The 53446-nt window shown below is 69.7% G+C and carries 61 protein-coding genes and 1 pseudogene (2 of these 62 only partly in view); 24 read left to right on the forward strand and 38 right to left on the reverse strand.

Annotated features, from left to right (window positions below):
- Positions 1 to 190, forward strand: the final stretch of a protein-coding gene (locus tag ACGF4C_RS14085) for a hypothetical protein (protein WP_393566146.1). Its footprint begins 236 nt before the window's first position; the window shows 190 of its 426 coding nt (coding positions 237-426); its start codon lies beyond the left edge, outside the window; the stop codon is at positions 188 to 190.
- 266 nt (positions 191 to 456) lie between these two features.
- Positions 457 to 1251, forward strand: coding sequence for a hypothetical protein (locus ACGF4C_RS14090; RefSeq protein WP_393566148.1), 795 nt, complete (start codon positions 457 to 459; stop codon positions 1249 to 1251).
- A gap of 19 nt (positions 1252 to 1270) precedes the next feature.
- On the opposite strand, the gene ACGF4C_RS14095 is transcribed toward ACGF4C_RS14090, so the two are convergent.
- The 4 genes from ACGF4C_RS14095 to ACGF4C_RS14110 form a co-directional block, all read right to left on the reverse strand.
- Entirely contained in the window at positions 1271 to 2896 is a 1626-nt protein-coding gene (locus ACGF4C_RS14095) for an ABC transporter permease (RefSeq protein WP_393566149.1), read from the reverse strand.
- Positions 2896 to 3807: an ABC transporter ATP-binding protein gene (locus tag ACGF4C_RS14100; RefSeq protein WP_393566150.1), complete on the reverse strand. Its 912-nt coding sequence runs from the start codon at positions 3805 to 3807 to the stop codon at positions 2896 to 2898. The genes ACGF4C_RS14095 and ACGF4C_RS14100 overlap by 1 nt, the downstream gene beginning before the upstream one ends.
- Positions 3808 to 3818: 11 nt before the next feature.
- Positions 3819 to 4250, reverse strand: a complete 432-nt coding sequence (locus ACGF4C_RS14105; protein ID WP_393566152.1) for a hypothetical protein — start codon at positions 4248 to 4250, stop codon at positions 3819 to 3821.
- A 263-nt stretch (positions 4251 to 4513) separates the two neighbouring features.
- The gene (locus ACGF4C_RS14110; protein WP_393566317.1) at positions 4514 to 5095 is read right to left on the reverse strand and encodes an MBL fold metallo-hydrolase; all 582 of its coding nucleotides are present in this window, start codon (positions 5093 to 5095) and stop codon (positions 4514 to 4516) included.
- On the opposite strand from ACGF4C_RS14110, the pseudogene ACGF4C_RS14115 reads away from it, so the two are divergent.
- A pseudogene (locus ACGF4C_RS14115) lies at positions 4982 to 5308 on the forward strand (TetR family transcriptional regulator C-terminal domain-containing protein); the annotation flags it as partial. The gene ACGF4C_RS14110 and the pseudogene ACGF4C_RS14115 sit on opposite strands and share 114 nt — an antisense overlap.
- A gap of 13 nt (positions 5309 to 5321) precedes the next feature.
- On the opposite strand, the gene ACGF4C_RS14120 reads toward ACGF4C_RS14115, so the two are convergent.
- A complete protein-coding gene (locus ACGF4C_RS14120; RefSeq protein WP_393566153.1) occupies positions 5322 to 6203 on the reverse strand; it encodes a helix-turn-helix transcriptional regulator in 882 nt (293 codons plus the stop codon).
- 264 nt (positions 6204 to 6467) lie between these two features.
- Between ACGF4C_RS14120 and ACGF4C_RS14125 the strand changes: the two genes are divergently transcribed.
- Complete coding sequence (locus ACGF4C_RS14125) at positions 6468 to 7250, forward strand: SDR family oxidoreductase (protein WP_393566155.1); 783 nt, start codon at positions 6468 to 6470, stop codon at positions 7248 to 7250.
- Between the two features lie 201 nt (positions 7251 to 7451).
- Positions 7452 to 8117, forward strand: coding sequence for a response regulator (locus tag ACGF4C_RS14130; protein WP_393566157.1), 666 nt, complete (start codon positions 7452 to 7454; stop codon positions 8115 to 8117).
- A gap of 58 nt (positions 8118 to 8175) precedes the next feature.
- Here the strand turns inward: ACGF4C_RS14130 and ACGF4C_RS14135 are convergent, their stop codons facing one another.
- The gene (locus ACGF4C_RS14135) at positions 8176 to 8766 is read right to left on the reverse strand and encodes a TetR/AcrR family transcriptional regulator (protein ID WP_393566158.1); all 591 of its coding nucleotides are present in this window, start codon (positions 8764 to 8766) and stop codon (positions 8176 to 8178) included.
- Positions 8767 to 8817: 51 nt separating this feature from the next.
- Here ACGF4C_RS14135 and ACGF4C_RS14140 point away from each other — a divergent pair, with 51 nt between their 5' ends.
- Together ACGF4C_RS14140 and ACGF4C_RS14145 are read left to right on the forward strand one after the other, a co-directional pair.
- Positions 8818 to 9372, forward strand: coding sequence for a GNAT family N-acetyltransferase (locus tag ACGF4C_RS14140; RefSeq protein ID WP_393566160.1), 555 nt, complete (start codon positions 8818 to 8820; stop codon positions 9370 to 9372).
- A 73-nt stretch (positions 9373 to 9445) separates the two neighbouring features.
- Entirely contained in the window at positions 9446 to 10081 is a 636-nt protein-coding gene (locus ACGF4C_RS14145) for a GNAT family N-acetyltransferase (RefSeq protein WP_393566162.1), read from the forward strand.
- A 200-nt stretch (positions 10082 to 10281) separates the two neighbouring features.
- On the opposite strand, the gene ACGF4C_RS14150 is transcribed toward ACGF4C_RS14145, so the two are convergent.
- Genes ACGF4C_RS14150 through ACGF4C_RS14160 form a run of 3 tightly spaced genes read right to left on the reverse strand, consistent with a single transcriptional unit; the run spans position 10282 to position 13146 of the window.
- A complete protein-coding gene (locus ACGF4C_RS14150; protein WP_393566163.1) occupies positions 10282 to 11508 on the reverse strand; it encodes a cytochrome P450 in 1227 nt (408 codons plus the stop codon).
- 13 nt (positions 11509 to 11521) lie between these two features.
- Complete coding sequence (locus ACGF4C_RS14155) at positions 11522 to 12895, reverse strand: NAD(P)/FAD-dependent oxidoreductase (RefSeq protein WP_393566164.1); 1374 nt, start codon at positions 12893 to 12895, stop codon at positions 11522 to 11524.
- A complete protein-coding gene (locus ACGF4C_RS14160) occupies positions 12892 to 13146 on the reverse strand; it encodes a ferredoxin (RefSeq protein WP_393566165.1) in 255 nt (84 codons plus the stop codon). The genes ACGF4C_RS14155 and ACGF4C_RS14160 overlap by 4 nt, the downstream gene beginning before the upstream one ends.
- A gap of 180 nt (positions 13147 to 13326) precedes the next feature.
- Here ACGF4C_RS14160 and ACGF4C_RS14165 point away from each other — a divergent pair, with 180 nt between their 5' ends.
- Together ACGF4C_RS14165 and ACGF4C_RS14170 are read left to right on the forward strand one after the other, a co-directional pair.
- Positions 13327 to 13989 (forward strand): TetR/AcrR family transcriptional regulator, encoded by a 663-nt coding sequence (locus ACGF4C_RS14165; RefSeq protein ID WP_393566167.1) that lies wholly within the window; start codon positions 13327 to 13329, stop codon positions 13987 to 13989.
- Positions 13990 to 14141: 152 nt separating this feature from the next.
- Positions 14142 to 14813, forward strand: coding sequence for a hypothetical protein (locus tag ACGF4C_RS14170; RefSeq protein ID WP_393566169.1), 672 nt, complete (start codon positions 14142 to 14144; stop codon positions 14811 to 14813).
- A gap of 201 nt (positions 14814 to 15014) precedes the next feature.
- Here the strand turns inward: ACGF4C_RS14170 and ACGF4C_RS14175 are convergent, their stop codons facing one another.
- The 3 genes from ACGF4C_RS14175 to ACGF4C_RS14185 all read right to left on the reverse strand — a co-directional run bounded on the left by ACGF4C_RS14175 (position 15015) and on the right by ACGF4C_RS14185 (position 16998).
- The gene (locus tag ACGF4C_RS14175; protein WP_393566171.1) at positions 15015 to 15575 is read right to left on the reverse strand and encodes a cysteine hydrolase family protein; all 561 of its coding nucleotides are present in this window, start codon (positions 15573 to 15575) and stop codon (positions 15015 to 15017) included.
- Positions 15576 to 15665: 90 nt separating this feature from the next.
- Positions 15666 to 16709, reverse strand: a complete 1044-nt coding sequence (locus ACGF4C_RS14180) for a S66 peptidase family protein (RefSeq protein WP_393566173.1) — start codon at positions 16707 to 16709, stop codon at positions 15666 to 15668.
- Positions 16710 to 16812: 103 nt separating this feature from the next.
- Entirely contained in the window at positions 16813 to 16998 is a 186-nt protein-coding gene (locus ACGF4C_RS14185) for a hypothetical protein (protein WP_393566175.1), read from the reverse strand.
- A 62-nt stretch (positions 16999 to 17060) separates the two neighbouring features.
- Here ACGF4C_RS14185 and ACGF4C_RS14190 point away from each other — a divergent pair, with 62 nt between their 5' ends.
- Positions 17061 to 17966, forward strand: a complete 906-nt coding sequence (locus tag ACGF4C_RS14190) for a GNAT family N-acetyltransferase (protein WP_393566177.1) — start codon at positions 17061 to 17063, stop codon at positions 17964 to 17966.
- Here the strand turns inward: ACGF4C_RS14190 and ACGF4C_RS14195 are convergent.
- The 3 genes from ACGF4C_RS14195 to ACGF4C_RS14205 form a co-directional block, all read right to left on the reverse strand.
- Positions 17930 to 18280, reverse strand: coding sequence for a hypothetical protein (locus tag ACGF4C_RS14195; RefSeq protein WP_393566179.1), 351 nt, complete (start codon positions 18278 to 18280; stop codon positions 17930 to 17932). The genes ACGF4C_RS14190 and ACGF4C_RS14195 overlap by 37 nt on opposite strands.
- A 90-nt stretch (positions 18281 to 18370) precedes the next feature.
- Entirely contained in the window at positions 18371 to 19321 is a 951-nt protein-coding gene (locus ACGF4C_RS14200; RefSeq protein ID WP_393566181.1) for an alpha/beta hydrolase, read from the reverse strand.
- 205 nt (positions 19322 to 19526) lie between these two features.
- Entirely contained in the window at positions 19527 to 20246 is a 720-nt protein-coding gene (locus ACGF4C_RS14205; protein WP_393566183.1) for a hypothetical protein, read from the reverse strand.
- Positions 20247 to 20322: 76 nt separating this feature from the next.
- Between ACGF4C_RS14205 and ACGF4C_RS14210 the strand changes: the two genes are divergently transcribed.
- Positions 20323 to 21207, forward strand: a complete 885-nt coding sequence (locus ACGF4C_RS14210; protein WP_393566185.1) for a LysR family transcriptional regulator — start codon at positions 20323 to 20325, stop codon at positions 21205 to 21207.
- 170 nt (positions 21208 to 21377) lie between these two features.
- Here the strand turns inward: ACGF4C_RS14210 and ACGF4C_RS14215 are convergent, their stop codons facing one another.
- Both ACGF4C_RS14215 and sigJ read right to left on the reverse strand, forming a co-directional pair.
- Positions 21378 to 22301, reverse strand: coding sequence for an arginase family protein (locus ACGF4C_RS14215; protein ID WP_393566187.1), 924 nt, complete (start codon positions 22299 to 22301; stop codon positions 21378 to 21380).
- A gap of 195 nt (positions 22302 to 22496) precedes the next feature.
- Complete coding sequence (gene sigJ, locus ACGF4C_RS14220; protein WP_393566188.1) at positions 22497 to 23432, reverse strand: RNA polymerase sigma factor SigJ; 936 nt, start codon at positions 23430 to 23432, stop codon at positions 22497 to 22499.
- Positions 23433 to 23533: 101 nt separating this feature from the next.
- On the opposite strand from sigJ, the gene ACGF4C_RS14225 reads away from it, so the two are divergent.
- Positions 23534 to 23926: a hypothetical protein gene (locus ACGF4C_RS14225; protein WP_393566190.1), complete on the forward strand. Its 393-nt coding sequence runs from the start codon at positions 23534 to 23536 to the stop codon at positions 23924 to 23926.
- Positions 23927 to 24192: 266 nt separating this feature from the next.
- Here ACGF4C_RS14225 and ACGF4C_RS14230 read toward each other — a convergent pair whose 3' ends face one another.
- Both ACGF4C_RS14230 and ACGF4C_RS14235 read right to left on the reverse strand, forming a co-directional pair.
- A complete protein-coding gene (locus ACGF4C_RS14230; RefSeq protein ID WP_393566192.1) occupies positions 24193 to 24666 on the reverse strand; it encodes a hypothetical protein in 474 nt (157 codons plus the stop codon).
- Between the two features lie 49 nt (positions 24667 to 24715).
- Positions 24716 to 25645: a LysR family transcriptional regulator gene (locus ACGF4C_RS14235; RefSeq protein WP_393566194.1), complete on the reverse strand. Its 930-nt coding sequence runs from the start codon at positions 25643 to 25645 to the stop codon at positions 24716 to 24718.
- A gap of 90 nt (positions 25646 to 25735) precedes the next feature.
- Between ACGF4C_RS14235 and ACGF4C_RS14240 the strand changes: the two genes are divergently transcribed.
- Positions 25736 to 27160: an MFS transporter gene (locus ACGF4C_RS14240; RefSeq protein ID WP_393566195.1), complete on the forward strand. Its 1425-nt coding sequence runs from the start codon at positions 25736 to 25738 to the stop codon at positions 27158 to 27160.
- A 185-nt stretch (positions 27161 to 27345) separates the two neighbouring features.
- On the opposite strand, the gene ACGF4C_RS14245 is transcribed toward ACGF4C_RS14240, so the two are convergent.
- Both ACGF4C_RS14245 and ACGF4C_RS14250 read right to left on the reverse strand, forming a co-directional pair.
- The gene (locus ACGF4C_RS14245; RefSeq protein ID WP_393566197.1) at positions 27346 to 27873 is read right to left on the reverse strand and encodes an AAA family ATPase; all 528 of its coding nucleotides are present in this window, start codon (positions 27871 to 27873) and stop codon (positions 27346 to 27348) included.
- Positions 27874 to 28012: 139 nt separating this feature from the next.
- A complete protein-coding gene (locus ACGF4C_RS14250; protein WP_393566199.1) occupies positions 28013 to 28681 on the reverse strand; it encodes a TetR/AcrR family transcriptional regulator in 669 nt (222 codons plus the stop codon).
- Positions 28682 to 28738: 57 nt separating this feature from the next.
- Between ACGF4C_RS14250 and ACGF4C_RS14255 the strand changes: the two genes are divergently transcribed.
- Positions 28739 to 30190, forward strand: coding sequence for an MFS transporter (locus tag ACGF4C_RS14255; protein ID WP_393566201.1), 1452 nt, complete (start codon positions 28739 to 28741; stop codon positions 30188 to 30190).
- Positions 30187 to 30582 (forward strand): cupin, encoded by a 396-nt coding sequence (locus tag ACGF4C_RS14260; RefSeq protein ID WP_393566203.1) that lies wholly within the window; start codon positions 30187 to 30189, stop codon positions 30580 to 30582. Before ACGF4C_RS14255 ends, ACGF4C_RS14260 begins: the two co-directional genes overlap by 4 nt.
- 137 nt (positions 30583 to 30719) lie before the next feature.
- Here the strand turns inward: ACGF4C_RS14260 and ACGF4C_RS14265 are convergent, their stop codons facing one another.
- The 6 genes from ACGF4C_RS14265 to ACGF4C_RS14290 form a co-directional block, all read right to left on the reverse strand.
- On the reverse strand, positions 30720 to 31373 hold the full coding sequence (locus ACGF4C_RS14265; RefSeq protein WP_393566204.1) for a DinB family protein: 654 nt from the start codon (positions 31371 to 31373) through the stop codon (positions 30720 to 30722).
- 9 nt (positions 31374 to 31382) lie between these two features.
- On the reverse strand, positions 31383 to 32231 hold the full coding sequence (locus ACGF4C_RS14270; RefSeq protein WP_393566205.1) for a class I SAM-dependent methyltransferase: 849 nt from the start codon (positions 32229 to 32231) through the stop codon (positions 31383 to 31385).
- 96 nt (positions 32232 to 32327) lie between these two features.
- A complete protein-coding gene (locus ACGF4C_RS14275; protein ID WP_393566207.1) occupies positions 32328 to 33119 on the reverse strand; it encodes an alpha/beta fold hydrolase in 792 nt (263 codons plus the stop codon).
- Positions 33120 to 33148: 29 nt separating this feature from the next.
- On the reverse strand, positions 33149 to 33481 hold the full coding sequence (locus tag ACGF4C_RS14280) for a winged helix-turn-helix transcriptional regulator (protein WP_393566209.1): 333 nt from the start codon (positions 33479 to 33481) through the stop codon (positions 33149 to 33151).
- Positions 33482 to 33619: 138 nt separating this feature from the next.
- Complete coding sequence (locus ACGF4C_RS14285) at positions 33620 to 34525, reverse strand: NADP-dependent oxidoreductase (protein WP_393566210.1); 906 nt, start codon at positions 34523 to 34525, stop codon at positions 33620 to 33622.
- 96 nt (positions 34526 to 34621) lie between these two features.
- Complete coding sequence (locus ACGF4C_RS14290; RefSeq protein ID WP_393566212.1) at positions 34622 to 35692, reverse strand: alkene reductase; 1071 nt, start codon at positions 35690 to 35692, stop codon at positions 34622 to 34624.
- 362 nt (positions 35693 to 36054) lie between these two features.
- Here ACGF4C_RS14290 and ACGF4C_RS14295 point away from each other — a divergent pair, with 362 nt between their 5' ends.
- The 5 genes from ACGF4C_RS14295 to ACGF4C_RS14315 all read left to right on the forward strand — a co-directional run bounded on the left by ACGF4C_RS14295 (position 36055) and on the right by ACGF4C_RS14315 (position 41386).
- Positions 36055 to 36627, forward strand: coding sequence for a MarR family winged helix-turn-helix transcriptional regulator (locus tag ACGF4C_RS14295; RefSeq protein WP_393566213.1), 573 nt, complete (start codon positions 36055 to 36057; stop codon positions 36625 to 36627).
- Between the two features lie 405 nt (positions 36628 to 37032).
- Positions 37033 to 37728 carry a hypothetical protein gene (locus ACGF4C_RS14300; protein ID WP_393566215.1) on the forward strand — a complete coding sequence of 232 codons (696 nt, stop codon included), beginning with the start codon at positions 37033 to 37035 and terminating at the stop codon, positions 37726 to 37728.
- 343 nt (positions 37729 to 38071) lie between these two features.
- Positions 38072 to 38863, forward strand: a complete 792-nt coding sequence (locus ACGF4C_RS14305; RefSeq protein ID WP_393566217.1) for an IPT/TIG domain-containing protein — start codon at positions 38072 to 38074, stop codon at positions 38861 to 38863.
- 158 nt (positions 38864 to 39021) lie between these two features.
- Positions 39022 to 40536, forward strand: a complete 1515-nt coding sequence (locus ACGF4C_RS14310; RefSeq protein WP_393566219.1) for a beta strand repeat-containing protein — start codon at positions 39022 to 39024, stop codon at positions 40534 to 40536.
- Between the two features lie 235 nt (positions 40537 to 40771).
- The gene (locus tag ACGF4C_RS14315; protein ID WP_393566221.1) at positions 40772 to 41386 is read left to right on the forward strand and encodes a DUF3995 domain-containing protein; all 615 of its coding nucleotides are present in this window, start codon (positions 40772 to 40774) and stop codon (positions 41384 to 41386) included.
- Between the two features lie 137 nt (positions 41387 to 41523).
- Here ACGF4C_RS14315 and ACGF4C_RS14320 read toward each other — a convergent pair whose 3' ends face one another.
- Positions 41524 to 42153 (reverse strand): TetR/AcrR family transcriptional regulator, encoded by a 630-nt coding sequence (locus ACGF4C_RS14320; RefSeq protein ID WP_393566223.1) that lies wholly within the window; start codon positions 42151 to 42153, stop codon positions 41524 to 41526.
- Between the two features lie 132 nt (positions 42154 to 42285).
- On the opposite strand from ACGF4C_RS14320, the gene ACGF4C_RS14325 reads away from it, so the two are divergent.
- The gene (locus tag ACGF4C_RS14325; RefSeq protein ID WP_393566224.1) at positions 42286 to 42702 is read left to right on the forward strand and encodes a DUF6463 family protein; all 417 of its coding nucleotides are present in this window, start codon (positions 42286 to 42288) and stop codon (positions 42700 to 42702) included.
- A gap of 147 nt (positions 42703 to 42849) precedes the next feature.
- Here the strand turns inward: ACGF4C_RS14325 and ACGF4C_RS14330 are convergent, their stop codons facing one another.
- From ACGF4C_RS14330 to ACGF4C_RS14355, 6 genes are all read right to left on the reverse strand, one after another.
- The gene (locus ACGF4C_RS14330; protein ID WP_393566225.1) at positions 42850 to 44358 is read right to left on the reverse strand and encodes a pentapeptide repeat-containing protein; all 1509 of its coding nucleotides are present in this window, start codon (positions 44356 to 44358) and stop codon (positions 42850 to 42852) included.
- 278 nt (positions 44359 to 44636) lie between these two features.
- The gene (locus ACGF4C_RS14335; RefSeq protein WP_393566227.1) at positions 44637 to 45416 is read right to left on the reverse strand and encodes an NAD(P)-binding domain-containing protein; all 780 of its coding nucleotides are present in this window, start codon (positions 45414 to 45416) and stop codon (positions 44637 to 44639) included.
- Between the two features lie 79 nt (positions 45417 to 45495).
- A complete protein-coding gene (locus tag ACGF4C_RS14340; RefSeq protein ID WP_393566228.1) occupies positions 45496 to 45666 on the reverse strand; it encodes a hypothetical protein in 171 nt (56 codons plus the stop codon).
- Positions 45663 to 45965 (reverse strand): hypothetical protein, encoded by a 303-nt coding sequence (locus ACGF4C_RS14345; protein ID WP_393566230.1) that lies wholly within the window; start codon positions 45963 to 45965, stop codon positions 45663 to 45665. The genes ACGF4C_RS14340 and ACGF4C_RS14345 overlap by 4 nt, the downstream gene beginning before the upstream one ends.
- Before the next feature lie 15 nt (positions 45966 to 45980).
- Positions 45981 to 46961 (reverse strand): aldo/keto reductase, encoded by a 981-nt coding sequence (locus ACGF4C_RS14350; RefSeq protein WP_393566232.1) that lies wholly within the window; start codon positions 46959 to 46961, stop codon positions 45981 to 45983.
- 10 nt (positions 46962 to 46971) lie between these two features.
- A complete protein-coding gene (locus ACGF4C_RS14355; protein ID WP_393566234.1) occupies positions 46972 to 47934 on the reverse strand; it encodes an alpha/beta hydrolase in 963 nt (320 codons plus the stop codon).
- A 131-nt stretch (positions 47935 to 48065) separates the two neighbouring features.
- Here ACGF4C_RS14355 and ACGF4C_RS14360 point away from each other — a divergent pair, with 131 nt between their 5' ends.
- A complete protein-coding gene (locus ACGF4C_RS14360) occupies positions 48066 to 48719 on the forward strand; it encodes a TetR/AcrR family transcriptional regulator (protein WP_393566236.1) in 654 nt (217 codons plus the stop codon).
- Between the two features lie 341 nt (positions 48720 to 49060).
- Positions 49061 to 50389 (forward strand): GNAT family N-acetyltransferase, encoded by a 1329-nt coding sequence (locus ACGF4C_RS14365; protein ID WP_393566238.1) that lies wholly within the window; start codon positions 49061 to 49063, stop codon positions 50387 to 50389.
- Positions 50390 to 50696: 307 nt separating this feature from the next.
- Here ACGF4C_RS14365 and ACGF4C_RS14370 read toward each other — a convergent pair whose 3' ends face one another.
- Entirely contained in the window at positions 50697 to 50909 is a 213-nt protein-coding gene (locus tag ACGF4C_RS14370) for a DUF4287 domain-containing protein (protein WP_362135871.1), read from the reverse strand.
- A 91-nt stretch (positions 50910 to 51000) separates the two neighbouring features.
- Entirely contained in the window at positions 51001 to 51684 is a 684-nt protein-coding gene (locus ACGF4C_RS14375) for a DUF998 domain-containing protein (protein ID WP_393566240.1), read from the reverse strand.
- A 105-nt stretch (positions 51685 to 51789) separates the two neighbouring features.
- Here ACGF4C_RS14375 and ACGF4C_RS14380 point away from each other — a divergent pair, with 105 nt between their 5' ends.
- The gene (locus ACGF4C_RS14380; protein WP_393566242.1) at positions 51790 to 52410 is read left to right on the forward strand and encodes a TetR/AcrR family transcriptional regulator; all 621 of its coding nucleotides are present in this window, start codon (positions 51790 to 51792) and stop codon (positions 52408 to 52410) included.
- Between the two features lie 489 nt (positions 52411 to 52899).
- Here ACGF4C_RS14380 and ACGF4C_RS14385 read toward each other — a convergent pair whose 3' ends face one another.
- Entirely contained in the window at positions 52900 to 53313 is a 414-nt protein-coding gene (locus ACGF4C_RS14385; RefSeq protein WP_393566244.1) for a cytidine deaminase family protein, read from the reverse strand.
- Between the two features lie 132 nt (positions 53314 to 53445).
- A protein-coding gene (locus tag ACGF4C_RS14390) for a hypothetical protein (protein ID WP_393566246.1) crosses the window boundary here: on the reverse strand, position 53446 shows a 1-nt sliver of it. Its footprint extends 1031 nt past the window's final position; a 1-nt sliver of its 1032-nt coding sequence is all that appears in the window; its start codon lies off the right edge, out of view — the gene reads right to left on this strand; its stop codon straddles the right edge of the window (only 1 of its three bases is visible, at position 53446).

The raw sequence follows: 53446 nt of genomic DNA on the forward strand, positions 1-53446 counted from the left end.
TGCGTGGCACCGGATGACCTGCGGCGCCGTGGTCGACACGGGCACCGAAGCGCGGGCCACCGCACACGTCAAGGCCGCGCACCGCGGCACCCAGCAATACCGAGCGGCTCTGTACGGCCTGACCAGCCCGAACGACCGCCACCCCGTACGCGAGAGGACCTCTACCGTGGCGAAGGTCGCGGTTCGCTAAGCCCAGCGACTTCGCTAAGCCCAGTGACGTGGCCATGGGCAGCCAGCGCAGCCATTGATGACACCCCGGTGCCCCGGACCCCTACGGTGGCTGTCGGCGAATCCGGTGGTGCGGTGACGGCTGCCTGTACCACCCCGTTGGGGTGGTACAGGCAGCCGTCGTGTTCAGGGGCGGGGGCGGTGGGTCGGCGGAGACAGTCGGGCGGGACCAGGCTCCTGGACGGACGCCGGCCATCGGGGCTGCTCTCGGTCGCATAATCGAGGCCTATGCGAGACACGAGACCGTCGGAGCACCCAGGGCCGACCGAGCATTACCTCTTCAGTGACAGCCGAACGGTGGTACTGGAGCGTGGAATTCAGTGGGAATCCACGCCTGGCCGGGATCCGATCGAGCTGGAGCGAATGACCGCTCAATGTGCTGTCCGAGCGCTGGCGGTGCTGTGCGAGGGGCTCATCAGGCCGCTGACGTTCTGTGCGACCAGCAACTGGGTGGATGAGTTCGGCTGGCCGGCCGACGGCTGTCCGTCGCGAGGGAACTGGTTTCTCAAGACACCGCAGTCACCGCCCGACGCCCGCCCACCCTATGTGGACCCTCAGGTCGTGGAGGCAGCCACGGTCGACGAGCGGTCGATGCTCACCATCGTCGACCGCCTGCTTGACGAACCGTATGAGGCACCCGAAGGCCGGCGCCTGGCCTGGGCGGAAATGCTTGTGAACCACACCTGGGCCCGGCTGCCTGAACCCGACCGGCACATGCAGCACGATGAACTACGCATCGATGACCACGACAACAAGCTGCGTCGCGTTGTGGTCCCTTGTGAACGTGCCAACGGCCGCACCTGGGTGACCAGGCCGGAGACCAGTGTGTGGTATCCGTTCCTGCTGAGGGCGCAGAAGTCCTTCGGCACGGTGTACTCCGACGGGCACGAGTACGACGAATTCATCGAGGTGGTGATTCACGTCAACTGGTCACTCTGGTGGCATGCCGGGCAGGGCCGAGCACTGCTCGACCAAGCCGTGGAGCGCCTTCTGCGGCAAGGATGGCGCTACGGAAATCCGTAATTAACGTGGCCCCGGGCGGTCAGATTCTCGTCATCGTGCGACGGGCCGCGCTCGACAAGAAGACAATGCCGACCATCGCTGCCGCGCTCAGGAGCACGAATGCCGGTGGCATGCCGGCCGGGGATCCGTTGCCGGTCCGGATCGCGCCCATGAAGTCGACCGGCGCGATGCCGTTCACCGTGCCGTACCACAGGGGCAGATAGGCGAACTGGAAGAGGCGGTGGGTCCGGCTGAGCGTGCCGAGCACCAGGGCGAAGGACGGGATGAAGAGTGCTCCGCACAACCAGTGGATCAGGCCCTGGGCGTCAGCTCCGGTGCACATGCGCAGCGCCGGGCCGATGCCCGCGACGGCCGTGAGTACGAACCCCGCTGCCCATTCCGCGGCCAACCGAATACGCGCCGAGGGGTAGGCGCTGAGGATGGCTTCGACACCGAATTCATGGCGTTGGGTGCCCAGTCGGGACCAGATGAGCACCGGCCAGATCCAGGCCAACGGCAGCAGAATCCGTGTCACGCCGGTGGCCGGCGTGGCCATCTGGGCGACGGCGGCGAGGAGGAGAACACCGGCCCACCACCACCGGGGCGTGCCTTGGAGGAGGATGCGGACTTCTCCCAGGAGCAGACGCAGTGCGGGATTGCCGTAGCGCACCGAGGCCTGGGGCAGGGTGGCGAATCCGGCGGACCGGGCCTGCGTACCCGTACGGTCTTCCCACGTGACTGGCGCGGGTGTTGCGGCGCCCTCCGGTGTGTTTCCGGGGTCCGTTCCGGAGGTCGCGAGGGCGCCCGCTCGCGCCGGGTCGAACCGGTGGAACCACAGGGCCGGGAGCAGGGTGAGTGCCAGGGCGATGACCACCAGTGCGTACCGGCCGAGGAGGAATCCGGGGCTCAGGTCGAAGCCGTGCCAGACGAAGGTCTTCAGCGGCTTGTCCACCACTGTGAGTCCCAGGCTGAATTCCCCGACCTGTTGGGGATCGATGCCCTGCGCCTTCAGGTCCGCGGCCAGTGACCGGACGACGCTGTGTACGCCGATCCCGCCGAGCGGTGCGTGGGGAGACTGCCCGCCGATGGCGATGAACGCCCAGATGAAGAACCACAGGACATTGCCCAGCCCGGCCCTCAGCAGCGGAATCGCCTCGAAGAGAAGCGCCGCGGCGGCGGTGAACGCCATCAGCGGCAGGGCGATCACGATGAAGGGGCTGAGCAGCTGAACGGGGTCGACCGTCATGGACTCGGCGCGCGCCAGTTGCATGACGACCGCGGTGACCACGAGGACACCCAGCATGGAGGACAGCACCAGCACACTGCTGAGGAACTTGGCGAGCAGATAGGCCCACGTCCGCAGCGGCGTGGCCGCCAGGAGCCGGCCCACGCCGGTGCTCTCGTCCCGTGAGATGGCGTTGCGTACGACGTAGAAGCCGCCGAGGGAGAGCCAGACCGTTCCGGCCAGCGCGACGACCATGCCGATGTAGGCGCTGTTGTAGGTGCCGCGGTAGGTGCCGATCTGCACGACCACCCAGCCGGCCTCCTTGGCCGGTGTGGCGAGGTAGCCCAGTCCGACCGCGGCGATCAGGATGACGGCGTACGCCGGCCGGCGCACGCGGTCCCAGAAGTCCCCGAGGGCGAGCCTGATGAGGGTCTGCAACATCACGGCCACCCCGTCCGCTCGGCGGGAGCGGTCGGCGCCACGGCTTGCGTCGCGTGGTTCACGATGGCCAGGTAGGCGTCCTCAAGGTCGGGCTCGACCCGTTGTGCGGTGGCGTACGGTGGCACGTGGGTCAGCATTCGTACCCGCACCCCGCTCGACGTGCGGATCAACCTGCTGACGAGCTGCCCCTTCTGGATGCCGGGAAGGTCCGCCGGGTCGACGAGGACTTCCCATACGCGTCCCTCGACCGCGGCCAGCAGCTCCTCCGGCGCCCCCCGCCGGATCAGCCGTCCTCCGGCGACCACCGCGATGTCTGAGGCCACGGACTCGACGTCGGAGACGATGTGCGTGGAGAGCATCACGACGCGGTTCGCTGCGAGGTCGCTCAGCAGGTTGCGGAAGCGGACCCGCTCCTCGGGATCGAGGCCGGCGGTGGGCTCGTCCACGATGATCACCTTGGGGTCGGCAAGCAGCGCCTGGGCGATGCCCACCCGTCGCAGCATGCCGCCCGAGTACTTCCCGAGAGGGCGCTTGACCGCCTCGGTGAGGTTGACCAGTTCCAGCAGTTCGTCGATGCGGGCCCGGGCGGAGCGGGCCGAGAGGCCCTTGGCGGCGGCGAGGTAGGAGAGGAACTCACGAGAGGTGAGGTGGGGGTAGACCCCGAAGTCCTGCGGGAGGTAACCGAGGGTGCGGCGCAGCACCTCGGGCTTGGCCACCACGTCCGTACCGTGGAACAGGACCTGGCCGCTGGTCGGCCGGGTCACGGTCGAGGCGATCCGCATGAGCGAGGACTTGCCGGCCCCGTTGGGACCGAGCAGCCCGAGCATCCCGGTTTCCAGCCGCATCGTCATACCGTCCACGGCCCGCTTGCCGCCCCGGTAGACCTTCGTGATGTCAACGAGTTCGAGCACGCTGTGTCCTCCTACGCACCGTGGGCCTGGGCCCGCACACCGGAAAACGGCGCGGAAGCGGTCGTATGCGTGCCCTTGAGGTGGGTGGCGCGGCCGTTGCGCAGGACCTTCACCGACTTCGGCACCTCGACGCGGAAGCGCACATCACAGTTGGCGAACCGTGAGCACCCGGCACTCAAGTCCAGGGTCCTTCCCTTGAGTTCCCAGCTGGAGTGCGGCTCTGCGCCGGTCCCCACGTCGAACCAACGGGTGACCTTGACGTCCTTGCGGTGCGTCGCGACGAGGTCGGTGGGGACACCATGGGCCCGCACATCGAGCGTGGAGCCGGCGAGCGAGAAGCGCTTCGTCTCGGGCGTTGCCTCCTTGGCGTCGGCGCAACCCGTGACGGCGGCCAGCGAGATCAGGGCGACAGCGGCCAGAATGCTCCTGGACACACTGCGCATCGACGAACCAGGGCTGAGCACGTGGACCTCCGGAAAGCTTGGTGGGTGGCTCCCAGCATGGTTTTTCCGAGGTCCGGCGACATCTGCCGTTCGGCAGATATCCGGTGACCGGTCCGCGTGCCTGTGCCTGATCCGACGGGTGACGGGGCGGCTTCGGCGGCCCAGGCACGGATGAGGTGTGCAGGGGTCGGGTCGGTGACGGCGCCCCAATTCGCCCCGCCTGCAACGACGTTGAGCCTTCCCGGCAGAGGATGGGCAGCGGGTCAGAGGCTCAGCTCTTCGCCCAGGCCCGGGGTGCGGACCTCGTACGGCTCGCCGGTGGCCGCGTCGAGGAAGCGGGCGAGTTCGTCGGGCTGGGTGGTGTAGAAGCCCTCGGCGTGGAAGCCGTCGTAGTGGATCGGTATCGCGGTTCTCGCCTGGAGGAGGCGGGCGGCGACGGCAGCGTGCCGGGCGTCGAGGGCGGCGGGGTAGGGGCTCGGTGGCTGGCAGTGCGGGAAGCACACGGTCGGCCCGTTGACGGGGGTGAGGACGGCATCGAACGGGCCGTAGCGGTGAGCGGCCCGCCACCAGTAGCCGTGGTGCATCGTGTCGCCCAGGTGGATCACGCGGGTGCCGTCGGCTTCGACGGCCCAGGAGACCTGGGGGTCGCCGAGGGCGTCCACGGCGGGAACAGCCGCGATGGTGAACGGCCCGATGGTCGTGGTCTCCCACAGGCCCATGGGAGTCCGTTCCCGAACGGCTGCTTCGTCACGGCCGCCTCCTGTGAACTCGACGGCCAGCCGGGGGAGTTGCGCACCTGCCTCCGCGACGCGGTGACCCGCTGGCGGCGTTTCCTGGCCGGGCAGATCACCGCCGCGCAGGCAGCCGGCGACCTCGCCCCGGATCTCGACCCGGAGGACCTTGTGTCCACCCTGACGGGTATCGCCATGGCCGCCAACCAGGAGATCCAACTCCTCGGCGACGAACGGGCCGCGAGCCGCGCCCGCCGCCTCATGCGCACCGCGCTCGCCTCGCACCGCCCCGGGCCGGCCGCCCAGGCACGCACCGAGACCCCGTGACGGCGGTGGCCGTCTACGCTCCTCGTTCCTCCGTCGTTCCCGTCGTCTCCGTCGGCTGTGGCGCAGTCCAGCTGGTGAGGAGCCGGAGCGCCTGGGCGGTGTCCGACGCGGGCTCGACGTTGTAGACGCACAGGGTCTGTTCGGCGTCGCCAGGCACCTGGAACGACTCGTAGGAGAAGGCCAGGTCGCCGACCAGGGGGTGGTGATAGTGCTTCGTACCGTGCGTGCGGCGCAGCACCCGATGGTCGTTCCACCAGGCCGAGAACTCCGGTGATTTCAGGGTGAGTTCGCCGATGAGATCGGCGAGCCGGCGGTCGTCGGGGTGGCGTCCGGCTTCGAGGCGCAGGATGGCGACGGTCTCGGCGGCGATCCGCTCCCAGTCACCGACGCGGACGCGGGCCTCGGGGTCCAGAAGGTAATAGCGGGCCAGATTCCGCCGGGTCGCGGGCAGGGCATCGAAGTCGGTGAGGACTTCGCGGGCCAGGCGGTTGGACGCCAGGACGTCGGTGCGCCGGCCGAGGATGAAGGCGGGCACATGGTCGAGGGTCTGCAGCATCAGGTGCAGTCCGGGGCGCACCCGCTGCGGGCCGGCGGGGGCGCGCCGGGCCGGGACGGGGCGGGCCAGGAGATCGGTGAGGTGCTCGCGCTCGGCGGCATCGAGCTGAAGGGCGCGGGCCAGGGCCTCCAGGACCTCGGGGGAGGGGTTGTGCGCACGGCCCTGTTCGAGCCGGGTGTAGTACTCGGTGCTCACCCCGGCCAGGCGGGCCGCCTCGTCACGGCGTAGGCCGGGCACCCGGCGGACCCGGCCGTCGGCGGGCAGCCCCGCCTGGTCGGGGGTGATCCGGGCCCGGCGGGTGCGCAGGAAATCAGCGAGCTCGCGACTACGGTCATCCATCCCTCCAGTGTGACGGGCGCGGGCGGGCCACACCGGGCGCCAGGTGGTACTGCCAGTACTTGCCTCGCGGATACCTGCCTGCTCAGGGCCCTTTGTGGCGTCCCGTGAGACGTCCGCGGGTGGTGTTCTTGTGAAGGGGCCGGCGGCGACAGACCGCAGACCCGAGCCCCTCCTCCCATCCGCCTCGAAACCCAACCCACCTCGAAATCCCCCTCACCTCGAAATCCCCCACCTCGATATCTCACCTCCTTCGAAAGGTGTCCCATGACCACCACCACGCAGACCCCTGCCCGTCCCCTCTCCGGCCGCGTCGCGGTCGTCACCGGTGCCTCCAGCGGTATCGGTGAGGCTTCGGCCGAGCACCTGGCAGGGCTCGGCGCCCGTGTCGTCGCCCTGGCGCGGCGTGCCGAGCGGCTGGACGACCTGGTCGCCCGGATCGAGAAGAACGGCGGCGAGGCGCTCGCCCTCGCGGTCGACGTGACCGACGCCGCGGCCGTACAGGCGGCCGCCGACCGGGTGGCGGCCCAGCTCGGCGGTGCCGACCTGCTGTTCAACAACGCGGGGGTCATGCTCCCGGCCCCGGTCGAGGAGCTGGCCACCGATCAGTGGCAGCGGCAGATCGACCTGAACATCACCGGCCTGATGAACGTCATCGGCGCGTTCACGCCGCAGCTGGTGACGGCCGCCGGGGAGCGGGGTGTGGCCGACCTGGTCAACACGTCGTCGATAGCCGCGCAGAACATCTTCCCGAACTTCGCCGTCTACTCCGCGACCAAGGCATACGTCACCCATCTCTCCCGGCACCTGCGAGCCGAACTGGGAACGAAGAACGTCCGGGTCTCGGCGCTCGAACCGGGCATCGTCGGCACCGAGCTGCAGAGCCATGTCACCGACGCCGGGGCGTTGGAGTGGCTGGAGGGCTCCAAGCAGGCCATGGAGTGGCTCACGCCCCAGGACATCGCGCAGACCGTCGGCTTCGTCGCGAGCCTTCCACCGCGGGTCAACCTCCAGCAGGTCACCATCATGCCCACCCGCCAACTCAGCTGAGTCGCACGCACGGCTCCCCACTCTCGGCCGAGGGGACTTCTCCCCTTGGCCGGGCGGCCCTGCAGACGGTGGCCAGCTCCGGCATGGCCACCGTTGGTGTCATGGTTGGGCCATTGGGCCCGTCGGACGCGCGCGCCGGGCGATGACAAGCTCGATGTGGTGGGACCATCGCCTTGTTTCGCCTCACAGGGCCAGGTTGTCATGAAAACTTTCGCAGATCTGTTGAGTGCACTTTCCACTCTGGCATGGCCACTCCTCGCCGGCCTGGTGATCTGGCGGCTCTTCCCCACCATCAAGAAAATCATTGACTCTCGGGGATTCACCGTGAAGGTCGGATCGGCGGAGCTGACGGTTCAGGAGGTCTCCGAAAAGGTCTTGAAGACCACGGCTGATATTCAGGGGAAGCTGGCGTCGGTCAGTGCCTCTCCCGAATACGCCGGACTGGAGAACAGAAGTGTTCTCCGCCCCCTGCGAAGAGTCCTGTGGGTGGACGACCACCCGTCGAACATCGCCTTCGAGGCCGCACAGTTGCAGGCCCTGGGCGTGGACGTGGTGCAGGTCGAGTCGACGGACAAGGGAATCGACGCCATGGCGGCGTCGGCGCCGCCGTTCGACGCGGTCATCTCGAACATGGCACGGAAAGAGGACGGCAGCCTTCACCCGGATGCTGGTACGGAGCTCGCCCGGGAGATTCGGGCGCGTGGCTACGACGTCCCGGTATTCATCTACGCTTCAGGCCAGACGCTTGCCAAGCGGGCCGAGATCCTGGCAGCCGGCGTCAGTGAAATCACCACCTCGCCCACCCACCTCTTCACGCTGTTGCGCAAGGTGGGGGAGTTCCCGCATGAGTACGCGACCGGCCAGTAGGCCGGTGCCACTTCGTGATCGCGTCGTGGCGTCAGTCGTGCCGAGTGATCGTCGTGGGTCAGCGGGGACCGGTCAAGGTGGCCAGGTAGTCGTCAAGTAGCTCGATCTGCCGCTGCGGCGGGAACTCCGCCGGGGCGAAGAGTGCCTGGACCACCAGGCCGAGAGTGAAGGCCTGGGCGCCGGCCGCGATGTGTTGGGGGTTGCCTGGGGGGAGTTCGCCGGTTTCCTGGGCGGCGGCCACCCGCTCGCTCAGCCTGTCGCGGCTTTGGGCGTACTTGCGGGCGTAGTCGGTGCTCAGGGCGGGGTCGGAGAGTGCGGCGTCCCAGGAGGAGACCCAGATTCGGTTGCTGTCGGTGGCCTCAGGGGTCAGCGGCAGGATGTCCAGCAGGGCGTCCCTGACGGCGGCCAGGCTCTTGCCCGCTTGGCGGCGGGGGCGGGAGAGGGTGCGCTGTTCGAGGAGGTCAAGGGCGTACTCCACCAAGGCTTGTTTGGTGGGGAAGTAGTGCGTGAGCAGGCCGGTGGTCGCTCCGAGTTGGGCGGCGACGGCGCGCAGCGTCAGGCCGGCGAAACCGCGTGTCGCCATGACCTGCCAGACCGCTTCGGAGACGTCGCGTCGGCGGGCCTCGTGATCTCCCTTGGTGCGTGGCATGCTCCCACGGTACATTGCCGTAACGTTTGTTATGCGAATGGAGAGGCCCTCATGTTCTCACTGCCGCTGCGCGACGGTGCTCGCCTCGGTCCGCTGGAGGTCTGGCATGCCGAAGAGTTCGCCGACCATGTGGATCGGGCTCGCGAACACATTCGTCCCTGGGTCGGGCCCGCGTTCGTCACCGACGATGTGGACGGAGCACGGGCCACGCTCCAGCGCTATGCCGAACGCCAGGCCGGCGACGGCGCCCGCCTCTACGGCATCTGGCGGGGCGGAATGCTGGTCGGCGGGGTGATGTTCACCGACTTCAATGCCGCTGCCGGCATATGTGAGATCGGCTGCTGGCTGGAGCCGTCCGCCGAGGGCCACGGTCTGATCACGCAGGCGTGCGGCGTGTTGCTGGACTGGGCGTTCACCTCCCGGGGCCTGCACCGTGCCGAGTGGCATTGCCGGGCCGACAACGACCGCAGCTCAGCCGTGGCCAAGCGGCTCGGCATGACCCTGGAGGGCGTACGACGCGAGGCATGGCCGTACGAGGGCGTACGCCACGACAAGCAGATCTGGGCGGTCCTTGCTCCCGAATGGCAAGCCCTGGGTGGTCAGTGACCGGCGACGGCTCGGTCGGACAGATCCGCTGCCCCGATGGCTGGCCCGCGCGCGCATGGATCATGATGCGGGAATGACCAAGAACCCGAACTCCCCGGACTCCCCGGACTCTGCGAACTCCCCGGACGCTGCGGACCCCCCGAACTCCCCGGGCTCTCCGAACTGCCCGGGCGCTCCGAACTCTTCGGACTCTCCGGCGTCCCGCGCCATACGCCTGGACCGCTACACGCGAGCCGAGCAGAACGAAATCCTTGGCGACATCGATGATCCCTTCAGCGTTGCGGAGACCGGCCTCACCTGGCGCGGCAAGGACGAGCACTTCGGCATCCGCCACGGCGCACGTCTTGTCGCGCACGCAGGCCTGGTGCGACTTCCGCTCACGATCGACGACACGAGGGCCGAGGTCGTGGGTGTCGGCGGGGTGGCGGTGGCCCCTGATGTACGTGGCTGTGGCCTCGCCCGCCAAGTCGTCGCCGCGGCCTTGGAACACGCCCGCACGATGGGCCCGCGCCACGCCCTCCTGTTCTGCCGACCGCCCTTGGAAGCGCTGTATCGTCGGCTCGGCTGGCACCGCCTGGACGGCGACGTCCTCGTGGAGCAGCCCGAGTCCCGGCTGGTAGTGATGCCACTGCGCACGATGGTCATCTCACTCCACGATGACGTGTCGTGGCCGTCGGGACGCGTACGACTGTTGTCCTTGCCCATGTGAGGGGTTTGTGGATGTGCCTGCGCAGTGGCATGGGCTGCCGCGGCTGACTGCGAACGCGGACTGACGCCGGCCGGCCAGAGGTTGCCCCGGGGACGCGCGGAGCCTGCCCCGGCCCCCCGCCCCCCCGGCAATCCCGGCCGCCGCGGGGGCATCCGGGGCGGCCGGGAACAGGGAGCCGGGAACGGGGAACCAGCAACACCTCAGCCCACGGGTGGGGTGTCCGCGGTGAGCCGTTCGAAGGCGACCAAGAGCTGTTCCGGGCCGCGCAGGATGGCGTTCTCCCGGTACGGCGGTGGGTCGGTGACCAGGCGCGGGGATTGCAGCCTGTGGGCCAGGGCGGTGAGCGCTATCTGTGCTTCGGCGCGGGCGAGGGTGGCGCCGATGCAGTAGTGGATGCCGCCGCCGAAGCCGAGGTGGGCGTTGTCGCGGCGGTCGGGGACGAACCGGTCGGGGTCCTCGAAGCGGTGCGGGTCGCGGTTGCCCGCGGCGAGCATGAGGCGGATACGGGAGCCCTGGGGGATGGTGGTGCCGGCGAGGTCGATGTCGGCCAGGGCGCTGCGGCCGGAGATCTGCACCGGTGGGTCGTGGCGCAGTACCTCTTCCACCAGCGGAGTGGCCAGGTCGGGGTCGGTGCGCAGCCGGGCGAGGACGTCGGGGTTGCGCAGCAGGGCGAGGGTGCCGTTGGCGATCAGGTTGACGGTGGTTTCGTGCCCGGCGATCAGCAGCAGGCCCAGGGTGACGCGCAGCTGTATCGGGTTCATCACCTGGTCGGGGTCCTCGTGGAACATCAGGCCGGACAGCAGGTCGTTGCCGGGGTTGGTCCGGCGCTGGGTGATGATCCCTTCCAGGTACTGGACCAACTCGCCCCGGGCCAGGTCGAGTTCGCGCACTTCCTCTTCGGTCTGGGTTTCGACGGGGTCCAGGCCCCGGGTGAGTCGACGGGCGAGGCTGCCGAAGAGGGCTTCGTCCTCGGGGGGCACGCCCAGCAGTTCGCAGATCACCGTGACCGGTAGCGGGTAGGCCAGATCGGCGACGACATCGAGTTGGCCGGGGCGGTCGCTGGTGTGCGCGTCGAGGAGCTGGGCGACCAGTTCGCCGAGGTGGTCGCGCATGCCCATGATCCGGGGAATGAATTCCTGGGTGACCACCCGGCGCAGCTGGTCGTGGAGCGGTGGGTCCTGCATGAGCAGGCTCCTGGCGGCCTTGGGGGCCTTGTTCTGCGGGTTGAGCCGGTCGGCGCTGCTGCGCGGGTCGTGCAGCAGTTGCCGGATCTCCCGGTAGCCGCTGACCAGCCAGGAGCCGTCGTCCATGCGCATGACCGGGTGCCGGCGCAGCTCGGCGTAGTGGGGGTAGGGGTCGGCGCGGTTCTCGTACCGCAGGGCCCGGGCGAACAGGTCGGTGGCCGAGGGCGTGGTGGATGTCGTCATGGGAACTCTCCGTTCACCGGTGTGCGGACGCGGCCGGCGCGAGGGCCGGCGGCGTGCCGAGGACGTGGTCCGGGGCGCTGCCGGCAGCATGGCCGGGAAATTCAGCGTCGACGGGGTCGAGGTGGGCCGGGCCGTCGGTGGCGCCCAGCACCGGCGGGAACGGCGCGCGGGCTTCGATGAGGGCCGCGTAACCGTCCAGCACGCGGGGGGAGTCGACCGCCACGGCGCCGACCAGCCTGCCCTTCAGGCCGTACGCGGCGACGAACCGTCGCTGGTCCAGGGCGCCTTGGGTGACCACGACCTGGTCGGCGAGGGCCGGCACACCGATGGACTTGAGGTAGCGGCCGAACTGGTGGGACCAGAAGGCGGGCAGCGGACGGTGGACGCGCTGATCGCCCGGGCCGTGGACGAGGTTGTGCGCGGCGGTGCGTGCCTGGGCGACGGCGTTGTCCCAGTGGTCCAGGCGCAGCAGCTGCCCGGGGTAGTGGGGGTGCGGCCAGCGGGCGACGTCACCGGCGACGAAGACGTCCTCGACCCGCCTGCCGTCGGTGGCCACCGCCCGGCATCCGCCGTCGCTCACCACGCCGCGCGGGTCGGCGGCGAGCCCCGAGCCGGCCAGCCACTCGGTGTTGGCCAGGGCGCCGGTGGCGACGACGGCCACCTCGGCGTCCACGACCGTGCCGTCGGACAGCACGGCACGGCGCAACCGGCCGGACGGGTCGCCTTCCAGGGCCTGGACCGTGGTGTCCGTCCGCAGGTCCACCCCGGCGTCGTGGTACCAGTCGGCGGCGGCCCGGCCGATCACCCCGCCCAGTGCACTGGTCAACGGCCCCCCGCTGCGCTGCGTCACCGTCACCGCCAGTCCCAACTCGCGGCAGGCGGAGGCGACTTCGCCGCCGGTGAAGCCCGCGCCGATGACCAGCACCCGGGACGGGCCGGCCACCAGCGCGCCGCGCAGCCGCTCGGCGTCCTCGCGGGTACGCAGCACATGGACGCCGTCCAGGGCACCGCCGGCCCGGACGGGCCAGGGCCGTGCCCGGGTGCCGGTGGCGATCAGCAACCGGTCGTACGCCACCGACCGACCGTCGGCCAGCTCCACCCGACGGGCGGGCACATCCAGCCCGGTGGCAGGGGTGCCCAGCAGCCAGTGCGCGTCGATGTCACGGACCCGGGGCAGCACGATGTGGTCGCAGCTCAGCCGGCCGGACAGCACCGCCTTCGACAGCGGCGGCCGGTCGTACGGCTCGTGCGGCTCCTCGCCGATCAGCGTGAGTTCCCCGGTGAACCCCTCGTCCCGGAGGGCTTCGGCCGCGCGCAGCCCGGCCAGAGAGGCGCCGACCACCACGATCCGGCCCGTACGCAGCCCTGCCCCGCCCGACGCGGTCACCGGTCCGCTCCGCTCGCGGTGGGCGCGGGCTCGGAGGCGCCGGCGAGCGTGATCGCCTGGACCGGGCAGGCGGCAGCGGCCCGCTCCACCTCGCGGCGGAGCCCGGCGTCGGGCGCGTAGTCGTACTCCAACGATTCTTCGCCGTGGAACCGGAAGACCGTCGGGGCGGCGTAGACGCACTGCCCGTAGCTCTGGCAGAGGTTCAGGTCCACCACCAGCCTCAGGGGCTGCGGCGGGGACTGCGTGGTCATCTCTCTTCCCTTTCCTCGCTGGTCAGGGGCCCGAAAGCGGCGGCTTTCGCCTCATGTGCGGCGGGTCGCCGAGCCCCAGCAGGCGATAGCAAGCGCCATTCAGATAGGCACCGCTATTTGGACTGTACACGCTATTCAAGCGTTTGACATAGCAATCCCTATCCGAATAGCTTCAGCAATATGAATGCTGAGAGTGACGAACCTGCCCGCCGCCGATTGAGCCGGGCGGAGGCCAAGGCCCGCACCCGGGCGCTACTGCTGGACGCGGCGGCGCGGGTCTTCGCCCGCAAGGGCTTCACCGGCGCCTCCGTGGAGGAGATCGCCGAGGCGGCGGGCTTCTCCATCGGCGCGCTGTACTCGAACTTCGGCGGCAAGGAGGCGCTGTTCCTGGAACTGCTCTCGCACCGCCAGACCGACCGCATCGCCGAGGCCGCCCAGACACTGGACCGCTACGAGCCAGGCACCGGGGAAGCCGCCGCCGAACTCGGCCGTCTGCTGCTCGACGTCGCCGACAAGGACATCGACTTCGCCCCGCTCCAGGCCGAGTTCTGGCTCTACGCGGTGCGCAACCCGGACGTCCTGGACGCCATGGCGGCCAACCTGCGCGCACCCCGCCAGGCACTGGAGGGCGTGATCAGCACCTCCCTGGCACAGCAGGGCGCCCCCGCCGAGGTCTCCGCCGAGGCCGTGGCCACCGTGGTGGCGGCCCTGTTCGGCGGCCTGGTGCGCCAGCGGCGCATCGACCCCGCCAGCGTGCCCGAGGAACTCTTCGGCCAGGCCCTGAAGTGGCTGTTCGCCGGCATCAACGCCGGTACCGCACCCGCGGCCACCGAGAGCGAGTGACAATCCGGCCGCCACTGAGCGCGAACGACACTCCGCAGCGGCCGGCCGACGGCCGCCGCGGACCGTCCACCCACCCAGGCACCGCCCGGCCCGGTCGATGACGTACCGCGTCCGGCCGTCGCTCACCTGCCTCCCACGAAGGAAGCACCTGCATGAACGCTCACCAGAAGACGCCGCCCCGCCCGGACCGAGCGACCTCCCGTGACCGCAGTATCCGGATGCGGTACGCCGCCATGGGCCTGTTCATGGCGTTCACCTGGATGGGAGGCAGCGACGAGCCCCCGTGGGCCCACGCCCTGCGCGCCGCCGTCATGCTGCTGATCGTCCCGCCCCTGCTGGTGCCGACCAACCGCCGCCTGACCCACAAGCTCTACGAGGCCGAGCACCCCGCCTGGGCACTGGGCCAGCTGATCGGCGCCCGCATCCTGATCCTCTCGGCCGGCTTCGGGATCAGCCTGCTGATCGGCGCCCTGCTGGACCCGCACGCCGACCACTCCCTGACCTCGCTGGGCGTCCGGGTCCTCCTGCTGCTGCTCACCGTTCCCGTCCAGATCCGCCTGGCCCACCGCACGCGGGCCCACACCGTGCATCCCTCGGCACGACCCACCCTGTCCGCGCCGCGCCTGATGGCCGCGAAGCTCACGGTGATCCTTGCCGCTCTCCTGGCGGAGTTGCTGCTGATACCGCACCTGAGCAACGCCGGCGTCGTCGTCGCCGTGGGCATCTTCGTCGCGGCCCTCACCCTGGGCCCCAAGATCCACCACCAACTGATGGTCCCCCAGGCACCCACCACACACCGGGAACCGGTCGGCGACGCGGTCTGACCGCCGAATGGGAGGAGGTCGCGGTCAGCTCTGGCCGACAGACCTGCGGTACGAGCAGGGTTGTGCCTGCCCGTTGGAACAGGCCCGTTGAAGTCTGTAGGTGTCAGGCTCACCCGGGTGAAGTCGTTCTGGATGTGCGGCTCACCCGGGTGAAGCCGTTCTGGACGTGCGGCCCAGCCGGGTGCCTCGGCTGGTCTGCCGCTATGGAAGGGCGGTCGTCGTGACCCATTCATCGACGGTGACGACGTCCGCCCACTGCGGGAACAGTCGCTCGATGAGGACCCGATGCACCTCCGGGTCGGTGTCCAGACAGGCGTCGGAGAGGACGGTGAGGCCGAAGTCCAGGTCGTTCGCCTGGCACAGGGTGGACAGCACCACTGCGCTGGTGGCGATGCCGGTGAGCACGAGACTGTCGATACCGCGTGCCCTCAACACCACATCGAGATCGCTGCCCGAGAACGCGCTCGCCCGCCTCTTGGTGACCACCACGTCGCCCGGCCGGGGCGCGACCTCCGGGTGGATCTCGGTGCCCGGGGCGCCCTCGACGTAGAGCCCAGCCTGTGCAATGGCGGCCAGCGGCCTGTTGCGCGTGCCGACTTCAGGGAAGCCGGGACGTAGCGAGATGACCACGTAGATCACGGGCATGTTCGCCGCCCGCGCCCCGTCGATCGCCCTGCGCAGGCGTGGCAGGTATCCGGAGCCGTCGTCGACGAGGTCCACGATCGCCTGTTGGACGTCCATCACGAGAAGGGCGCTGCTCATGTCGTCTCCAGGAACGCAATTCGTTGGTGGTGGTACGGCTGTTGGGCAAGTGGGACACGGGTCTTGGCACGGCGAGCGGCGTGGGCGCGGTCAGTACGTGACGGTGATCCGACGTGCTGGCCCGTCAATCCTGACCGTGCCGCCGATGGGAATCACCACCTGCGGGTCGGTGTGGCCGAGATCGACATCGAATACCGCCGGCATGTCCGGGGCGTACTCGGACAGCGCCCGCAGCACCACCTTGCGCTGGGCGCTCCGGTACTCGGCCCGCTGATCCGCATTGTGGGGATTCTGGAACGACCAGGCCTTCGCACGCCCCACCAAGAGCGCGGAGAACTGCCGGAGCAGCCCGCGCTCGCCCATGTTGCGCAGGATCCGGTAGACCGTCTCGTCCCGCGGCATCTCCTCCGAGGTCTCCACGAACAGCACGCGCCCGGCGTACCGATCCGCCGGAAGGATCTCCCGGTCGGCCATCATCAGCCACGACAGGATCTCCAGTTCCCCTCCCCACGCACGGCCCTCGACGACCCGGTCGGCGTTGTGCCACGTCCAGGCGTCCGCCGGCTCCATGGCGGGTTCGACCTCGAACGTGGCCGGGTCCTGCCACAGCCTGTCCTCGGTCCGGGTCTCCTTCGGCTCCGTGAGCTCGAACGGTCCGGAGGTGAACAGCGCGGCGCGCAGCGACGCCTCAGTCAGCGGGTGCATCGCTCCGGGACGTCCGAGCTCGACCATGACGGTGCCGCCGTGGTAGGCGACGATGTCACAGTTGGCGAGGTAGACCAGCAGGTTCGTGTTGTCGCTGTACCCGAAGAACGGCTTGGGGTTGGCACGCAGCAAGTCACGGTCGAGGTGCGGCAGAAGCGTGATCTGATCGTCCCCGCCGATGCTCGTGATGACCGCCTTGACCTCTGGGTCGGCGAACGCGGCGTGCACATCGGCCGCGCGCTCCTGCGGGGTGCTGTTCATCTTCCGGGTGGTCGGGTATTCCACGACGTTCAGACCGAAATCCTCGCGCAGCCGCCGCAGGCCCAATTCGAAGGGCAGCGGCAGGATGCCGGCGAGTCCGCTGGACGGGGAGACGACGGCGACCGTGTCACCTGGTTCGGGCTTCGCGGGGTACAGAGGCGCTGTCATGGCGCGACCCTACAGAAGGGCCCCATGGAGTGGCCGTGAATTTCCCAGCGTGCAGGGCGGCGTGAGGTGGGGAAGCCGTGGCCGGGATCTCCAGCGGTGGAATTCAGGCTGTGGTGAAGCGTTTGACGTCGCGGAGGATGGGGGCGGTCTCGATGGCGTCGATGTCGAGGAGCGCTTGGTCGTTGGCGTCCAGGAGAGTCGCTCCGACCCGCGGATCGTGAGCGGAGCGGCAGTCGCAGCCCCAGCCACAGCCGGATCGCGGCAGCGGTGACAGCGCCGTGAAAGCCACTGGCAAGCCACTGGTTGCCCACCGCATTGACCCTCCCACCATTACCTGACTAAGGTCAGAGAATGCCGACGGATCAGGTAGAGCAGGTGGGGCAGGTAGAGCAGGTACGGCGCTTCAACCGGACGGTTGCCGAGCGTGTGGGAGTGCTGCACGATCACTATCTGGGCGGTGCGCGCCCCTACGGGCAGGCCCGGCTGCTCTGGGAGATCGGCGACGAGGGCTCGCACGACGTCCGCAGCGTACGGGCCCGGCTCGGACTCGACTCCGGCTATGTGAGCCGGCTCCTCCGGGCGCTTGAGCGCGACGGCCTCGTCGCCGTCGAGCCCCATCCCCGTGACCGGCGGGTACGGATCGTGCGGCTGACCGCGGCCGGGCGGGAGGAGCGCGCTCTTCTCGACGACCGCAGCGACGCACTCGCGGCATCGCTCCTCGACCCACTCGACGCTCGGCAGCGGGACCAGCTGACCGCGGCCATGGCAGAGGTCGAGCGACTGCTGACCGCCTCGGTGGTCTCCTTGGAAGTGCTCGACCCCGACCACCCGGACGCCGTGTACTGCCTGCGGTCCTACGCCACCGAACTGCAGGAGCTCTTCGACGGCGGCTTCGACCCCGCAAACAGCCTGCTGCCGGACCCGGGCGAACTGCGCGCACCCCGCGGTCTGTTCCTCGTCGCCCGGCTGCACGGCGAGCCGGTGGGCTGCGGCGGGCTCAAGCTGCCGGCCGGAGCCCCCGCGGAGATCAAGCGGTTGTGGGTCTGCCCCCGCACCCGAGGGCTTGGCCTGGCCCGGCGCCTGCTGTCCGAACTTGAGGAACGCGCCGCCCGGCACGGAAGTGAGCTCGTACGGCTCGACACCAACAAAGCCCTGGAAGCGGCCACCCGCCTCTACCGCAACAACGGGTACAAGGAGGTCGCCGCCTTCAACGACGAGCCCTACGCCCACCATTGGTTCGAAAAGCGGCTCACCTGAGACGAGGACCGTCCGAGTTGGTGAGTCGGCGGTAGCCGGGCGTACGCGTTCCAGTGCGCCGACCAGTCAACCTCGCTGCTTGTGTCGCGGTAGAGCGCCGCGATCCTGACCGCCGGGCCCGAGGGCACCGCATCGGGAACCGTGCGGTAGGCCGCCGGCACGGGGACGGGCTCACCGTTCGCGGTGATGTTCCAGTCCGTCCAGTGCAGGTACATCCCGGGGCGGCGGGGCGTGGCGATCAGCGTTCCTCGTTCGCACGCGAGCTTGAGGAAGAAGCTGACCTCGCTCGGCCGGTTGCCGCCGTGGATGGCCACCGACGCGGTCGCCTCGTCGGCCAGCTTTCCGTGGAGCAGTACGTGGCCCGGTGTGCCGTTGGGCAGAGACTCGTCGGTGCGAACGGGTTGTCATCGGACAAGCTCCAGCAGATCGGCGACGTCCGCGAAGAGCCTTTCTCCCGCCTCCGCGGCGGCGGGAGAAAGGGTGTCAAGGGTGAGGAACCCGTGGACCATCCCGGCCTCGCAGCGGTGTCTGACCGGAACGTTCGCGTCGGCAAGCCGGGCGGCATAGGCGTCGCCCTCATCCCGAAGCGGGTCGTGCTCCGCGGTGACGACAACGGCGGGCGGCAGCCCGCCGAGGTCTGCGGCGTGCAGCGGACTGACTCCTGGGTCGGCGCGCCGCGAAGGATCCGGGACCCATTGCTCGGCGCCCCACGCGACATCGTCGACCGTCAGGCCCCAACCCGTGGCTTTCGACCGCGCGCTGGGACAGGACAGCGTCAGATCGGTGTTGGGATACGCGAGGACCTGGGCGGCCGGCAGCGGTCCGCCTTCATCGCGCAGGCGCAGACAGGCGAGCGCGGCGAGGTTCCCACCGGAACTGTCACCCATGACGACGATCGGACCGTCGACCCCGACCCGGGAATCGCCACCGGCCGCTGCCCACCGAAGGACATCCACGCAGTCATCGACGGCAGCCGGCCACGGATGCTCCGGAGCCCGGCGGAAGTCGACGCTCAGCACAGCCGCGCCGGTCCTGAGTGCCAATCGCCGGCACACCCGGTCGTGCGACTCCAGATCACCGATCGTCCACATCCCGCCATGAAGGAACACCACCAGCGGCCCGCACACCACCGAAGGCCGGTAGAGGCGGACCCCCACGGCAGCCGAGCCGACCGTGAGGTCCTCGACATGGGCGATCTCGGGGCCGGGGGGCCGGGCTTCAGCGCGTAGCCGTTGCGCACGCCGCAACTCCACCGCGCCCACAGCACGGGCGGGAGGTCCAGGGTCCTGCCGAACGGCCTCGATGAAGGCGGTCAGGTCGGCATCCGCGAACGGGGGATCCATCGGTTCGGCCATGCAGGCCAGGATGCCACCTCGATCCGAACGACCCGCCCGGCCGCCAGTCTTCTGCTCAAGAACCCTTCCAGATTCACGCAGGTGACAATTGCTCCGAGGCAGGCCTGTCACCAAGTCAACTTCTCTGCGTCATCTGACAGTAGGACACGGCTGGCAGGCCCTCGGTAGGAACCTTCTGCCACGACTGCGACGGCGTTCGAACCAGTCATGCCGTTGCCGCCGCGTGCGTCACGGCCGCGGCGGCAAGGCCGCGGATGAGGGGATGCGGTCGGCTGCCGTCACCGGCGAGTTCCGGCTGGAAGAGGGTGGCGAGGAAGAACGGGTGGCCGGGCAGTTCCGCGATGCGCACCTCGCCTTCGGAATCGGCGCCGGTGAACTGCAGCCCTCGGTCGCGCAGCAGCTTTACGTAACGGGGGCTGGCGCCGAAGTTGCAGTGGTAGCGCTCGATGGACCGCTCGGCGCCTATCAGTTGCTCGGCGAGCGAGCCCGCGACCAGCTCGATCGTGCCCTCGTGGCCGACGAGCGAGCAGGCGAGCGGCACCACCACAGCGTCCTCTACCGGCGCGTCCGGCGAGTTTTCGGCATGCGCCGCCGTTGACCGGCCGCACACGTTGCGGGCGTATTCGAGCAGGACGTGTTGGAAGCCGGCACAGGTGCCGAGAAGGGGAATGCGGTGTTCGCGGGCGGTCCGGATGGCTGTCAGCGCGCCGGACTCGCTGCGGTACGGGCTGCCCGGCAGCATCCAGATCGCATCGAACGCGGCCAGCGCCGTGGCGTCCGTCGCATCCTCGGTGGGGATCCAGTAGGCGTCCAGGTCCAGGCCGTCACGCTCGCGCAACGCGTCGAGCAGGCCCGGAATACGGGTGTGGGAACGGACGTGGGGCGAGCGGTCGCCGACCAGGGCGATGCGGGCGGTGTGGGTCATGCCGCCATCCTGGGCCGCCCACCTGCATCGCGTCCAACGATGATCCCTGCACTCAGTATCAGCAATACTGATACTCATGGACCCGCAGCAGCTTCGCACCTTCCTCGCCGTGGTCGACCACTGCTCCTTCTCCGCCGCAGCCCGGGGCCTGGGCTACACCCAGTCCGCCGTCTCGCAGCACATCGCCGCCCTCGAAGCGGACCTCGACGCGCCGCTGGTCACCCGCCGCCCAGTCACCCCGACCGAGGCGGGCGAGCGGTTGTTGGAACACGCCCGGCCGCTGTTGCTGCGCCTGGATGCGGCACGGGCAGACATCGCCCGCCTGCGCATGGCGCACCCCGAACGACTTGCAGTGGCGTGCGCCCCCGGTGCCCTGACGCCCGCCGTCGCCGACGCATTGGTACGCGCCCGGACCGCGGCCCCACAGCTCGCGGTCTCGGTACAGGTGGGCGCCCGCAGCGAGGCAGTCCAGGCAGTGCTGGCCGGAGCGGCCGATCTCGCCCTGATCGATGGCGCGGCAGCGCCCAGTGACCCGCTTCCGCTGCCCGACACCGGCCCCCTCACCGCCTTCGCAATCGCCCAAGAGCCCCTCGCGGTCCTGCTGCCCGCCACCCACCCGCTCGCCGGACGTTCCGCACTGCGGCTGCCGGACCTCGCCGCCGCTCGCTGGATCGACGCCCCCGACGCGGCCGTGCCCCTGGCCCAGCTACGGGCCGCCGCCCAGAGCGACGGCTTCGGACCTCAACTCAGCTACACCGGAAGCGATACCAAGGCACTCGGCGCCCTGGTGGCCGCCAATGCCGGACTCGCGACAGTAGCCCTACCCATGGCTGCCGGCATGCCAGGCGTCGCGGCCGTACCGATCACCGAACCCCGACTGGTGCACCGCACCGAACTCCTCCACCCCCGTAATCCGACTGCCCCTGCTGCGGAACTTGCCGAGACCCTGCGCTTGGCGTAGCAGCATCCGCATCCACCTCCGCATCCGCCGAACTGCTGACCGCGCAACCCTGACCACACCGGCCGCAAGGCCCCATGCGGCGACCGGCCGCGTCCCCCCTGTAGTGCGGCAGATGCTCGGAGCTTGGAACCGGCCACCGGTGCGACGCCCTGCACTGGCTCGCGCCGAACTCACCGTCCAGGGGCGTCTTCGAGGGCGAGGACGTCTTCGAGGAGGTCGGCGAGGAGGGTGGCGCCCTTGGCGTCCGGGTCGAGGTCGGGGTCGTAGATGGTGATGTTCACCCCGACGCAGCGCGGTGAAGCGGCCAACGGGGCCAGCAGTGACCGGAGTTCGTCGGTGAGCAGTCCTCCCGGGTCGGGGCTGTCGACCGCCGGCATCACGGAGGGATCCAGGACGTCCGCGTCGAGGTGGATCCAGAAGCCGTCGAGCGCAGGCCCCTGGAGGTGGTCGAGGACTGTACGGGCCACCGTCTCAGGTCCGAGCCGCCGGATTTCCCCGACGTGGGTGTGGCGGATACCGAGCTCGGTCAACTCCGCCTGGTACTCGTCCGCGTCACGGATGCCCAGCACGCTCAGGTCCTCGTCGCGGACGTAGGGGCGCAGCCCGTCGATGTCGGTGAGGTCGGCCTGTCCGCGGCCGGTGATCTGTGCGACGCCCTCTCCGGCGGCGGCGCCCAGCGGTCCGGATACGGCCACGTTCCCCGGGTGCCTGAAGTCGCCGTGCCCGTCGAGGTACGCCACGCCGTACCGGCCCAGCCGCCGCAGCCCGAGCACCGCACCGAGCAGGATGCTGCAGTCCCCGCCGAGCAGTACCGGGAAGTCGCCGCTGCGCACCCGGTCCTCGACGCGCGCGGCCAGCTTTCGGGTGTACCCGGTCAAGGCCACGGCGTTGAAGTCCCCGTCCACTCCCTCTCGCCAACCCGTCAGGTCGTAGCGCGGTGGCACCACGACGCCGCCCTCCAGCGCGCCGAGCCGGTGCAGCAGGCCTTGTTCCCGCAGGGCACCGGCGAGCTTGGCGCAGCCGGGGACGGTGCCGGGGGCGGGCGGCCGCAGTCCCAGATTGGACGGGGCATCGATCAGTACGGTGCGACGCATAGGGAGATCGTCACACAGGCACCGGGAAATATCCGGGCTTGGGGAAAACCCGTTCGAAGCGCTGCGGCTGGCTTGCGTCGCTGGGCAGACTTCGGCTCCCTGGGCCTTGCCTACCGGTCAGTCGGCCTGTCGGGTCGGCTGTCGCTGGTTCCTTCCGCGGTGGCCGGTGCGTGGAGTCCGCCGGACAGACCCCAGCTAGCCTTCCCGTGCCCACGGCCGTAGTTTCTCCGGGTTGCGGACCACCCAGATCCGGGTGACGCGCCCGTCGGAGACGTCGAACGAGGCGACGGTCACGACGACGCCGGCGCGCTGGGCCACCAGGCCCGGCACCCCGTTGACCGACCGTTCCAGGAGTTCGAGCCCCGGAGCCTTGTCGGCAACGGCGACCATGTACTGGGCAATGCGCGCGCCGCCCTCGACCGGCCGCAGGACGGTGCCGACCATGCCGCCGCCGTCGGCGGTCATCACGGCAGCAGGGTTGAGGAGACCGACGAGTGCTGTGATGTCCTTGGTCTCCCATGCCTCTTTGACGTGCCTGACCACGTCGGCCTGGCCGGTCGCGGTCGCCGGAGGGCGGGTGGCGCCCACTCGCCGCCGGGCGGAGGACGCCAGCTGCTTGCAGGCCGCGGGGGTCCGGCCGAGAACGTCGGCGATCTCGGCGAACGGGTACCGGAAGACCTCGTGCAGGACGAACGCCACCCGCTCGGCGGGCGTCATCGACTCAAGGACGACAAGGAAGGCCATGGCCACCGACTCGTCCAGAACGATCTGATCGGCGGGGTCCGCGGGACCGGTGGGATTGGCGCCGCCCGCGTGGTCCCACTCGTTGCGGTCGGGCAGCGGCTCGGGCAGCCACGCGCCGACATAGCGTTCACGGCGGGCCCGCGCCGAGCCGAGCAGGTCCAGGCAGATGCGGCTGGTCACCGTCGTCAGCCAGGCGCCGGGGGACAGGATCGCCTCCTGCCGGCTTCGCGGCAGCCCGTACCAGCGTGCGTAAGCATCCTGTACGGCGTCCTCGGCCTCGGTCACCGAGCCGAGCAATCGGTACGCCACATTGATCAGTTGGCGTCGCTCGCCGACTATCTCGTCCTCGCCGACTTTCTCATCGGCGCCGGTCCCGACAGTCTCCATGCTTTCGGCCGCCCCCTCGCCTTACCTTTTGCCGGCCCGCGTCGTCGGGTTGGTGAGACCTTATCGATCCACTGCCCGAGGGCGGAAAAGGGGACTGGGACATGGCCACTCAGGTGACGGCGACCGCGACGACGACAGCGGCTGCGAACGCGCAGCGCAGCTTCTCGTTCCTGCGGTTCGCGATCGGCCTGCAGACCCTGACCATCTTCGTCCAGGCGGTCTCCGCCGGACTGCTGCTGACCTCGTCCTACGGAGAGACGCTGCACGGTGTCGGAGCCCGGGTGATGTACGCGGCCGCCATGCTGTATGTGCTCGCGGCGGTGCTGGCGTGGAAGCCGGGCGGTGGCTCGGCCCGGCCTGTCCGGCACGCGTCGGGATTCCTCGTACTCGCCTCGGTCCAGGTCGTGCTGGGCATCGCGCACGTCCCTGCGGTCCATCTTCCCCTGGGCGTCTTGATGTTCGGTCTGAGCGTGCTGGCGCTGGCCCGGCGCTGAGGTCCGATCGCGCACTCAGCGTGCCTTCCCGTGGGGGGCGGCACGGCACGTACGAGAGGCCCCGGCAGGCGTCGGCGTCGGAGTCGTCGAGCGTCCGGTCGTACTCGGCAACCCGGTCCCAGCGTTGGGAGCACGCCCAGGTCCTCCGCGGCCGGTGCCTTGGGGCTGCTGCGCCGATACGAGGAGGCCCGCGCCGCCGGATGACTCATGGTGATTTGATCCATTGTCGGAGTCCGCGGCCTCAGCATGAGTCGGCGCGTCACCCGTCACTGGTCATCGAGAGAGGGTTGTCGGGCGAGGAACTCCTCGAACGCTGCCTTCTGCTTCGGATCCATGAAGCCTTGGCGGACATCGCGGGCCTGCTCTTCGAGCCAGTGCGCCTCGTCGGGGTTCAGCAGCTCGGCGACCACCACCCCTCCGCGGGCGACCGCCGTGCGCCCTCCCACGCGACGACGAAAGAGCGTGAACGGGCCGAATTCCGCCGGGTGGGCCAGTTCCGGCCTTTCCGTTTCGGCCCGGTGCTCGTCCCCGGCGTCACTCGTCGGGTAGGCGGTGGGGGCCCAGTGCTCCCAGAGCGCCAGCGTGGCCGCCGGCACCAGCACGGCGTGCTCCGTCTCTTGACGCCCTTCCCACATGAACGTGACTCTGACGGGCTCGCCGACCGCCTCGGCCAGCCCGAGCACCCTCTCCATCTCATCGTTGATCGGGTAAGCCGCCACCACATCGATCTGAATTCCCATGGTGCCTGAGGCTACTGGCCGCTTCCGACATACCAGGCCCGCTGCCCGATCATGAAGCCTTCGCCGCGCGTGCCGTATCGGTGGCCTCGGGCAATGGGTCCGCGCGGCGGGCCACGTCGAGGAGAACGCGCAGAGTGTGTTCGGCCGGTCCCAGTCGCGGCCGCCACTGGGCGACGATGCTGACCGGGCGGATCCGCTCCGCCAGGGGCAGGGTCACCAGCTCGCCCTCCTGCAGCTCCCGGGTCACCGCCAGTTCCGGCAGGAGCGACAGCCCGTGTCCGTGCCCGGTCAGCCGCAGCAGCGCCGACAACGACCCCTGAACCATGGCCAGTTGGGCGCCGGCCAGCAGATCCCGCCCGAAGCGGTCCACCAGCATCTCCGAGGTGCAGCCCGGCTCGGCCACCAGGAAGTCGTACCCAAGCAGCTGTTCCGGCGTGACCTCCTCCTCCCGGGCCAACGGATGACTGGGCCCCGCCACCACAACCGTCCGGTCGTGTCCCACCACCGCATGCGGGCCGAGCGCACGCATGCCGTTGTCATACTGGAAGATCACATCCAACTCACCCGCGCCGAACGCCTGCTCCAACGCACGCCGGTTGGCAACCGTCAACTCCACGTCCGCGCCGGCCTCCGCGCCGCCTGCGCCGTACTCCAACGCGGCCAGCACCTCCGGCATCCACACGTGCGCCAGTGACTGCTGCGCCCCGATCCGCAGCCGCGGCCGACCACCGCGCGCCACCCGGCGCATCTGCTCCTCCAGTTCCAGAGCCTCGCGCGCGTACGGCAGAAGCCGGGCACCGGCCTCGCTGAGCACCGAACCCGCGCCCTGGCGTACCAGAACGCTCACCCCGAGGTCCGCCTCCAGCCGCTTGAGCTGGGCGCTGAGGCTGGACTGGGCGTATCCCAACGCCTGGGCTGCGGAGGAGATGCCGCCATGGTCGGCGACCGCGACGAGAGCGCGCAGATAGCGTGAGTCCACAGCAGCAGCATAGCCCCCATCGGATTTTCCGATGGGGGTATCGGAGGTACGACGTCGCAGGCCAGCGGCCCGTCGGGGGAGGCTGCCGCCATGACTACCGCCGATCCCCTCTCCCGTCCTTCCGGGCTCGCCGGGCCGGGCCCGACCCCACCGACCCCACCGGCCGCGCCCGCCCAGGCGCCCGCACCGTCCAAGCGTCACTCCAAGCTGACGTTCGCCGGTATCGCCACCGGCAACCTGCTCGTCCTGCTCGACACCTCGATCCTCAACGTCGCGGTGCCCGACGTGCAGAAGTCGCTGCACCCGGCCACCGCCGCGCTGCCCTGGGCCGTCGACGCCTACACGGTCGTCTTCGCCGGGCTGCTGCTGGCCGGTGGTGTCATCGCCGACCGTTGGGGCGCGCGCCGTGTCTACGCCACCGCACTCGGCCTTTTCGCCGCCCTGTCCGTGGTGTGCGCGTTCGCGCCGAACGTCGGCGCCCTCATCGGCGGCCGCGCACTGCTCGGTGCCGCGGGCGCCGGCCTGGTGCCCGCCTCCCTGGCACTGCTGATCCACCTCAACCCCGACCCCGCGCGCCGCACCCGTGCCATCGGCGCCTGGGCCGCGCTCAGCGGCCTGGGTGCCGCCGCCGGACCCGTGCTCGGCGGCGCCCTCGTCGAACTCGGCGGCTGGCGGCTGGTGTTCCTGGTCAACCCGCCGATCGCATTGGCCGCCCTGCTGTTGGCCCGTCGACTGCCCGTGCCGCCCCTCCGTGCCACCCGGGCTCTGGACCGCCCCGGTCTGGCGCTGTCCACCGCCGGACTCGCTCTGCTCACCTTCGGCCTGGTCGAGGCCGGCATCGAGGGTTGGGGCTCACCGCGCGCCCTGGTCCCGATCGTCGCCGCGCTGCTCTGCTTCGTCGCCGTGGCCGTCGTGGAACGCCGGGTGGCCGCCCCGGTCCTGCCGCCGGCGCTGCTCGCCCTGCCGAAGGTCCGGGCCGCCATGGTTGCCGCCGCGGTGTCCTGCTTCGCTTACTTCGGCGGGATGTATCTGTTCGCCGTGTGGCTGCAGCACACCTATGACCTGACGCCGTTCAAGGCCGGCCTCGCCTCCTTGCCGATCGCCTTCCCGGTGTGCGTCATGCCGTTCTTCACCGGCCGGCTCGTCGCCCGCTACGGCGCGCGCCCGATCCTGCTGACCGGCATGTCCGCCGCTGTGGTCTCCGGTGTGTTGCTTGCCTTCTGCACCGGCCATCATCCGCCCCTGCCACTGATCCTCGCCGCCGAGCTGACGTTGGCCGCGTCCGGCACGCTGTCGATCCCCGGCGCCGCCGCCGCGATGGCCGTCTCGGCGCCGCCGGAGTACGCAGCAACCAGTCAGGGCGCCCTGAACGGCATCCGGCAGGCCGGCTCGGCGCTCGGCGTCGCGGTCCTGGGCACCGTCGGCACCCTGACCACCTCGGGTTACGTCCTGATCTGCATCGGCCTGCTGGCGGTGCTGCTGGTGGCCAAGGCAACCGCTGGACAGCGTACCTGACGAGGCATCAGCAAGAACATTGGTAGCGGACGCGACGCACAGAGCTCGACGCCCCGGGGAATCTCGGTCCCACGGGGCGTCACGCATGGGCGGTCGCAGGTCGCAGGTCGTTGGGCGTGGGTCGCAGGCGGCAGTTCGCGGGCCGGCGTCCGCCGTTCCGCCGGCGACCCGGCAGCCCGCCCGCCTCACGGTCGTGTCATTGCCCGGTCGAATGCCTGGCGGACCTCGTCCGCGATGCCGGACGGATCGGTCGGGCGAGTGGTGTCCACCGTGATGACCGGGCCGTAACCGAGCGGCCGATCGTACTGGGTCAAGGCCTCGGGCGACAGTTCGCGAACCACATGGACCGGGTGGACGGTGGCCGCTCGTGCGGCGTACCGACGGGCAGCCTCGGCCGGCGGGCACCAGCAATGCACCTCGACCACGTGCGCGGACAAGGAGTCCAGGTGGGGGCGGGTATCCGGGTGGTGAGGCAGGAAGTTCGCCTCCAGGACGGCCTCCGGGCATCGCCCGGCAAGTGCCCATAGCAGCCGCATGGCTGCAGCGCCCAGTCGGCGTGAGGACGCCAGTTCTGCGGGCGCGTCCAGCGAGTCGTGCAGGGTTTCCTTGATGTGGTCCTTGGCCAGCAAAGGGAAACCGAGTTCTTCCGACAGCGGCAGAGTGGTCTTGCCGGCTCCAGGAGCCCCTGAGACGAGCACGATACGGCGGGTCACATCCCTGATGATGCCCGGTGCACGGCCACCGCGTCCCACAGAACTCCTCGACGGCTGCGACCTCCTGCTCGCCCGCGACAGGCAGCGTGCCGGATGTGCTTCGTCGGCCCCACTCCGCCCAACTGCCGGGCGCGCAAGGTCAGTGGCCGGCGAGAAGGCCGTCCACCAGGGCCCGAAGCCCGTCCAGGTAGGTGTCCTGGGCGGTCAGCGGCGCCCAGCGGTCCGCGACCTGTGCCAGGCGGGGTAGCTCGTTCGGGTCGAGGTCGGCGAAGACCTGCTCCCGGTAGGTCGCACGGGCATCGTCTGCGCGCCGCCGCGCCGCTGTCGTCCTGACCACGATCTCTCCGGCGGTGTAGTACCAGATCGCGCGGTAGCCGTGGACGGCCTGTTCGGGGGAGAGGCCGCACTCGACCAGGCCGTCGACGATCTGCTCGACGAACCACAGCGCGGACGTGGACATCAAGTCATCGGCGGTCAGCACCTCCACGATCCAGGGACAGGCGGCGAGCGCCTCGTGGATTGCGGTGGTGGCGACGACGATCCGCTCGCGAGGGTCGGCGGGCAGTTCGGGCCGGCGCAGCGTCCGTGTGGCGTAGTCGTCCAGCAGCAGGACGAGGAGTTCTTCCTTGTCGCGGACGTGGTGGTAGAGCGCCATCGGCGTACTGCCGACCTCCGTGGCCAGGCGCCGCATGGTCAGCCGGTCCACACCTGCCTCAGTGACGATCCGGCGGGCTGCCTCGACGATCTCCTCGCGGGAGATACGGGGAGGTCGGCCCAGGTTTTTGCGCGGTGCGGACGGTTGCGGCATGCCCCCATCATCCCCCAGGTGTCGACAACGGCTACACCTGACGCTAACTTTTCTTACATGTATAAAAACTCTCGAGGGAGACCCGGCGTGGTGCTGGCGGCGACCGCCGTCGCCCAGTTCGTCGTGGCCCTGGACATGTCCGTGGTCAACGTCGCCTTGCCCGCGATCCGCACCGCGTTGGGATTCGCGCCGCTGGACCTGTCCTGGGTGGTGCACGTGTACGCGCTCACGTTCGGCGGGTTCCTGCTGTTGGGCGGCCGCGCTTGCGACCTGTACGGCCGGCGCCGGCTGTTCGTGCTGGGGCTGACCGTCTTCGGACTGTGCTCGCTGGCCGGCGGGCTGGCCCAGGCACCCTGGCAACTGATCGCCGCCCGCGCCGGACAGGGTCTGGGCGCCGCCGCATCCGCGCCGGCCGCGTTGGCGATGCTCACCACCACCTTCACCGAAGGCCCCCGGCGCGTCCGCGCGCTCGGAGTCTGGAGCGCAGTCAACGCCGCAGGCGGCGCACTGGGCGTGCTGGCAGGCGGACTGCTGACCGAGTACGCGGGCTGGCGTTGGGTCATGCTGATCAACTTGCCCATCGTCGCGGCAGCTCTCGCGCTGGTCCCCGCAGGGGTACCCGCCGGAGCGCAACCCGCCCGGCACGAGAAGCTGGACGCGCTGGGCGCCGTCCTGGCGACCGGCGGAGTCGGGCTGCTGGTGCTCGGTGTCGTCCGCACCGACATCCTCGGCTGGAGCTCCCCGCTCACGTGGGCGACCCTGGCCACCGCAGCCGCGATGCTGGTCGCCTTCCTCTTCGCCGAGTCCAGGGCCACGGCACCGCTGCTGCGCCTCGGCCTGCTGCGCAGCCGCTGGATCGCCGGCGCGAACATGCTCGTGTTCCTGGCCGCGGCCGGGCAATTCACCGCGTTCTACTTCGTGTCCTTGTACATGCAGCAGGTCCTGGGCATGGGGGCGGCAGCGACCGGCACCGCATTTTTGCCCTTCTCCCTGGGCCTGGTCGTGGGAACCATCGTCGCGACCCGCATCACCGCGGCACGCAACCCCCGTGCGTCCCTGGTGCCCGGCGCCCTGCTGGCCGCCGCGGGCCTGGGCTGGTTCGCCCTCATCAGCCCCAACGGCAGCTTCCTCACCGACGTGCTCGGCCCGTCCCTCGTCACCAGCGTCGGCGCCGGACTGGTCCTGGCACCGGTCGCCGCCGCCGCGACCACCGGCGTCGCCACGCATGAGGCCGGCATGGCCTCCGGCCTGATGAACAGCTCACGCCAACTCGGCGGCTGCATCGGACTGGCTGCCCTGGCCACCATCGCCGCACACCACACCGGCACGGCCACCGACCCCGCCGCGCTCAGCGACGGCTACGCCCTGGGCCTGGCCGTCACCGCCGCCCTCTTCCTGCTCGCATTGGTCGTGGCGATCGGCGTGCTGCCGCGCCACCGCGCCGTCCCCCCTGTCCCGAAACCCACCAGCGCCCCCGCAGACAACCAGTTGGAAGGAACCCCATCATGACGACCACGACCGTCGACTTGTTCGCCTCGGCGCTGCACTTCCACCCCGACGGCGATGTCCAAGCCGTCGAACGGCAGATGACGAGCAGCGGCTCCGGTGCCTGGCAGATCGCCACGTTCCATGTGGAGACCGACGCCGACGTCCACGCCGACCACTGGGAGATGCACCCGGCGGCCGAGGAAGCGGTGTGCTGCCTGACCGGCGGTATTCGCCTCTACCTCCGGCCCGACGGGCCCGGCGACGCCGAGGACATGGTGCAGCTGCAGCCAGGCAACGCCGTCATCGTCCCGCGAGGTCGCTGGCACCGCCTGGAGCTGGCAGCCCCCAGCGACCTGATGTCGATCACCCTTCGCCACGGCACCCGCCTCGAAAAGCGCACCGATACCGACTGAGGGAAAGGTGGCCCGGCAGATATTTGCTGCCGGGCCACCACCAACCTCGCCAGAAGATTGGGCGGTGCCCGGACCGTCGACGCGCGGTGTTCCTCGCGCTCGCGGGTGACCTCACGCCCCTTCTCAAGCCACCTCAGTCAACCCCGGCCGAGCGGCGCACCGTGCCAGCGCCAGTCCGTCCGGCGGGGGCGATCAGGCGTCTCCAGGCGACCGGTGGCCCACAGAAGGGTCGACCATGGGGTGTCGACGACGGGGACGTCGGGGAACAGCCGCGCGAGGACCCGCTCACTCAGGTCCTGCGGGGGCTCCCAGGTGCGGTTCAGTCCCTGGGCGATGTCGTGGGTGTGGACCAGGGTCTCGACGATGCCCATCGCTGCGAAGCCCTCGGGGTCGGAGGCGCCGAAGACGTGGGGGGCCAAGGTGGTTGCGCCGGTGGTGTCGACGACCGACGCGAGCAGTCCACCGCAGGCCTCCACGACGGTCAACAGCCCTTCGGGCCCTGCCTCCTGGTCCCCGAAGATGACATTGGCCGGACCGCCCGGGCGATCACAGGAAACACGGAGGGGAACGCGCGGTACGGCGATGGGCTGCGCGAGCCCGAACCGTAGCGCGTACGTGAGCAGGTCGTCCGCGAGGTGTTCAAGGGTCTCCCAGCACGTCCACTCCAAGTCACCGGCCCGAGCGTGCCATTGGGCAGCCGGAACGCCTTTCAGAACGTCGATGCAGTGGGCGACGGCCTGACGCACGTGCGCTCCGCCCACTGGCATGCGCGGCTCTCCGGTCTGTGGCATGCGGAGAGCCTACAGCCGTCGGCGGCCGCGTCCTCGACCTCGATCTGCGCCTTCGGGCCCGGCTCCGCCGTGTTGCACGACTGGCTGGTCGTCCGGGTCCGCAGCCGACGGCGGCACTTCGACGACGAAGAACAGGAAACACGTTTTGGTCGCGAGGTCATGGAAGCTGTCGGGGAACAGCTCACGGGCGGCCGGGTCGGGCTGCGGCTCGCTGAGGACGGAAAGGCGGAAGCCGGCGGTGGTGAACGCATCGGTCATCGCGTGCAACGGCTTGCGCCAGAACTTCATCGGGACGGACTGCCCGTTGAACGTCCAGTCGAAGGTATAGCTGGTGGTCGCGAAATAGTCGGGCCGGGGATCCTCGATGGTGTAGGCCACGAAAGGGTGCTCCACCGACGCGATCAGCCGGCCACCGGGCCTGAGCACCCGCCGCAACTCGGCCAGCGTCGGCCCCCAGTCCTCCAGGTAGTGCAGGACCAGCGAAGCGGCGACGTCGTCGAACGCACCGTCGGCGAACGGCAGACGGTCGCGCAGGTCCGCCACGTGCAGGGCCACGTCGTCACCGAGCCGCCGCCTTGCCAACGCCAGCATCCCGGCGCTGGCGTCGATGCCGGTGACGACCGCACCGCGGTCGCGCAGGGCAGCGGTCAGCGGGCCGGAGCCGCAGCCGGCGTCCAGGATCCGACGGCCGGACACGTCTCCGGCGAGAGCCAACATCGCCGGCCGCTCGTAGTACGCGTTCACGAGGCTGTTCTCGTTCTCCGCCGAGTACGCCTCGGCGAAGCTGTCGTAGTCATTCGCCTGAACCGGATCTGCGGACCGGGCGGGACTCTCGGGCACGTCGGTTAAGTGTTCCATCGTCGCAGCCTAGTGGTCACCTGGCCCGGCGGACAGAACGCGGGCGCGCGCGGGGCCGCGCCGCTGTTGCTGGTGCGGCCCCACGCATGTCCGTGCTCAGGCGTTGTGCTGGGCGAGGAAGCGGGTGATGAGCTGCTGCCACTCCTCGGGTCGTTCCACCATGGGCAGGTGGCCGGTGGGTATCTCGACGAGCTGGGCGCCGGGGACGGTGTCGGCGATCTGGTGGTGCAGGCGGGTGGAGGTGAACCAGTCCTGGGTGGTGGAGATGACCAGGGTGGGTGCCTGGATGCCAGGCAGGTCGTCGCGGACGTCGACCCGGCTGGCGAGTTCGGCGTGTTCGGGGGTGCCGTCGGCGATGTGGGCGGCGGTGAAGCCGACGGCCTGCCGGAGCTGCTCGTCCGGCATGGCCTCCAGCGCATCGGCACCGCTGGCCATCATGACCAGGAACTGTGCCAGCAACTCGTGATCGGTCTCGGCGAGCTTGCGCCAGATCGGTGTGGCGAGCGCGAGGCGGTTGTCCCGGTGGGGGAGGGTCGCGGTCAGTACGAGGGCGGTGACGCGTTCGGGGTGGCGGGCGGCCGCGCGGATGGCGACCGGGCCGCCGAGGGAATAGCCGGAGACCGCGAAGGTGTCCAGGCCCCCGGCGACGGCGGCGGCGACGAGCTGGTCGGCCAGGTCGTCCAGGGACAGTGGCGTGGTGGAGCGGGAGGTCTTGCCGCTGCCGGGGTAGTCGATGCCGACGACGGTGTGGTGGGCGGCCAGGCCTTCGAGGATCGGGCCGTAGGTGTTGTCGATGCTGCTGCCGGCGCCGTGAGCGAGGGCGAGGCCGGGGCCGGAGCCCAGGACGGTGCGGGCGAAGGTGGCTTCGGGCAGGGTGCGTGCGGGCATGGGGGTTGCCTTCTTCGACGAGTAGCGGGTCAGGTGGTGCGGTTGGTGCGGTGCCGTGACCAGGCGCGGATCTGTTCCAGGGCCGGGAGGAGGGCTCGGCCGTCGGTGGTGAGGGTGTAGGTGGCGGGCCCGGGCGGGAGGTGGTCGTGGGTGACGAGCCCGGCCGCCACGAGCTCGCGCAGCCGGTCGGCGAGCATCTTGGTGCTGATCGAGCCGATGGCGGTGTGCAGTTCGCCGTAGCGGGCGGGACGTGGGGCCAGGGTGTGGAGGATGATTCCGTTCCATTTCTGGCCGAGGACCTCGAACGCGGCGAGCAGGTCCGCATCGGCGGTCAGCGGCGCGAGAGCGGGCCAGGCAGCCAACGGGCCTTGATCCTCCGTCCTTGGTGATGCGGCAGCGGGGGATGGGCCGCAACCGGCGGGGGTTCCGGCTGCGGCCCGATGCCGCCTCGCCCGCTCCAAGAACGCTCCAAGAACCGGACGAGGCGGCAACATCGCGGGTCAGGGAAGGAGAACGACCTTGCCCTGGTTGCGCCTTGCCTCAATATCGGCGTGGGCGGTGGCTGCCTGGTCGAGCGGGTAGCCGCGCCAGACGGGCAGGACGAGCTTGCCGGCGGCGGCCAGTTGCACCAGCTCCGGGAGGGCTTCGCCACCCTGGTCGGGGCTCCCGGCACTGAAGCGGACGCCGTGTTGCGCGGCGGACATGTCGGCGATGGTGATGACGTGTGCGCTGTCGCCGGTCAGGGCGACGGAGTCGGCGAGCACGCCGGCGCCGGAGGCATCGAAGACGAAGTCGACTCCCCGGGGAGCCGCGGCCTTCACCCGCTCCACCCAGCCGTCGCCGTAGGGGACCGCAGTGGCTCCCAGTGCGGTGAGGCGCTCGATGTCGTGCCCGCCGGCCGTTCCAACGACGGTGACGCCACGGGCGACGGCCAACTGCACCGCGACGGTGCCCACGCTGCCGCCGGCGCCGTGGATCAGGAGGGTCTGTCCGGCCTGCACTCCCAGCTGCCCGAGGACACGGAATGCGGTCTGGCCGACCGTGACCAGCGAGGCGGCCACCTCCCACGACAGGGCCTCGGGCTTGGCCACCGGTCGATCGAGCAGGGCGTACTCGCCGTAGCTGCCGCCGACCGCGGCGCCGAGAACCTCGTCCCCCACCGCCGCAGCGGCTCCCTCGCCGACGGCATCGACGACACCGGCCGCATCCAGGCCGGGGAGCACGGGGAAACGGTCGGGGACGGTGCCGGCCATCAGACCGGATCGGATCTTGATGTCGAGGGGGTTCACGGAGGCGGCCCGCACCTGGATACGGACCTGGCCAGGGCCGGGCTCCGGAGCTGCGACCTCTGACAGTTGCAGCACCTCGGGCGGACCGTACTCGGAGAAAGTGATCGCTCTGGACATGGGAAACTCCCGAAGAGAGGCGGGTGGAGAGGCAGGGGGACCGCACGCGCGGTGACTCACCGCGCACTGTGCGGCCACACCGGTGGGATCGGACGCTCAGGCGCTGAGGGCGGGGTAGTCGGTGTAGCCGCGGTGGTCACCGCCGTAGAAGGTGGCCTTGTCAGGGGTGTTGAACGGACCACCGGCGACCAGGCGGCGCGGCAGGTCGGGGTTGGCCAGGAACAGTGCGCCGTACGCCACCATGTCCGCGCTGCCGTCCTCGATCAGCTTCAGCGCGTCGGGCCCGGTGACGTCGGGGTAGGTGAACGGGTTGAGGACGAACGTGCCGGACCATGCCTTGCGCAGCCGCGCGGTCAGGTCGCGGTCCGGGCCCTCCATCAGGTGCAGATAGGCCAGGTCCAGGCCGGTGATCCGCTCCAGCAGCGCCCCGTAGACCTCGCCCGGGTTGTCCTCGGACATGTCGTTGTACTGGTTCCCGGGCGAGATCCGCAGGCCGACCCGGTCACTTCCGATCGCCTCCGCCACGGCCGTGACGACCTCGACGGCGAAGCGGATCCGGCCCTCGGTGTCGCCGCCCCAGGCATCGGTGCGGTGGTTGGAGTTGTCCGCGAGGAACTGGTGGATCAGGTAGCCGTTCGCGCCGTGGATCTCCACGCCGTCGAATCCGGCCTCGACGGCATTACGCGCCGCGTCGGCGAAGTCGGCGATGGTCTGGCGGATCTCCGCCTCGCTCAGCTCGTTCGGCGTGACGTATTCCTTCGGCCCCTCGTGGGTGTAGACCTGCCCCTTTGCGGCCACCGCCGACGGTCCCACCGGCACCAGACCCTCGGGCAGCAGGGTCGGGTGGCCGATCCGTCCGGTGTGCATCAGCTGGGCGAAGATCACGCCGCCCTCGCGGTGCACCGCATCGGTCACCGTCCGCCAGGCCCGCACCTGCCCGGACGTGTGCAGGCCGGGGGTGTCGGGGTAGCCCTGGCCGACCGGCGAGGGCTGGATGCCCTCGGTGACCATCAGCCCGGCACTGGCCCGCTGCGCGTAGTACGTCGCCATCAGCTCGGTCGGCTCGGCACCGGGCCCGTAGGCGCGGCTGCGGGTCATCGGCGCCATCGCGAGGCGGTTCGACAGGGGCTTGCCGCCCAGGACGATCGGGTCGAAAGCAGTGGTCATGACTTCTTCCTCGGGTGAGTGGTGTTCCGCGGTGCGGGCGCCTTTGCGCTGCCCGCGCCGGCCGGTTGCCTGTCTGAACAAGTAAATCACCTGTCCGAACAAGTAAATGCCACTCGTTCATTCCCGGGGGACGGGTGTGAGGCGCGTCACGGGCTCAGGGGGGCGGGGGCGGGGGTCGAGGCCGGCGGCCAAGGTGGGCCGGGGTAGGAGGTCATCTCCCCGGGTCGGCCGTGGCCAGCAGCGGGCCGGTCAGCCACCTGGGCTCTCTGCTGTTCACGGAGGCGGGGGAGAACGTGCAGAGGCGGTTATCCTGATTGTTGTCCGGCCAACTTCAGAGCCGGCCGGGAAAGGGGAAGATCCTGATGAGCCGGGCAGCCGACCCGAAGAAACAAGGCCAACCGAGCCGGCCGCCCAAGGCGACGCCGGCCACCTCCACCGTGCCGGTGCCCGGCTCCGCACAGGCTGGGCCCGTCAGTCACGCGATCTTCCGCGTGGCCCGCCTGCACCGCATGATCGCCGGACAGCTCCTGCGCCGGGTCGGCCTCCACCTCGGCCAGGAACTGGTCATGATGCATCTGTGGGAACTGGGCCCCCAGCGGCAGACCGATCTGGTGCGTCTGATCGACTCCGACGCCGCAACCATGACCCGCAGCATCAAGCGTCTGGAGAACGCCGGCTTCGTCCGCCGCCGTCCCTGCCCCGACGACAGGCGCGCCACCATCATCGAACCGACTGCCGCCAGTCAGGCGCTGCGCCGAGAAGTCGAACGCATCTGGGCCGAGCTCGAAGACGCCTCCACCGGTGACCTCACTCTCGATCAGGTCACCGAAACGCTGGAAATCCTGCGACGCGTCGAAACCAGCCTCGCCCGCGCTGCCGCACACGCCGCCGAGTCTGCGGCGCACGACGACAGAACGACCGACAACCTGCCGTAGCGGCAAGCGAATTGAGCGCGGGGAGACGGTCCTGCTCAACGAGGTGCGACGCACGCTCCTGGCCCACCAGCCCTCGCCCAACTCCACCGAGACCTGCGCGCAGGCATCTCTGTGGATGGGGCAGCCGAGGAGTGCGCCTCCCATCGTGCCCCCGGGTGGTGCGCTCCGCCGAATGGGTGGCGGGTCGTCGAATCTCTTGTCGATAAGGCATCTCAGATGCTTACTGGTGGTGTCCGACCAGGTGGGCTGCCCATCCCTCCGCTGGGGAACGCAGCTCAGTGGCATCGGCCTGCGCATGCCGCCGCAGGTTCGCGAGGGCACCCACCGGAGGAAGCCGTCGGCCGATGCGCTCCCACGCTGCATCGGCTGATCACGGTGGCTCATACGTACGTCGAAGGAGACGTTGTGCGAGCCATCAACTTTTTTCGATTACTGGCTGGGGTCGGCGCGGCCGGTGGGCTCTTGCTCACCGTCCCGGCGGCGCACGCGGATACCGCGGTCTCGGCGCAAGTGGTGGTTGTGCCGTGCAGCGAGACGGCGTTGGTCAGTGCCGTCGACGGAGCCAACGCCGCCGGGGGTGCCGACCTGATCCTCGCGCCGTTCTGCACCTACACCCTGACCGGCGCACACGGCACGGGTGGCAGCGGAGGGCCGGCGGGCCTGCCGAACATCACCGCGCCGATCACCATGTCCGGGCTGGCCACCGAGATCACCCGCGCGTCGGACGCGCCCGCCTTCCGCATCATCGAGGTGGACGGCCCTTCACAATTCCCGGCCGCCCAGGGCCAGCTCACCTTGGCCACGGTCACCATCAGCAACGGTGACGCCGGCCTCGGCGTGGGCGGCGGCATCGCCAACCTCGGCGGATCGGTGACCATGACCGCGGGCGGTGTCCGGGGCAGCCGCGCCTCGTACGGCGGCGGCATCTACACCGACACCGCGCTGACGATGACCGCCAGCAGCGTCACCGGTTCCACCGCCACCGTCAACGGCGGCGGCATCTACCGGAACGCGGGCTCCGTCACGCTGCTCGCCAGCAATGTGTCCGGCAACGCCCCCAACAACTGCGCCGCCACCGCCCCTTTGACTGCCCCCTGCTGAGATCGCAGGGCACCTAACTCGCCTGTTGCAGCGGCCAGTTCGCCGTACAGAAAGCGAACTCGCCCTTGCCGGCTCCGTACTGTGCTGCAACGCCGGGCATGCGAGATTGCCGGCGCCCCTTGATGTGGTGCCGCATCGCTTCACACAGGAAGACCCGCCCAGGGGACGACCAGGAGGACCCGCCCAGGGAACGACCCGCCCAGTCACCCGGCGGCAACGCTTCTTCCCAAGTCTCCCCTTTCCCCATTGCCCACTGGGATTCGCCATGCGGTTGCGGGCCGCGTCACCCATCCGCCTGTTCGTGCTACGCGCGGCAGAGCGGCACGTTCGAAGGAGAAAGACCATGGCAGCCATCACTTCGTTAGTGGACACCACGACCACGACCAACCAGGGCAAGGCCGGGGACACCGTCCAGATCAACGGCACCGCTCTGTCCACCACCACGAGGGTGAACTTCGGTTCGGCGGCGGTCGCCCCGACAAGCGTCACCGCCACCCAAGTCACCTTCGTGGTGCCCACCTCGGCGCCGTGCTCCGGCCAGGTCTCGGTCAGCGTCACCAGCAGCACCGGCGCCACCAGCAACGCGCTGCCGTTCTTCGTCATCGCCGCGCCGACCACCTCGGGCACGAGCGTCACCTGCGTGTCAGCCGCCACCGGCGGTCCGGTCACGCTGTTCGGCACCAACTTCCTCACCGGAACGCAGGTCGGGGTGGGCACCGTCGGTACCGTAGCGGTCACGCCCACACAGGCGGGCCAGGTCACCTTCACCGCTCCGGCCAACCCGGGCCAGGTCGCCACGGTGTCGACCCAGTCATTGACCATCACCACCGCCGGCGGTACCAGCTCCTCGGGCACCACCCTGATCGACTACTTCCTCGCGCCGGCCATCACCTCGGTGCTGCCCACATCGGGCACGGCGGGGGACGAAATCACCGTCAACGGAACCGGTTTCGTCAGCGTCGACACCGTCACCTTCACCGACAGTGCCGCCGCCACCGCCACCGCGGTCTTCACCCCCGTGAGCGACACCCAGCTCGTCGTCACCGTGCCCGGCGGACTCGCCGCCGGCGCCGGAAGCATCACGGTCCACACCTGCGGCGGCAACTCCAACGCCCAGGCGTTCACCCTCACCTGACCGTGGGTGGTGGCCGGGCACGGACGGCACGACCACCAAGTCGCCGCCCGTCCGCAGAGCGTGACGTGGACGGGCGACGACGTCCGCCCCCGTGCCCGGGTCGACAACCACTGGCCAGGGGACACCGGCCCAGGCATCAGGAGAAGGAGAAGAGCCCCATGTCCCCCGTAGTGACCAGCGTCAGTCCCGCCCAAGGTGCTCCAGCGGGCGGAACCAGCGTCAGCATCACCGGCTCCGGCTTCACCGGCGCCACCCAGGTCAGGTTCGGCCCCAACGGCACCACCTTCGTCATCGTGAGCGACACCCTGATCACGGCCAAGACCCCCGCAGGAACCGGCACGGTGCAGGTCACGGTCACGGCGCCGACGGGCACCAGCAACCAGAACGTGCTCTTCACCTACACCACAGCCCAAGCTCCAGCCCTCAGCAGTCTCAGCCCCGCCTCGGGCCCCACGTCGGGCGGCAATACGGTGACCCTCACCGGCACGAATCTGTCCGGTGCGACTGTGGTGCTCTTCGGGCCCAACCCGGCCACCATTCTCACCAATACCGCTACGCAGATCACGGTCCTTGCGCCGGGCGGGACGCCGTCCTCGGTCGCGGTCACCGTCACTACGGCCGGCGGCACGAGCAACGCCCTGACCTACACCTACGTTGCTGCTCCCGCTCCGGTTCTCAGCAGTCTCAGCCCCACGTCGGGTCCTACCTCGGGCGGCAACACGGTCACCCTTACCGGCACCAGTCTTTCCGGCGCCACCTCCGTGAAGTTCGGTGCCAACCCGGCCACCATCCTCACCAATACCGCGACCCAGATCACGGTCCTTGCGCCGGCCGGGTCGCCATCCTCGGTCGCTGTCACAGTCACTACGGCCGGCGGCAACAGCAACGCCCTGACCTATACCTACAACTCCACGCCCGTCCCGTCACTCAGCAGCCGCAATCCCACCTCCGGCCCTACCTCCGGCGGCAACACCGTCACCCTCAACGGCACCAACCTCACCGGCGCCACCTCCGTGAAGTTCGGTACCAACCCGGCCACCATCCTGACCAACACCGCGACACAGGTCACCGTCATCGCCCCGGCCGGGCCACCGTCCTCGGTCAATGTCACCGTGACCACGGCCAGCGGCACCAGCAATCCGCTGCCCTACTTCTACATCGCGGCACCCACCGTCAGCGATCTGTCCACCCACCTCGGCCCGGGCATCGGAGGCAACACCGTCACCGTCTTCGGCAGCAACCTGACGCTCACCAGTGCGGTGAACTTCGGGGCGAACCCGGCCACCGGCATCAACGTGGTCTCCGACAACCAGTTGACCGTGACCGCTCCGGCCGGGTCCGGCACGGTCGTCGTCACCGTCACCACCCCGGGCGGGACCAGCACCGCGGCCACCGGAAACCCGTACTACACGTACCTCGGGGCACCCTTCCTGACCAGCCTCACCCCCTCCCACGGCTCCGACGTCGGCGGCGATGCGATCGTGCTGGGCGGCGGCAACCTCACCTACACCGACGCGGTGACCTTCGGCGGCGTCCCGGCATCGTTCGCGACGATCTCCGACAGCCAGGTCGTTGCGACCAGCCCGGGCGGGGCACTCGGCACGGTGAACGTCGTGGCACACACCCCGGCCGGCAACAGCAACGGCCTGCCCTATGTCTACGACCCGTCCTGAGCCTGAGCCACCATGGTGACGGACCGTCAGCAGCGCTGACCGCCGGGGCCGGTCGCCGGATGTCGGACCCGCGGACCGGCCTACGGAGCGTGGTGCGGGTCCGAGCGGGCGCCTGCTGCGTCACAGTCTCCGTCGCAGCCTCCGGCACAGGGATGTCGCGAGCTAGCTCCTGCGGCGGAGCCGATCATCCGCGCGGATGAGATCTCGTCGACGACGATCCGGCCACGATGGAGTCATGGCGATCAAGCTTTCTGTGGACGATGCTGCGCGTCCGGCCCCGCGCCAGGCACCCCGGCCTCGACCGGGCGCATGGCCGGGACTCGCTGCTGCGGTATGGGGGCTCCTGTTTGCGGTACCCAGTTTTGCCTGGGCGATGGGAATGACCTTCGGCGCGCGCACGACGGTGTCGCCGTCCCTGGTGAAGCTCGCTGATGATCGGGTGGCGTGGTTCGTGGCTGTCTTGTGGGTGACCGGTCTCCTGAAGGTCGTTGGGGCCCTGATCGGTATCGGCCTGACCCGCCGACGCGGCGGACGGATCGGCCGTCTCATGGTGTTCTGCGGTGGCGGCGCGGCGGTGCTGCTTGTCTGGCACGGTTGTCTCTTCGTTGCCCATGGAATGCTGGTTGAGCTTGGGATCGGCTCTGTCGCGCCTGACTTGGCCGGGCTGACCCGCTGGTATCTATGCCTGTGGGGACCGTGGTTCATCGTCGGCGGTCTGGCTTTCGCCGCCGCCACCACGCGGCATGTCCGCCGACTGGATGCCAGTGGTGAGCTGCGACGTTACGGTGCTGTGGGGGCGCTGGGCGCGTTGCTCCTGTCGTTGGCATCGATGATCACCGGAATCGGCTGATGACTGTGGCGCAGCTGCTGACGCATGGTGCGTTCGCCTCTGCCGACCCCCTGACCGAGCCACCGCAAATGATTCAGACAGACAGGCAGACAGCCGCCCCTACCGCTCGTCTTTGAGAGCCGGCCTTACGTCACGGCCTAACTGCTGGACACGTCTGGCGCGCCGGGCGTACCGGGACCGGTGAGGGCGAGTATCGCGTCGAGAAGTGCGGCGGTCAGGGCGGGGAGTTGGTCAGGGGATTCGGACAGCAGGAACAGCCAGGCGAAGACGGGGCCGACCAGGAGGGCGTTGAGGGTGACTGGGTCGGGGCGGGTGGTGAGTTCGCCGCGTGCGGTCGCGCGGTCCAGGATCTCCGTGAGGGTCTGACGCTGGGCTCCGAGGTATTTCTGGTCGAACCGGTCACGTAGTGCGGGGTCGGCGTGGATATCGGCCAGCAGGCCCGGGATCGTCCCCTGCGGCGGAACGGCCATGCTGTCCGCGATCTCGGCGAGCACGGCGGCCAGGTCGGCGCGGAGCGATCCGCGGTCGGGTGCCACGGCCAGGAACTGATCCGGCAGAAGAACGTCAAAGATCATTTCTTGTTTGGTGGCGTGGCGCCGGTAGATCGCCGCCTTGCCCACGCCCGCTCGGGCGGCCACCTCAGCCATCGTGAGCTGCATATATCCCACCTCGGCCAGCAGCTCTCGAACGGCGGAGGCGATGGCGTCGTCGACGCGGTGATCTCGGGGGCGGCCCCCCTGGTTGCGGGCTTGCTTTCGCACAGGCACGGGTGCACTATACGAAACCAAGAGTATCGAAACCAGTGGTTCCGGAACTGGTGCCTTCGTGGCCGGACCACGGCCGAACGACAACCGTGTGAAGTCACGCGGCTCCACACTCACCACAGTTGGGGGATTCACATGATCAAATGTGCCGGCTGGCTCTTAGTGCTCTTCGGAGCCGCGCACACGCTCCTCGCCCTCACGATGGAGGGGGCAGCACGCCACGCGGGGCAGTGGTTCAGCGGGGCACTGTGGGGCGAAGGCTTCTCCGATATGAGCCCGGCCAACAGCGCGCTGTGGCTGTCTCTGGAGAGCTTCGGCCCGCCACTCGTCGTGGTCGGCCTGGTCGTCCTGTGGCTGGACCGCCGCGGCATCACCCCACCGCCGTTCATCGCGTGGACACTGGGGATCTTGAGCGTGGTGGACGCCGTCATCCTCATCACCACGCCTTGGCCGCTCCTCCTGCTCGCGAACATCCTGCTGCTGGTCGGCGGCCGCCGCGCCGCCCGCCGCGTGAACGCCGAGCCGCACGACGACGCGGCGCGAACGCCGTAGGAATCCGCGTGGCGACCAGGCCCCGACCACCCTCTGTATGAACTGCATCTGGACGTGCTCTGTGCTCTGTGCTCTGGTGGCGGCGCTCGAGATCGTGACGAGGTTCTGCAATCCGTCAGGCGGCTGGCCTGCGACTGCACGCCGAGGTCAGGGCTGTACCTCTTGGCCGACTGGCTCATGAGCCTCAGGGCCGGTCCCGTGCATCCTGTGCCGGCATGCTGCGCGGAGCGTTGGGTCCAGTCGTGCCTTGTCGATCGAAACGGCAGCGAGCAACTGGTCTGCCGTCAACCCCCGCGCTCTGCGAAGGTCGGCTCCGGTCAGATCGGCGCCTGTCAGATCTGTGTCGGTAAGGTCGGCGTTCCGTAGCTTCGCCCCGATGAGGCTGGCATTCCGCAATACCGCTCCGTTGAGGTGTGCTTGGTCGAGGCAGCTTCCATCGAGGCACACCGGCTCCTCCTCTGCTCTGACATCCCTCAGGTCGGCATTGGTCAGGTCAGTGCTCACCAGGCGCGCACCCGACAACCTTGCACCAACCAACGTTGCCAGCTGCAGATCTGACTTGGAAAGGTCGGCATTGCGCAGATCTGCGTCGGTGAGGTCACAGGCCACCATATTTGCCAGGATGAAGACCGCCGCACGCAGATCAGCGCCGTTCATCTGCGCCTTGTTGCACCGGGAATCCGCAGCCAGCACTCGCCGAAGATCGCAGTTTTCCAGGCGTGCTCGTCCCAGCGCAGCACGGACCAGGACAGCATGGGTCAGCACTGCTCCGCTCAGCTCCGCCCCATACAGATTCTGGCGCGCCATATGGGCACCGGCGAGGTGATATCCGCTGAGGTCGATGCGGGACGAATACAGCTTGGCGTGTCTGGTATTCAGCGCGGTCAGCGCTGCCTGGACATCGGCCGCTGGCCTTTCCGGGCCCGAGGACGCGCCTCCCGGGGGCAGCAGCAAGCCTGAAGCCGCTGCTGCCTGCCCACCCTGCGACGTGCTCCGGCCTGTCTTCGGCGCCTGACGGCGGATGAAGGTGCGGACGATGTGCGTCACATGCTCGGCCTGTGCCGGCGCGTCGTGGATGATCTGCTGCAGGGCGAGGATACCGCCGAGGCGTACGAACTCTTCCGTGGACTCCAGACGCTCCAGGGCCTTGGAGAGCCGGTCCGTCACCTGGCCACGGCGAATGAGCCGGTAGTTACGTGCGGTGTAGAGCAATGCGATCACACCGCCAGCGGCAGCGCAGGCCTGAACGACGGCGAGCCGGTACTGTCCGACCGCCTGTGCGTGCTCCGCAGGCTTCAGCCCCTTGTACTGCGGCACGACCGTCGAAGAGACGGCATCCCACAGGTGCTGCCCCCACAGCCAGATCGCGCCTAACGCCAACAGGCCGATGAGCAGGCCGATTTGGCGGTCGCGCCGGTACCGCAGCCAGACGAAGAGAAAGATGATGACAGCGAGGGCAAGGGTCTCGACCAGCAGCCACCAAGCCGCGACCTTGCTACCTTTCAGCAGCGCCTCGATGAGCGATATGTACATGACGACAAAGAACAGAGCAACTGGTAGTGCGGCGACTGCAGCGAGCACGGCGCGAACGGCGCGTACGTTTTTCTTGTATGCCACCGGCTCATTCCAGTCGAAATCCCTGCCGGGCGCGGGCATTTGAAAGATTCTTGTCCTGACCGGCCCGATTCGGGCGGCTGTGCGACACTGCCGCCCGGTCAGTCGTAGATGTTGAGCCGGCGCTTGCGCCAGGCGCGGGCCTGGGCCCGCGACGCGGGAGCGTGTGGGCCTGACGTACGACCTCATCCTCTTCCCAGCGGCGTAGGTCACGCCCCCGCGACTGTCGCGAACCCCGGCCTTCATCAACGTACAGAGCGTCGCCCCGCCGGCTGCCCCATGACGAAGCGCCTGAAGTGAACGTGCCCTGCCGGGCGCTCCTACTGCAGATCGGTGAGGAGGCCGTCCAGGGCCCTCTTGAGGGCTGCGGCGTTGGCCGGATCGAACCAGGTGGTGCGGATGCGCTCGTTGTTGCCCTTCGGTGTCTCGTGGTCGGCGGCGAGTTGGTGCAGGGGGCGGGACTCGTCGCCCAGGGAGCGGCCGACGTTCTGGAAGAGACCGCGCACATAGCGGTCGGCGGCGTCGGGGGCGATGCCGTGGCCGGCGGCCCATGAGGTGAGCGTGGCGAGGTAGGTGTAGTGGGCGGTGAGCGTCCCGGTCAGTGCGGAAAAGACGTTGAAGGCGGCCTCGTCCGTGACGGGGAGCGCGCCGCCCAGCTGCTCGAAGAGGGCGTCCACGACGGGGTGGGACGGGCAGGTCACTGTGACGGAGCGGCGCTCGCGTGCCGAGGGCAGTGGGATGGCGCGAACGATCGGGGCGCTGGTGGAGAGGGTCCGCCGCAGCTCGTCCGTGGCAACGCCGGCCATGAGGTTGACCACGACCTTGTCGTTGTCGACCTTCAGTCCGGCGAGCGCATCGTGGTGGCCCTGGCGGCGTACGGCGATGATCACCAGCTCGGAGCGGTCCACCACCTCCTGGTTGTCGGTGCATATCTGGACGGCCTCGTAGCGCTCGGACAACTCGGCGGCGGTGCGGGCTCCTCGCGGAGAGAGGAAAATCTCCGGCGACGCACCACCCCCGTGCCGCAGGCCCTCGACGATGGCCCGCCCGATCTCGCCCACTCCGATGATGCCGATGCGCTTCACTGTGTCCTCCTGCATGCCCGTGTTGGTGCGGGGCTGTGTGGTCGGGATGGTGCCTGTTTGGTTCTCAAGTGCGAGCTGGATGAGGTAATTGACGTCACGTCAGTCGCGGTCTTCTCCAGAGCAGTGCCACCGCCACGGCTCCTGCCAGGCAGGGAATCATCCCGGCCCAGCCGAGCGCCGGCGGTAGGCCGGTCTCGCCGGAGGTGTCCCTGGTGAGCAGCCCGGTCAGCCCGACGCTGGTGCCGAGCACGAACATCACGGTCACGGCGGGGCGGCCCACCGCTTGCCTGCCTTGACAGCCCTGGCCGTCGCGAGCCAGGCGAGGGCGCCGGCCGCTCCGATGACGGATAACACGGTCAGGTAGGTGGTGACGGCCGAGTCGACCCGCGTCCGGGGGTACGTGGGATAGCCGGCTCGGATGTGGTCGGCCAGCAGATGGGTGGTGCCGCGGTCGACGTACAGGGCGAGCGTCGCGAGGACAGTGAGCGCAAGGCCCGCGTACATCGCTCCGAGCGGCCCAGGCATCGCTCCGAGCGCCCCTCGCTCATGGGGTGGCTTCGTCATCAAGGCGCTTCTCCTTCATTGGTCGATCAGTCCGATGCCGTGGTCGCCGTATCGGGCTCCCTGGGCCCCGGCATCGGGGACGGCGGCGTCGATGGCGCCGAGGCCGGTGGCGGTCAGGTGCAGGTCGAGGGCGGCCAGGTTGTCGCGCAGATGGGGGCGGCGGGAGCTGCCGGGGATGGGGATGACGTCGCTGCCACGGGTGAGGAGCCAGGCGAGGGCGATCCGGGCCGGGGTGGCGTTCTTGGCGGCTGCGAGGTGGGTGAGGGCGTCGACGATGGCCAGGTTGGCCTTGAGGTCGTCGCCGTTGTAGCGGGGAGCGGTGGCGCGGAAGTCGCCGGGTTCGTAGCGCGTGGTGGTGCCGACGGCCCCGGTGAGCAGGCCGCGGCCGAGCGGGCTGTAGGCGATCAGGGTGGCGCCGATACTGCGGATCGTGGGCAGGATGTCGTTCTCGACATGGCGTTCCCATAGCGAGTACTCGGTTTGGACGGCGCTGATCGGATGGACGGCGTGGGCCCGGCGGAGGGTGGCCGCGGAGACTTCGGACAGGCCGATGTGGCCCACCTTGCCCTGGGCGACCAGTTCGGCCAGGGCGCCGACGGATTCCTCGACGGGGACGGCAGGGTCGATGCGGGCGAGGTAGTACAGGTCGATGCGATCGGTGCGGAGGCGGCGCAGGGACGCTTCGCAGGCACGTCGCAGATGCTCAGGTGAACCGGCGGGGACCAGGCCGTCGGCGGTGCGACGGACGCCGGTCTTGGTGGCCAGCACCACGCGGTCGCGGTGCGGTGTGAGGGTTTGGCCGAGGAGTTCCTCGTTGGCTCCGTCGCCGTAGAAGTCGCCGGTGTCGAACAGGGTGACGCCGGAGTCGAGGGCTTCCAGGAGGGTGGCTGCGGCCTCGTGCGGGTCGGCGGTGCCGTAACTGCCGGTCATGCTCATGCAGCCGAGGCCGAGCCGGGAGACCGCGCGGCCGTCTTGCCCGAGAGTGGTGGTGTGCATCGTTCCTCCGTCACTTCGTCAGGGCCGCGCGGAGGAACTGGAGGATCTCCGCCTGGGCTGCCTTCGCCTGGGGTTCGACGCCGGGCAGGGTGAGGAACGCGTGCTTCGCGCCCGGGTATTCGGAAAGCCGCACGGACGTCCCGGCCGCGCGCAGCCGCTCGGCGTAGCGGCGGCCGTGATCGGCGACCGCGTCCTGGGTGGGCACCACCACGAGCGCCGGGGCCAGTCCGCTCAGGTCGTCCGCGTACAGCGGCGAGAGGGTGCTGGCGTCGGTTCCCGGCGGGACGGCGAGCCGCTGGACGAGCCGCAGTTGAGGAAGGGCCAGGGTCGGGCTGTATGCGTACTCGGCGATCGATGCGTAGTCGAACATCGTCTCGGTCACGTCGACTGCGGGATTGACCAGTACCTGCGCCTTGAGCTCCAGGCCGGCCTCCCTGGCCCGGATGGCAGTCAGGGCGCTGATCAGCGCGCCGCAGCTCTCGCCGAAGACGGCGGTGCGCGCCGGGTCGACGCCCCACTGCGCGGCGTACCGCAGCACGTGATCGAGTACCTGCCAGCCGTCGTCGGCGGCGTCCGCGAGCGGGCTGCCGGGGGCGAGGAGGCGGTGCTCCACCGAGACGACGAGCGCGGGTAGTTGGGCGGCGAGGTGGCTGTTGGTCCAGTCGCACTGCACCGCCGTGCCCACGAAGCCGCCTCCGTGGACATGGACCACGAGTGGCAGGTCGGTTCGGGCTGCGGCTTCGTCGTCGCCCGTCGGCGCCGGCCGGTACACCCGGACCGGGAGGTCGCGGCCGGGCAGCGCGATCTCCTGCCAATCGATCGCGGCGCCGGGGTCCGGCTCCCCGGTGAACGCCCGCGCAGCGCTGGACGCACGGAAGCGGTTCTCCGCTTCGCGGTAGGCGATCAGCTCCTCGGTCGTGATCGCCGAGAAGTCCGGCTCCGGCGGCCGCTTCGCGGTGGTGATCTCGTTCATGTCTCCTTCTCCCTCCCGGCCTGGGGGCCAGGTGTGTTGTTGCGGTCGGGCAACTGGTTGTCCTCATTATGCACGCAGTGCGTGCATCAGCAAGTGCATGGGTTAGGCTGAGTGCCGACGAGAGGGGCGAAATGACAGGCCGAAGGCGATGGTCGACCGAGGAGATCCTGGAAACGGCGGCAAAACTGCTGCGCACGAGCGACGCCGAGTCGTTCAGCGTGCGCAAGCTCGCCGCCGCGCTCGGGACCGACTCCTCCAGCCTCTACCGGCACTTCCGCAACAAGACCGAACTGCTGCGCGCGGTCGCCGACCGGATCCTGCTGGCCGCCATGGACAGCTACCGCCCCGAGGGTGACTGGAAGCAGCGCGTCACCGCCCTGGCCCTGTGCCTGCGCGAGGCCTTCGGCGAGCAACCCCAACTCGCCGCGATCTGGGGACGCTATGGGTCCGGTGGCACCGGATCCCGGTTGGTCATGGAGGAGGTGCTGCAGGCCCTGCGCACGTCCGGCCTGCCCGACCAGGAGATCCCGGCGCGCTACCACCGCATCGTGATCCTGCTCGCCGCGCTGATCTCCTCCGAGGCTGGCATCAGCACCGTTACCCCCAAGGAGTACGAACAGGGCATGGAGCAGTTCCGCGTCGCGGTGCTCGGTGCCGACCCCGAACGCTTCCCCGCCCTGGCCCACTTCGCCCGCGACATCCGCCCCCTCGGTGCGGACCGCCGCACCGCGTTCGAGGAGATCCTCGCCGCCCAACTCGCCCACATCGAGGCACAGATCCCCTGACCTGCCCTCACGGCCGGCCGGGGGTGACGATGCAGGTCTGGCGCTTGCCGGGTGGCCTGCCTGGCGCCTGCCGGGTGGCCGCCCGGATCGTCGAGCCTTCGCTCATGCCTGGGGATCACCGCCGCCGACGCCGACGACCCAACTCACCTTCGGGGCCGGGGATGACTGGGCCGGGTTGTGACCGGGCTGTGCTGTGACCGGGCTGTGCTGTGACTGGGCTGTGCTGGGACCGGTCCGCGGGCCCGGCCGTAATTCGTTTGACCTGGCCAACGGGTCGACGTTGCACTGTGGCGGGACACCACGAGGCGTGGTGCCGGCACCCCGGGGAGGCTGCAGCAGCAATGGAGATCCGTCCTACGACCGACCAGGACCTCGACGTCTTCGTCGACACAGTCCATGCCGCGTTCGGGCGCTTCCCGGAAAGCCCGGCCGAGGGCGGCGGCGGACTCTGGTGGTCGGCGCTCGAAATGGACCGCAACCTGCTCGCCATGACGGCGGACGGGCGGCCCGTGGGCACCGCCGGGGCGTACTCCTTCGAGCTCACCCTGCCCGGTGAGATCCTCGCCCCGGCCGCCGGGGTGACCGCCGTCGGCGTCCTGCCCTCGCACCGACGCCAGGGCGTGCTCAGCGCGATGATGCGGCATCAACTCACCGAGCTCCGGGCCCGAGGGGAGTTCCTCTCCGTACTGCTGGCCTCCGAGGCCTTGATCTACCGCAGGTTCGGCTACGGACCGGCGACCTACACGCAGCAGCTGACCGTGCCGCACCACCAGTCCGCCTTCGCCCCGCCCCGGGCGCGCGGAACGGCCGGCGCTTCGGCAACCGGATCGGACACGGGCTCAGTCATGGGCTCAGTCATGGGCTCGGACACGGGCCCAGACATGGGCTCGGACACGGGCTTGGACGCCGGCTCGAACGCGGGGTCGGACACCGGCTCGGTCGAGCTGCTGCGGCGTGCCGAGTGTGGCGAGATCCTGGAGGAGGTCTACGACCGGTACCGCCGCGCCCAGCCCGGCGCGCTCTCCAGGCCGCACCGCTGGTGGGACTTGGGCGCGGGCCAGCCCCCGGTCTCTTCGGCGCCGCGCTATGTCGCCGTCCACCGGGACGCCGACGGCATTCCGGACGGCTACGCCAGTTACTCGGTCGAGTCCGGCACCCTGACGGTCGACGAGACCATCGCCACCGATGACACCGTCTTCACGGCCCTGGCCCGGTTCCTGCTCGGACACGACCTGGTCACTCAGGTCGTGTTCAAGCACGTTCCGCCCGAGCACCCGCTGCGCTGGCAGTTCGCGGACTTCCGCGCCGGCCAGGTGAGCGACGACACCGACTGGCTCTGGGTACGGCTGCTGGACGTCCCGCGTGCGCTGACCGCGCGCGGCTGGTCCACCGACGGCGAGCTCGTCCTCGACGTCGACGACCCGTTCCTCGGCGAGCGCGACCGCTACCTGCTGACCGTCCGCGACGGCAAGGCCGACTGCGTCCCGACGGACCGGGCGCCCGACCTGTCCCTGGACATCAGCGACCTGGGCTCGGTCTACCTGGGCGGCACCGCCCCCAGCACCCTCGTGCGTGCCGGACACATCCAGGCCCACAGCCCGGGCGCGGCCACCCTCGCCGACGCCCTCTTCCGCGCCGAACGCCCTCCGCACTGCCTGCACTGGTTCTGACCACGCGCTCGCCAACCTCGCAACGTGTCTTGTTGGCAGGGCTCCAACAGGGCTCCCACAGGGCTACCAGGGGCCTCAGCGGTGCTTGCTTCCTGTGCGGTGGGGGATCGGCCCTGGTCACCCGTCGGGGCGGAGGCCCTGGCGCGCGAAGGGGGAGTGGGCGAGGTTAAGGAGAGAGGCCCGGAGAGCGTCCAGGAGAGAGGCCAAGGGAGAGGCCAAGGGAGAGGCCAGGGGAGAGAAGAACAGCACCGGGGCCGTGCACGCGTGCCGCGGGACCTGGAGAGGTCCCGCGGCGTAGAGGCAACGACTACTTGCCGCTGCCTTCGGCGAGGGTGTGGGCGACGAGTGCGTTGGCGTGGCCGTGGCCGAGTCCATGCTCGGCCTTGAGCCAGGCGACGAGTTCCATGTGCTTGGTCAGGGGCGAGGTGCGGATGAGTTCCTTCCATTCCGCGATCGGCCGGCCGTACTTCTTCTCGATCGAGGGGAAGTAGCTGGCGGGGCCCTTCACCGGTGTCGTCATGGGCGTTGTCCTACCTCTTCGCGTCGGAGAGTTCACGCTGGTTGTCTTTGTGTTCAACTTGTCTTTGTGCTCAACGGCCGGGCGGATGTGGCTAGTTCAGTGCGTCCGGGGTCGCGGTGGCCAGCCGGATGGTGATGGCGGTCAGCCACAGCAGCCCGAGGGCGGCTCCGGCAGTGAAGGCCAGCACGGTGGCGGAGGACCCGGCGAACCCCGCGAGGACGCCGAGCGGCACCAGGCGGGAACCCAGGGCCCAGCCGCGCTGTCGCCGGGCGGCGAAGTGGCGGGCCAGCATCAGAAAGGATGCGCACAGGGCGAGGAAGCCCACCATGGCACTGAGCATGTGGAGCCCGCCGTGCCAACTGAGGGAGGCGGCCGGGGCATCGGGGCTGCCGACGGGGAATCCGGCGCCCGGGTCGGCGGTGAATACCGCGGCGAGGAGGAACGAGGCGCCGAACACGCGGATCAGCCGCGGCGCCCAGCGTCCTTCGGTCGTGCCGGCCAGCGTGCGGCGGATTCCGGTGGCACCGGCGATGGCCAACACGCCGGTGAGCAGGAAGCTCGTGACCTGGACCCATCCCAGGTCGCCCAGGCTGAGCTGACTGATCGCGTTACGGGTGAAGTCGAAGCCGTCGCGCGTAAGGCCCTGGACTGCGCCGGCACCCAGGAACAGCGGACCGGCCGCGATGCCACCCGCAAGCAGGGCCCGCCTCTTCGGCCGTCTCGCTGATACGACGACGACGGCGGCAGCGGCCGGAGTGTCGATGGCCTGAGTCATGGAATCCCCCTGAACAGAACTAGACGGTGTGGTACTCACTCGGAGCCGGGCGCTAGAGTAGCCACGAAGAAACTAGACTGTCCAGTACCGATGAGGGGATGGGTCATGGCTGCGAGCGAAGAAGGCCGGTCGGCACGCAAGCACACCGCGATCATGGACGCGGCGACCAGGGCGTTCATGGCCAACGGCTATGCCGGGACCAGCATGGACGACATCGCCAAGCTCGCCGCGGTCTCCAAGCAGACCGTCTACAAGCACTTCACCGACAAGGAGAAGCTGTTCACCGAGATCGTCCTTGCCACCACCGACCGCGTCGACGCCATGGTTGACCTGGTGGCCGACATCCCGGCCGACGCCGAAGCCCTTGAGGACAACCTCACCCGCCTGGCCCACCAGTTCCTGGCCGCCCTCACCCAGCCCGAAGTACTCCAACTCCGGCGCCTGATCATCGCCAACGCCGACACGTTCCCCCAACTCGGTGCCGCCTGGTACGAGCAGGGCTTCGAACGCATCCTGGCCACCCTCGCCACCACCTTCCAACGGCTCGACGACCACGGACTCCTCCGCATCGCCGACCCCCACCTGGCCGCCAACCACTTCTCCGGCCTGCTGCTCTGGATCCCCGTGAACAAGGCCATGTTCCACGGAAGTCCGCAGCACACACAGGCCGAACTCGACCGCTACGCGGCCGCCGGCGTCCAGGCCTTCCTCGCCGCCTACCGCTGACCGCAGCGATTCCCAACCGGGCCGCCCTTCGCGTGGCTGTGGACGTGGCCTGACCTGACCAGCCGTCGCCCTTTCCATAGGACTTCCGAGACCGACTTGCGAGAGGCGGCGCGATGTCGCCGTGTTCCTCAAACGACTTCGAGGTGGTGAATGGTGAGGTTCGGTTGCCGACGGTGAACTGCACGCTGGTGGGGCCCGAGGGGGTGTCGTCGGAGGCACTCACTGAGACGGGCCGGTTCGGCCTGGACGAGTGTCGGCTCGAACATCGTCGATGACCCGCCCACCCCGTACCCCGAGTACGCGGCGGACCTCGGGGGGCGGGCCTCCTGGTCGTTCTGGTGGGACTCGGCATGACGGCCGGGCTGCCTCGTTCGTCGGGCGGCTTCCTCTGGTGTGCTTGGTGGGCCAAACGAAACGGCCTGGTTCCGCATCAGGGAACGTTCGTCCTGTTGCCAGCCGGCGGTGTCAGCCCGTGCTGAGTGACGGGGTTTACTCGGCCTCCAGCTGGTGGTCGGCCCAGACGTAGCTTTCGGGCAGCAAGTCGGTGATAGGGACCGTTCGGGTGCGGTCGTCCTTGCCGACGATGACCTTGAGGGCGGGAAAGTAGTCGAGAAGGACCTGGCGGCATCGACCGCAAGGGGGAACCACCCCGCGGTCGCGGTCGCCCACGGCGACGATGGTGTCCAGCTCATAGGCTCCTCGGGCGGCTGCCGCACCGATGAGGACCAGCTCAGCGCAGGGGCCTCCTGTGAAGTGATAGGCGTTCACCGCGGTGATGATCCGACCGTCCTGGGCACGGGCTGCGGCCGCCATGGTGTGGTTGTCGCCCCGGCAGCGCGTGCGTGCGACTTCAGCCGCGGCCTGGATGAGTTCATGGTCGACGTGATGGGTCTGCGTGGTCATCTTCTCCGCCTTCGTCGGGTGTCAGGCGACGTTGGCGCGTGGGACGAGAGGGCGCAACCGAATATCTACGGTTGAGTTTTCCGCCAGGTGATGTGGCGGCGGGTGGTGTGGCCTTGTGGCGCACCGCCCCGCT

The organism is Streptomyces sp. NPDC048197, assembly GCF_043202395.1.
Lineage (GTDB): Bacteria > Actinomycetota > Actinomycetes > Streptomycetales > Streptomycetaceae > Streptomyces > Streptomyces siderophoricus.

Bases quoted from the DNA above. Each gene is read 5' to 3' on its own strand.
- ACGF4C_RS14095 (WP_393566149.1), bottom strand. From the start codon at position 2,896: ATGTTGCAGACCCTCATCAGGCTCGCCCTCGGGGACTTCTGGGACCGC.
- ACGF4C_RS14135 (WP_393566158.1), bottom strand. From the start codon at position 8,766: ATGCCACGCACCAAGGGAGATCACGAGGCCCGCCGACGCGACGTCTCC.
- ACGF4C_RS14290 (WP_393566212.1), bottom strand. From the start codon at position 35,692: ATGACCACTGCTTTCGACCCGATCGTCCTGGGCGGCAAGCCCCTGTCG.
- ACGF4C_RS14260 (WP_393566203.1), top strand. From the start codon at position 30,187: ATGACGACCACGACCGTCGACTTGTTCGCCTCGGCGCTGCACTTCCAC.
- ACGF4C_RS14215 (WP_393566187.1), bottom strand. From the start codon at position 22,301: ATGCGTCGCACCGTACTGATCGATGCCCCGTCCAATCTGGGACTGCGG.
- ACGF4C_RS14205 (WP_393566183.1), bottom strand. From the start codon at position 20,246: ATGACCCACACCGCCCGCATCGCCCTGGTCGGCGACCGCTCGCCCCAC.
- ACGF4C_RS14225 (WP_393566190.1), top strand. From the start codon at position 23,534: ATGGCCACTCAGGTGACGGCGACCGCGACGACGACAGCGGCTGCGAAC.
- ACGF4C_RS14355 (WP_393566234.1), bottom strand. From the start codon at position 47,934: ATGAACGAGATCACCACCGCGAAGCGGCCGCCGGAGCCGGACTTCTCG.
- ACGF4C_RS14380 (WP_393566242.1), top strand. From the start codon at position 51,790: ATGGCTGCGAGCGAAGAAGGCCGGTCGGCACGCAAGCACACCGCGATC.
- ACGF4C_RS14345 (WP_393566230.1), bottom strand. From the start codon at position 45,965: ATGACGAAGCCACCCCATGAGCGAGGGGCGCTCGGAGCGATGCCTGGG.
- ACGF4C_RS14210 (WP_393566185.1), top strand. From the start codon at position 20,323: ATGGACCCGCAGCAGCTTCGCACCTTCCTCGCCGTGGTCGACCACTGC.
- ACGF4C_RS14240 (WP_393566195.1), top strand. From the start codon at position 25,736: ATGACTACCGCCGATCCCCTCTCCCGTCCTTCCGGGCTCGCCGGGCCG.
- ACGF4C_RS14275 (WP_393566207.1), bottom strand. From the start codon at position 33,119: ATGCCCGCACGCACCCTGCCCGAAGCCACCTTCGCCCGCACCGTCCTG.
- ACGF4C_RS14160 (WP_393566165.1), bottom strand. From the start codon at position 13,146: ATGACCACGCAGTCCCCGCCGCAGCCCCTGAGGCTGGTGGTGGACCTG.
- ACGF4C_RS14270 (WP_393566205.1), bottom strand. From the start codon at position 32,231: ATGGAACACTTAACCGACGTGCCCGAGAGTCCCGCCCGGTCCGCAGAT.
- ACGF4C_RS14265 (WP_393566204.1), bottom strand. From the start codon at position 31,373: ATGCCACAGACCGGAGAGCCGCGCATGCCAGTGGGCGGAGCGCACGTG.
- ACGF4C_RS14130 (WP_393566157.1), top strand. From the start codon at position 7,452: ATGAAAACTTTCGCAGATCTGTTGAGTGCACTTTCCACTCTGGCATGG.
- ACGF4C_RS14090 (WP_393566148.1), top strand. From the start codon at position 457: ATGCGAGACACGAGACCGTCGGAGCACCCAGGGCCGACCGAGCATTAC.
- ACGF4C_RS14285 (WP_393566210.1), bottom strand. From the start codon at position 34,525: ATGTCCAGAGCGATCACTTTCTCCGAGTACGGTCCGCCCGAGGTGCTG.
- ACGF4C_RS14310 (WP_393566219.1), top strand. From the start codon at position 39,022: ATGTCCCCCGTAGTGACCAGCGTCAGTCCCGCCCAAGGTGCTCCAGCG.
- ACGF4C_RS14120 (WP_393566153.1), bottom strand. From the start codon at position 6,203: ATGGATGACCGTAGTCGCGAGCTCGCTGATTTCCTGCGCACCCGCCGG.
- ACGF4C_RS14370 (WP_362135871.1), bottom strand. From the start codon at position 50,909: ATGACGACACCGGTGAAGGGCCCCGCCAGCTACTTCCCCTCGATCGAG.
- ACGF4C_RS14385 (WP_393566244.1), bottom strand. From the start codon at position 53,313: ATGACCACGCAGACCCATCACGTCGACCATGAACTCATCCAGGCCGCG.
- ACGF4C_RS14330 (WP_393566225.1), bottom strand. From the start codon at position 44,358: ATGCCCGCGCCCGGCAGGGATTTCGACTGGAATGAGCCGGTGGCATAC.
- ACGF4C_RS14350 (WP_393566232.1), bottom strand. From the start codon at position 46,961: ATGCACACCACCACTCTCGGGCAAGACGGCCGCGCGGTCTCCCGGCTC.
- ACGF4C_RS14295 (WP_393566213.1), top strand. From the start codon at position 36,055: ATGAGCCGGGCAGCCGACCCGAAGAAACAAGGCCAACCGAGCCGGCCG.
- ACGF4C_RS14325 (WP_393566224.1), top strand. From the start codon at position 42,286: ATGATCAAATGTGCCGGCTGGCTCTTAGTGCTCTTCGGAGCCGCGCAC.
- ACGF4C_RS14365 (WP_393566238.1), top strand. From the start codon at position 49,061: ATGGAGATCCGTCCTACGACCGACCAGGACCTCGACGTCTTCGTCGAC.
- ACGF4C_RS14250 (WP_393566199.1), bottom strand. From the start codon at position 28,681: ATGCCGCAACCGTCCGCACCGCGCAAAAACCTGGGCCGACCTCCCCGT.
- ACGF4C_RS14375 (WP_393566240.1), bottom strand. From the start codon at position 51,684: ATGACTCAGGCCATCGACACTCCGGCCGCTGCCGCCGTCGTCGTCGTA.
- ACGF4C_RS14190 (WP_393566177.1), top strand. From the start codon at position 17,061: ATGCCGACGGATCAGGTAGAGCAGGTGGGGCAGGTAGAGCAGGTACGG.
- sigJ (WP_393566188.1), bottom strand. From the start codon at position 23,432: ATGGAGACTGTCGGGACCGGCGCCGATGAGAAAGTCGGCGAGGACGAG.
- ACGF4C_RS14230 (WP_393566192.1), bottom strand. From the start codon at position 24,666: ATGGGAATTCAGATCGATGTGGTGGCGGCTTACCCGATCAACGATGAG.
- ACGF4C_RS14165 (WP_393566167.1), top strand. From the start codon at position 13,327: ATGAATGCTGAGAGTGACGAACCTGCCCGCCGCCGATTGAGCCGGGCG.
- ACGF4C_RS14335 (WP_393566227.1), bottom strand. From the start codon at position 45,416: ATGCAGGAGGACACAGTGAAGCGCATCGGCATCATCGGAGTGGGCGAG.
- ACGF4C_RS14360 (WP_393566236.1), top strand. From the start codon at position 48,066: ATGACAGGCCGAAGGCGATGGTCGACCGAGGAGATCCTGGAAACGGCG.
- ACGF4C_RS14305 (WP_393566217.1), top strand. From the start codon at position 38,072: ATGGCAGCCATCACTTCGTTAGTGGACACCACGACCACGACCAACCAG.
- ACGF4C_RS14105 (WP_393566152.1), bottom strand. From the start codon at position 4,250: ATGCGCAGTGTGTCCAGGAGCATTCTGGCCGCTGTCGCCCTGATCTCG.
- ACGF4C_RS14175 (WP_393566171.1), bottom strand. From the start codon at position 15,575: ATGAGCAGCGCCCTTCTCGTGATGGACGTCCAACAGGCGATCGTGGAC.
- ACGF4C_RS14150 (WP_393566163.1), bottom strand. From the start codon at position 11,508: ATGACGACATCCACCACGCCCTCGGCCACCGACCTGTTCGCCCGGGCC.
- ACGF4C_RS14315 (WP_393566221.1), top strand. From the start codon at position 40,772: ATGGCGATCAAGCTTTCTGTGGACGATGCTGCGCGTCCGGCCCCGCGC.
- ACGF4C_RS14140 (WP_393566160.1), top strand. From the start codon at position 8,818: ATGTTCTCACTGCCGCTGCGCGACGGTGCTCGCCTCGGTCCGCTGGAG.
- ACGF4C_RS14180 (WP_393566173.1), bottom strand. From the start codon at position 16,709: ATGACAGCGCCTCTGTACCCCGCGAAGCCCGAACCAGGTGACACGGTC.
- ACGF4C_RS14200 (WP_393566181.1), bottom strand. From the start codon at position 19,321: ATGGCCGAACCGATGGATCCCCCGTTCGCGGATGCCGACCTGACCGCC.
- ACGF4C_RS14125 (WP_393566155.1), top strand. From the start codon at position 6,468: ATGACCACCACCACGCAGACCCCTGCCCGTCCCCTCTCCGGCCGCGTC.
- ACGF4C_RS14255 (WP_393566201.1), top strand. From the start codon at position 28,739: ATGTATAAAAACTCTCGAGGGAGACCCGGCGTGGTGCTGGCGGCGACC.
- ACGF4C_RS14170 (WP_393566169.1), top strand. From the start codon at position 14,142: ATGAACGCTCACCAGAAGACGCCGCCCCGCCCGGACCGAGCGACCTCC.
- ACGF4C_RS14145 (WP_393566162.1), top strand. From the start codon at position 9,446: ATGACCAAGAACCCGAACTCCCCGGACTCCCCGGACTCTGCGAACTCC.